Origin of the sequence: Sphingobium subterraneum (assembly GCF_014199435.1) — a bacterium.
Taxonomy (GTDB): Bacteria; Pseudomonadota; Alphaproteobacteria; order Sphingomonadales; family Sphingomonadaceae; genus Sphingobium; species Sphingobium subterraneum.
This window is the reverse complement of the sequence record NZ_JACIJP010000006.1, coordinates 1-57,671: the sequence shown is the minus strand read 5'-3', so window position 1 is coordinate 57,671 and position 57,671 is coordinate 1. Positions and strand designations below refer to the sequence as shown.

The window sequence follows — 57,671 nt, the reverse complement described above, 5'->3', positions numbered from 1 at the left end:
AAGTCGTGATCGTCGTCGCTCTCGCTGCATTGACAGTTGCGACGACGATCGCAGCGCACACCTTCATGCCATTTGCTTCGATCACTCTGGACGCGAAGATCGTCAGCGGAGCTGAACCGACGGCGGCTTTGAGGGCGCGCCCATCAGCGCGTGGACGTCCGCTCTAGGGGCGGAAGGCGTTGTAGTAGCCCCTCAGACTGGGGTGACATTTTTCGGGGCTACGATGCTTGGGCCCTTCGTTCAGACGCGGTCGCTTCAGGGGACCTACTGCAAAAGAATGATTTATATCCCGCATCTCGGATTGGACCAGTCCTTTGCCGTGGCCAGCAAGGTATCGCCCCGGTTGCCAGGTTTTGGTCAAACGGGTCCCTTTCGAGGCTGGTTTGATCAGGGCGCGATCCGCTCCATACAGGCAATGTCATGGTATTCCAGGCGGACACGATGGTAAGCATAGGTTTGCCGCCACATGCCCTTAGGCCGCGTCGCCTCCGCTCCCAACTTGCCTCGCTGCCAAGTTTTCGCCGCACTCGAAACAGCTTTTCAAATGGCCTGTCGATCCGGCTCAAACGCCCCACGCAATATGCAAGCCTCAACGCCTTGCGGCTAGCGAAATGCTCGCATTCCGGCGGTAAATATAGCAGTCGCACGAGCTCACCAGTATCCGGGCAGCGCATCCACCAGTGGAGCCCGCCAAAATGCTGCGAAATAGCTGTGAGAGCGATCGTCTGCTGGACGGGCATTTGCTGTCCCAGTGGCGTCACAAGGGAGTAGAAAATATCAGCCGGGCAGGACCGCCTGCCCGTAAATCCAGCTGGAAACGCAGGGACGCTATCGCGTGGCCATCAACCGACCAACTGACTTCTCCGCTGCCGACCTGTCCCATCCGGATTGGTCCTAGACGCATAAGCCAAGCGAGATCGAAGGAAATGCAGTCCTCTGCCAATCGCCACCCACGTGCGTTCTCCGCGCATTGCCCAAATCATCTGAGAAATCTATTCTGGCAGGGGGTTTGGTGAAACGTCTCCACCTGATTGCTATCTGATTGCTGATGCAGCGTTCGTCAGAAATGCGCCGGAGTGTATTCCCGCTAACCACTTGATTTTATGGTGAGCTCTGCTGGATTGGAACCAGCGACCTACTGATTAAAAGTGTAACTAAGTATCTGATTATATTGACCTATATCGCTTTATATCGTTCGGTAGGTCGTTGATCGGGCGATTCTTCGGTGCCCCGCATCATTGCAGGTGCAGTAGGCTCTATCATACAATTTCAAGCGTCTGATACCCCGATGATACCCGGTTTAGCAGAGCGGAGGAATCGCGTTGTCATTGCAGCAATGAATTCGGGATTGGAGAAAAATAGAACGAGCTAATTGCATATAAGGGCAGTGGAAGGATTCCTCACCAAACGCGATAGCTCCGATGACTTGGAACGCCATTTCATTTCTACTCGCTAATCCCGGGCGAATAGGACTGTCTGTTTAGCGCCAGGCTGATCCTCCCACCCATCGCATCGCCCCATTCCGAAATCGTCGCTCGCCCGGCTTTCTGTCAGAATTCCTTCGATACGTAATGGCAATGGGGTATTAAGCCTACCTGCCGCCTTCCGCTTCGTCTCGAAAGTAGCCCCAAGAATTCGCCGAAATTACGGCAAACATGAGACGTCCAGTGAAAATGCGTTTGCCACTGTGATCAGCGTGGAAAAGCGGGGGGACACGATGTTGTCGACCCCGCGTCGCACCTGACAAACAAACGGGACCCTGAACCATGCAGTCTGGACAGAAGCAATTCCTGCCCAGAACTGGTCCTGCTAAAACGTTGTACATTAGACCCACAGCACACGGTGCGTAACAGCACTGATCGCGGCCATAACATATATTATTTGAGCGATTACCCATGGACATCTCGAAAATGGGTGCACAATTCCCGGATGAATCGAACTTCAAGGAGTGGCACTCGATTCGCCCTGATTTTGCCGGGGACGATCAGAGCTGGAGAAAAATATGCGTATCAATCTGCCCATGGACCTGTTGAGAACCCTTGTGGCGATTGTCGACACAGGATCGATGGTTAAGGCAAGCGAGCATATCTATCTTACCCAATCGGCCATCAGCCTCCAGATGAAAAGGCTATCGGATATTATCGGCCAACCGATCCTTGTACGTCAGCAGGGCGCGCTTCATCTTACACCCGTCGGTGAGCGCTTGGTTGCCAGCGCCAGAGAAATTCTTGCGCTGAACGACAGCTTGATTGGGGATATCGGTAACCGGGTCGATAGCCCTGTGCGTATCGGCATGGTACAGGATTTTGCCGATGCAATCCTTTCCGGCGTACTGTCGCGTTTCAAGCGCTCTTATCCCGACGTGAGACTGGAAATCCGCGTTAGCCATTCCGAGGAGCTTAAGGACCTGTTTGCTTCCGGCCTCCTGGATATCGCGCTTTATCTGGGCGATCCCGATACGCTCGAAGCGACCAGCAAGGCTCAAATGGCCTGGTTTGGCGATGCGGATCTTCTTCTGGAACCGGTCTTGCCGATCGCAATCATGACCAAGCCGTGCCGGTTCCGGGAGGCGGCGATCCAGGAGCTCACTCGTATGGAGCGTCCCTTTTCCATTACGGTGGAGACGCCCAGCATCTCAGTATTGCGTGCAGCTGTCGAAAGCGGTCTTGCGGTGACGTACCGCACTTTCCTCGGTAACCGGTCTGAGCCGCTTGTTATCGGAGGCGAAACCGCCCCCGAAATTGCGTACATCGTTTCCGTTCAACCTTCTGCCGATGCGACGGCCTTAGCGCTGTCTGAACTAATCACTGCGGCTGTCCGTAAAATATAATTGGCGAGTTTGCGGAGCCCGGTACGCACGATGCTTTCAGGATGTCCCAATCCCCGGCGAACGTGCCGGCATGTGACGGTCGGTCAACATCGCTCCCACAACTAAAAACACCGCCGCACCTGCCAAAGCAGCAAAGAAAAGCGCTGGAGATACGGTAGATAAAACCGCGCCGCCCGCAAAGCCGCTGATAATTCCCGATACCCTGCCCACGGTCGAACAGGCCCCTACGCCGGTCGAGCGGGATTCCGTTGGATAGGCATGCGCAGCCAGGACGACCAGCAGAGCCTGGACGCCGCCCATGAACCCACCCGCCGCGATGTAAAGCGCACCGATACCGATAGTCGAAGGCGTTTCGCTCAGGCCCAGCACCGCGCTCATGGCCAGGGCAACAACGGTCGTAGCGGCCAATGTCAAAACCACAATGCGTGTGCCGAAGCGCGCAGCGACGAACGAGGCGCCTAGCGTGAAGGCGAGAGAGGCGATATTATACGGTACGCCCAGTCCGATGGCGACCTTAAGGTCAAGTCCCATGCCTGTTAGAGCGGTGGTTCCCCAGAGGATGAGCCCATTAACAGCAAACCCGTTCATGAAGAAGCATAGCCACAGCGCGATATTCGTTCGGGCGTTTGCCTTCGTGAGAATCCTTCCTGCCTTGGTTACCCCATTTTTTTGGACATCCGGCGCTGGTGGAACAACCCAGCTTGAATCCTCTTTCGGCCAAGCGCGAACCAAAAGCGCGGAGAGGCCGGCCTTGGCCCGTCGTGCCGTCCAACTCGGGGATTCGGGCATCGACCACAAGACCAGGAAGCCAAGTGCCATCGGAAGAAATCCTCCGATCAGAAAACAGCCCTGCCATCCCCATCGTTCAATCACGATCATCGCGATGACGGCGCCCAGCATTCCGCCGACAGGAATGCCGGCCGTCATGATCCCGATGGCCTGACTTCTCGCACGACGAGGCATCCATTCAGCCACAAGCGCGGCCGCATTAGGGAAGCAAGCGCCGAACGCCGCACCCTCGACAAGCCTAAGAGCGGCAAGCGTTGGGACATCGCCTGCTGCAGCGCAACTGACAGTCGCTATGCTGAACAGGAAGGTCGTCCCGACAAGCAACGGCTTGCGGCCCCACCAGTCGCCGAATTTAGCGCCAATTAGAGCTCCTGCGGCCATACCGAATTTTGTGAGACCTACGGCTGGTGAGAATTCGAGCTCGGTGACCTGCCAATCGGCAAGGATGGCGGGGGTCGCATAAGACAGCATCTGAAGGCTGAGCCCCTCCAGCACGAGTATGGCGGCCATCATTCCTACGACCAGGATCTGCAACCGTGATAGGCTACGCTCATCGATAAGATCAGCAACAGGGTCACCACGCGTTATAGCCGGGCTAGACGCAGCAGGGGCGGGCATTCTTCTCTCCGGCATGCATCGTACCCTGGCCATGAGACAAAGCGGAACGGAACCGGTCCCGAACATGCGGCAATCGGCACGGGGGCCGACGCTGACGCACATTCCAGATAGGAACTCTCCTCGTGATCGCGACTAACGGCCCGCCAGCCTCGGTGTCAACATAAAGCGGGCATATATACTTCCGATATTTAGGGGATATTGTCGTTGTTAAACACCAATATTAGAAATATTCACTTTGATAGTGAAGGCGACGGGCAAAACCGGTGACAAAGCGCTTTCTGATTACAGGAAGCGACCAAAATCGGCTTCCTCATATGGTCTGCATACATCGAGAGTCGGGTCGTTTGCGGTTTCGGTGCTCCGTCGCCCCACTTTGATGGCGCTCAAGAGGTACATTTCCAACTATCGTTTGATTCCACGTCAAAATGATAAATGCTTAGACGCGTATTGCCGAATCCGGCAGACGCGAAGGCCGTGGCGTTCCTGATAGCGTATGGAAAATATGAACTATAATTGGCCTCGCCTGCGTGAGTTTGTGATCGATTTCGGAAGGATGCTCGGGAAGAATCCCACGGAAAGCGTCCTTTTTGCGGAGGGCGGTGCGTTGCTCGCTGCGCTTGTCGCGGTCGACGACTGGCTGCCGCCGGAATATGCCGAACCCCATCCCGAGCGGTACCAGCAATATCTCCTTCATTGCGACAGCCAGGAGCGTTTTTCGGTTGTCAGCTTCGTTTGGGGGCCAAATCAGGCGACGCCGATCCATGACCATCGGGTTTGGGGCTTGATCGGCATGTTGCGCGGCGCAGAGACAGGCGAACGCTGGTCAAAAGGAGCGGACGGTCGCCTGCAAGCCGACGGGTTGCCACAACGACTGGAACCCGGGGACATCGACCATGTTTCTCCGCGCACGGGCGATATCCATCGTGTCGCAAATGCCTTCGCCGATCGCGTTTCGATCAGCATTCATATTTACGGGGCCAATATTGGCCGGGTCAAACGGTCGATCTATCACGAGAACGGCGACGTGAGACCATTCATATCGGGTTATGCCAATCGCCATTGCCCGAATATCTGGGGTATCCAGCAGATCATATGACGTTCCATACAACCATCACGCCACAGGAAGTGCGACTGATGCTGCTTGCGCGGCAGGAACTCGCACTTATCGACCTGCGGGAGGAAGCGCCGTTTGCGCTGGCTCATCCGCTGTTTGCCGCACAAATGTCAGCCGGTCGTATCGAAATGGAGATTTTCGATCGAATTCCGCGACGCGGCGTGCCGATCATTTTATATGATGACGGCGAAGATCTGGTGGAAGGAGCGGCCGCACTTATCCGCTCGCTCGGCTATTCCGATGTACGCGCGTTGGACGGTGGACTGCAGGGCTGGAAGAACGCAGGGTACGAACTCTTTCAGGACGTCAATTCCTACAGCAAGGCCTTTGGCGAGCTTGTTGAGCACCGCCGGCACACTCCGTCGCTTCCCGCAGAGACGGTTAAGGAATTGATCGACCAGAACGCCAACGTCCGCGTTGTGGATGCGCGCCGTTTCGACGAATACAGCACAATGAATATTCCGGGTTCGACCAGTGTTCCGGGGGCGGAACTGGTGCTGAAGGCCCCGGCGCTGGCCAAAGATCCTGACACGATGATCATCGTCAACTGCGCAGGGCGGACGCGCAGCATTATCGGCACGCAGTCGCTCGTTAACACCGGAATTCCAAATCCCGTGTTTGCTTTACGCAATGGCACGATCGGATGGGTGCTTGCAGGCCAGGCTCTTGAGACTGGCCAAGAGCGCCAGGCCCCCGATGCGACCGAAAATGAACAGGAAGCGGCGGCTCAGCGCGCACGCGAGGTAGCCTATCGCGCCGGAGTGCGCCACGTAACTGCCTGGGAGGCAGCTGTGTTGGCGCAGGACGGAACCCGAACATTATACCGCTTCGATGTCCGTTCTCCTGAGGAATATCGGAAAGGTCACCTGCCTGGATTTCTCAACGCCCCTGGCGGTCAGCTCGTGCAGGAGACGGACATGAACGCCCCGGTGCGGGGTGCGCGCATTCTGCTTTCCGATCCGCTGGGATCACGTGCGGACATGACCGCGTCATGGTTGGCGCAGATGGGCTGGGAAGTCTATGTCCTTGAGCGCGGCTTCAATGCGCAACTGGAAGAAGGGGATCATAGTCGCGCCCTTCCGCCTCATCCCGAGCCTTCCATAGTCTCTCTGGCGGAACTCGATCGTTTGACGGCCTCTGAACAGGGGATATTGATCGATTTGGCAACATCGCGCGAACACCGAAAAGGACATATCCCTGGTGCCCGCTTTGCCCTGCCGATCGAGCTTGAACAGCTCTTGCTCGAAAAGGCTGGTGAGGAGCCCGTTGTGCTGACGTCCCCGGACGGTCGGTTGGCGCGTCTGGTTGCCGCACGGTATCGAGAACGGCAGACAGTGTCTGCGCTGGAACTGGGGACGGCAGGCTGGAGTGGGGCGGGTCGGCCGCTGGCGACCGGGTTGGAAAATCCGCTGAGCGAACCACGTGATATTTACAAGCGGCCTTATGAAGGGACCGACAACGCATCAGAGGCCATGCAGGCATATCTGGACTGGGAGTTCGGTCTGGTTGAACAGCTCAGGCGTGACGGTACCCATGGATTTTTTGTCATCTAATCCCTGCGGTAGAGCACCCTGCGTTGCGGGACCTGAAAGCCGAGGATCTTTAGATCCATCGTTAACGGGGAAATGAGCAAGAGTTATCTTCAAACTTATACAAACTCGTTATCCAAACCCGATCCGCCCCAATATCATCGCTGGCCTAACGCCAATGGAGGATATGGTGGCAGAGTCGCTGCGTGGGTTGCTGGGAGAACTGCATGAAGAGCGTCTCCGTACCTGGCCGCCTGAAGATCTTGAACTGAATATCAGGCAGCGGCGCGAACTTGTCGAGGCGTTTGATCCTTCCAAGATAAAGAGCGTCGGTGAACAACTCGACAATTTCGAGTTTGTCGATGTCAAGGGCGGCCGCTTCACGCTCGATGATGTAGCCAAGGGCGGAGCCGCCGTTTTGATTGTCTTTCGGTGGGCCACATGTCCGTCATGCAACGTGGCATTGCCCTATTATCAGCGTAACCTGTGGCCGCAACTTCGGGAAATGGGCGTTCCCCTTGTTGCGATCAGCCAGCAGGTACCCGAGAAGCTGATCGAAATCCAAACATCCCACGGTCTGGAATTTACGGTCGCCTCGGACCCGGGCAATCGCTTTTCAAATGATCTGGGTATCACGTTTTCGTCGAACAAAGATGTCCATACCTGGCTGGCGGTCAAGGAGTTCGATCTGCCGGGTATTCTCGGTTCGAACAGCACGGATCTCCCTCAGACGACGGCGCTCGTGATCGATCAGGCGAGGACGATCCGATTTATCGATGTGCAGCCGGACTGGCTCATCCGTACGGAGGCGGAGCCGATTGTCGATTCCGTCAAGGCGTTGATTGCCGGAGTGCTTGCGTGATGCGTGGTGAGGGATCGATCCTGCGCTCGCATCTTGGAAGATCTCTCGGCATCTGGCTGCGATCGCACCAAGGCACAGAGATAGCGTAAAAAACGAATATTGAGGTCGGCTAAGGACAGCATTTTCCGACGGAGGAGCAAAAAAACTATTTATCAATTAAATCAGTTGAGATAAAGGCCTTGATGATTAGGTTATCTACAACCTGTGATTCGGGGAAATATAGATGTTGTCGTGTAATTTATTATGGGGCGAAGGATCCAAGTACGTGGATTTCGTCGAATATTCGTCATGTAAAAATAATGAAAAATCGAAATTAAATACATGCAAAATAGGAAAATTTACAAAATACATTCTTCTTTCGACTGCTATAGTATTTTTGTCGGTTCCTAATGTTCCAGTTTTTGCGCAAGAGACAGCTTCTCCGGATTCGGGCGAAGGATCGGCGGGGACTATCGTTGTGACCGGGCAGCGCGGTGGCAGACCACGGACCGTCGCAGAAAGCCCGGCGCCGATCGATGTCATCAAGGGCGACCAACTGGCGGCGCCCGGACGCGCCGACCTGTCCGAGTCCCTATCGAAGTTGCTGCCTTCCATTAACTTCGGTTTCAACGCCGGTGGCGTGTATTCCGTCGTGCGGCCGATTTTCAATCGCGGGCTTGGTCCCGCGTACACGCTCGTGTTGGTCAACGGCAAGCGCCGCCACAACAGTGCATTGTTTACGAATGGGGGCGGAGACACCAGTGGCGTCAATCCGGTTGATTTGGACGCTCTTCCCTTGTCGTCGGTGGCGTATATCGAGGTCTTGAAGGACAGTGCCGCCGCGCAATACGGGTCGGACGCAGTCGCGGGTGTGATCAATCTGAAAATGAAGTCTCAGGACCATGGTGGTCATATCAGCGTCATGGCCGGTACCTTGTGTTCGTGCGACCGCAATGAGGGCGACTTGGTAACACTGAAAGCCGAAGCCGACATCGGGTTCAAGCTGGGTGACGGCGGCTTCGTCCATGTAAGCGGCGATCTTCGCAAGCGAGGAATGGCGTGGAACAATTATCGCGCGACCGTGCTTCCCTTCTCCCCGGCAGCCAATCCCAAGAATGCTGGTTTTGACGGTCGTGCGGCGCAGAACGGCGACCCAAAGATCCGCTCATACTCAACCAGCTATAACGCGGAGCTACCGACAGGCGATACGACGACGCTTTACTCATACGGTACGTTTGGCCAGCGCTGGACGGTCAGCGGCAACAGCCTGCGTCGCCCAAATTCGAACGCTAACATATCGCAGATATTCCCCAACGGCTTCTTTCCGCATTCCAACACTGCCGAGACCGATTATCAGGCCCTCATCGGGATTAAGGGGCAGATCGGGGAAACGCGCTGGGATCTTAGCACGACCTACGGACGCAATCGCGTGCGTCAATATAGCGACCGGACGATTAACGCGTCGCTCGGTCCCGCTTCACCAACCCGTTTTGACAATCTGGCGACATTTCAGTTCGGTCAATGGGTCACCAATCTGGACCTTACTCGCGGGATTGAGATTGGCCTGCCGGAGCCTTTGCAGATATCTGCAGGGGTAGAGTATCGCGTCGATTATTTTCAGACCTTTGCGGGAGATCCGCTCGGTTATGCGAATGGCGGCTATATCTATCGACCCGGCGATCAGGACGGCAATCCGAATGTCGGCAGGCCCGCCGTGGCGACCGCGCAAGGCGGCATCAGCCTGTCACCTGCGGACGAAACCAAACTGACGCGAGGCAATATTGCCGGTTACCTCGATGTAAGCATCAACCCCGTCAAAAACTGGTTTGTGGGCGGCGCGGTTCGCATCGAGCATTATGACGACGCCGCGGGAACGACATTCGGATACAAGCTCAACTCGCGTTATGATTTCACACCCTGGCTGGCGTTGCGTGGCACCGTAGGGACGGGCTTCCGTGCGCCGTCGCTCACACAGATCGGCTACTCGCAAACCGACAGCCGGGTACAGCCGAACCCTGTTTCGGGAGTAGTGGAGCCGACATACACAAAACTCGCCCGCAATGACTCGGCGCTCGCACGGGCTCTGGGCGCGCAGGATCTGAAAGCCGAAAAATCCACCAATTATGGTCTTGGTATTGTGCTGCGACCTGCGCCTCGGCTCAACATCACGCTGGATGGATACCAGATCAAGGTCAAGAACAGGATTGTCCGGACCAGTCCGCTCTTCGGGCCCGCGCTCGCCAACATTCTGACGGCCAATAACGTGCCGGTCACGGCGCAAATCATTTACTTCGCCAATGGCGTGGATACACGTAGTCGTGGGTTTGATCTGGTGGCGGACTATAGTCTGAATGTTGGGGACGGTCGCCTCGGTTTTGATGCGGCGCTCAATTATAACAAGATCAAGATAACACGAATTGCCGCGCCCCCGGCCGCCCTTTCCAACCTGGGTCCAAATCCGGGGGGGAGCCTCGCGTTTCTGGCGGTGGGTACAATCGGAGACATGAGCACCAACCTGCCGAAAATGAAGGTTGTTCTGGGTGCACACCTGTCAGTGGGGCGGTTTACGATAAACCTGAACGAGACCCGTTACGGAAGCTATCGATGGACGCGCAGCCCGCTGATCCCCAACGGCATACCTCACGCTGCCCGATGGCTTACCGATGTCGATGTGTCGGCGCGGTTGTGGAAAGGCCTGAGGGTAACCGCAGGCGCTTCCAACCTGTTTGGCGTGCATCCTCAGGAAAACGGTGCGCCTGACCCCACGACGGGTTCATCGCTTTTTCTTTACGGGCAGCCCCCGTTTTCCCAGATGGGAGGGTTTTACTACGGCAAGCTGTCGTTCGATTTCTAATGCGAAGCTTCTTGCATCTCTCTTTCAGATAGAGAGATGCAAGGGCGTTGCAAATCGTGAATATGATATTTCCTCAATTTAAGTATTAAATTCCTTAATATATCTAAAATTATTAGATTTCAAAAGTGTAACTGGTGTTGACGTGCAATTGTCATTAAAAATATGCACAATAATGATCGGCGCGAAAATCTGACTATTTCATGCTGATGGTTTTTGCATCAAAGGACGGAGATAATAATGGCTATCAATGTGGCCGCCGCACGCAAAGAGAGTGCGAGCGAACCGATCTCGCAGGACTATCTCGATGAGATTACGCGCAAGCTGGCGGCGACGGCGGAGGAGTATGATCGTACCTCCGAATTTCCGCGCGCCAATTTTGACTATCTTGCCGAAAAGGGTTTGATCGGGCTGACGGTAGCGCCGCAATATGGCGGGCGCGGCGCCGGTTATGCGGAAGCGATCAGAGTGTTGGGCGCGGTTGCGAAAGGAGAGCCTTCAACGGCGCTCATTTTGTTCATGACATATGCCCATCATGCCCAGCCCGAGCGGCTTACGCGGTGGCCGCGGCACTTGTACGAAAGGCTGGCCCGGGAAGCTGTAGCGGGCGGCGGGTTGATCGGCTTCTTCCGGGTAGAGCCGGAACTGGGCACGCCGGTACGCGGCGGGATGCCCAAGACGATCGCGCGGCGGACGGGGGACGGCTGGACGATTACGGGGACCAAGATTTACGCGACAGGTTCCACGGGCATCGACTGGTTTGCCGTATACGCAACGACGGACGAAGATAAGCCCCGCACGGGAGTGTTTCTGGTCGGGAAGGACGCACCAGGCATTTCAATCGAACCCGAATGGGACCATTTCGGAATGCGCGCGACGGTAAGCCATCGGGTGGTTTTCAACGAAACTCCGATCCCGCTCGACCATGCGGTCGATGTGCGCAAACCCAATGAGTGGGTATTCGGTGTGGACGATAAGTCGCTCGCCATTTGGAACTCGCTCTCGATCTCCACCATCTATGATGGGGTCGCGCGCGCAGCACGAGACTGGCTGTGCAGTTATCTCAAGGAACGGGTGCCCACCAACCTTGGTGCGTCGCTCGCTACGCTGCCCCGTGTGCAGGAGAAATTCGGCGAGATCGAGGCTCTCCTGCACGTCAACCGCACGCTGCTGGAGTCCACGGCGCAGAAAGCCGACCGGGGAGAAGATCTCCCGCTCGTCTTCCTCAACATCGTCAAATACACGGCAACTTCCAATGCGATCCGTGCTGTCCAGATTGGCCTCGAACTGACGGGTAACCCTGGCCTGACGCGCAAGAATCCGCTGGAACGCCACTATCGTGACGTTATGTGCAGCCGGATCCACAGCCCCCAGGACGACACCATTCTGGTAGGAGCGGGCCGGGCAGGGTTCGGCCTGTGAGCGGTCCGCTCGTCATCGCCACCCAGATGACGGAGAGCTTCAATGCAGGGCTCCGCAAAAAAGTTGACGCGACGGTGATTCCGGCGCCCGAGGCATGTCCTTGGGCGGTCGCGGACGAAGCGGACATCATGCTGGTGCGGCCGACTTCAGCCTGGACGACCCATCGTGACATCGCGCGCCCGGCCACATGGCCCGGGCGGCTGAAGTGGGTCAATAGTGGCACGACCGGCATTGATTTTTATCCGTCCTGGTTGCTCGATGCGCCGATTGTCACCTGCGGGCGCGGGGTCGCTTCGGCCTCGATTGCTGACTATGTGATGGCCGCCATCTATCTTCATGCCAAGGATCTGGAGGCGGTTCGCGTCCATGAGCCGCAGCTGTGGAAGACGCAGCCTCTCGGGCAGCTCACCGGCAATACGGTAGGCATAATCGGTTTCGGTACAATTGGTACCGCCGTGGCTCGCCGGGCGCTCGCCGCGGGCATGCGGGTGACGGCCGTCCGCCGCCGCCGGCTCCCGGGCACCGTCGACGGGGTGGACATGCTCGACCGCATCGAGAATGTCATCGCTTCAGCGGATCATCTCGTGCTGGCGCTGCCTGCCACCGATGCCACGCGGCTTGCGGTTGACGCAGACATGCTCGCGCATGCCCGACCGCATGCACATCTTATCAATGTCGGGCGGGGTGCCGTTCTCGACCATGACGCTCTTGTGGCGGCGCTGGATGCAGGCCATCTCGGCTTTGCAACGCTGGATGTGACGGAACCGGAACCTCTTCCGGAGGGGCATGCGCTCTGGACGCATCCGCGTGTCAGGCTTACGCCGCACGTTTCCGCCAACCATGCCGACGCCCACACTGTCCTGCTGGAAAAAGTCGTCGCCAACATTGCTCGCTTCTCGCGCGGTCAGACCTTGATCGATATCGTCGACAAGAGCGCCGGCTACTGATGCGATGAGAAGGAACCGCTGATGAACACCATAGACCCTGCACACAAGCACATCTGGCAACAGGAGCAGGAAGCGCCTCGCTCGATCGAAGAAGAGCGTACATATCGCAAGCGTCGGCTCGCCGCGTCCTACCGCATTTTTGCGCTGCGTGGTTTTGATCTTGGTTTGGCGGGCCATATCACTGTGCGCGATCCAGAATATGATGACCGCTTCTGGGTAGCCCCACTTGGCCCCTGGTTTGGTCATATTCGTGTTTCCGATCTCGTGATGGTCGATCACGACGGCAATATTGTGTATGGGAAGGGGCCGATCAATCAGGCGGGATTTGCCATCCACTCTGTGTTGCACGCGGCGCGTTCCGACGTTGTCGCAGCGGCGCATTCCCACTCCCTTTATGGCAAGGCGTGGTCGACGCTGGGCCGACTGCTCGATCCGATTACGCAGGACGCTTGTTTCTTCTACGAACAACATGCGCTGTACGAAACGTTCGGCGGCATCGTGCTGGATACGTCGGAGGGAGAGCAGATCGCCAAGGCGCTTGGTGACAAAAAGGCGGTGATTTTACAGAACCACGGGATCTTGACGGTCGGGCAGAGCGTCGAGAATGCCGTAATGAGCTACATCATGCTTGAGAATTGCTGCGAAACGCAACTGCTGGCCGAGGCCGCAGGACACGTCAAACTGATCCCGCAGGACGTTGCTCAGTACACGTCCAACCAGATGAAACGCAGGGATGCCGCGGCGGCAGGCTTCCAGCCTTTCTGGGAAAGGATAGTGAAGGAGCAACCCGACTTTCTGGAGTAGCCAGTCCATCAAAGGGTTGGTTTCTGTCGACAAAAGATTTCCGTCTTAGCTGCGGCAGCGAAGTGGCTTTGTTGTATAAAGCGTGAGTGCCAACCTATGATTACTTGTGAGAAGTATTTCTCATGACAGAGCAATGATGAGACGTTTGGGTGACGAGCAGAGCAGTGCCTAAAGACATTGAATGCGCAGTGGCACCGGATTTTCCGATAATCGATGTCCATCATCATCTCTGGGATGAGAGCTTTGGATTGGCGGAGAATTTCGGTCGATTTCTGCCACAGGATTTTGTTTCCGAAGTTGAGGAAAGCGGCCACAGGCTGATAGGGTCGGTTTATGGCGATTGCGGCTTTGCCTTTCGCGATAATGGACCTGAGGAATTTAGATGTGTCGGCGAAACCGAATATGTGGAGCAGGTGGCCGAACATTTCTCCCGCAACCGGGGCGCGGCTGGGAAGGTGGCGTGCGGAATCATCGCCCGGGCCAATCTGATGATGGGAGACGCGGTGGGTCCGGTGCTCGACGCGCATAGGGAGGCGTCGCCCAAGCGGTTTAAAGGAATACGGGAGTTGCTGGCGTACGATCCCGAAGTGTTTAGGGCGCTCAATATTCCACAGCACAAATCGCGCCTGCCCGCATTTCGATCAGGCGTTTTGCAGCTTGCCCGCCGGGGTCTTATTCTGGAAGTACTGGGCGTCCATCCCATGCTGGACGACATTGTCGATCTGGCACACGCGTTCCCAGAGGTCTCAATCGTCCTCAATCATTTTGGCTATCCCATAGGGATCGGTCGCTTTCACGGCCAACGCGCGGCTGTGTTCGACGACTGGCGAAGCAAAATTTCTGCGCTGGCGAGGTGCGAAAACATCACGATCAAGCTGAGTGGCGTGGGTGCTGAGGTACCTGGCTTTGGCTGGTTCGGGGGTGGGGCGCCTGCACGCTCCGTCGACGTCGCGACCGTGATCGAACCGTATGTGACAGCGGCAATCGACGCATTCTCGCCCGCACGCTGCATGTTCGCCAGCAACTTTCCGGTCGACAAGGCGTCATTTTCTTACGGGACACTCTGGAACGCGTTTAAACGGGTAGCAGCGCGCTATTCGCTGGAGGAGCAGCACATGCTGTTCCACGCGAATGCCACGCGGATCTACCGTCTGGAGTTGTAAGGCCTGATCGGAGGCGCCAGCCTCGATGCTAAAGTGCTTGGGTAACCAAGGCGAGCAAGAGCCGCCGCCACGATTCAGGTATCATATATACTTTTTTTAAATCTGTTGATCGGCGCTCGGGGTGATAAGCGTGTATCAGCATCAGCGAGCATTTGTGGTGACTCACCATTTTACAGGTGAATGCCCCGATAAAGTCGGGTCAAACCCGAAGAGGCATAAGCGCCGAATTTCGCTCGCTTATTTGTGGACCCAACGCCGCAAACTGACGTTTTTTGAGAGGGGCATGCCAAAAGGCAAAACCATAACAGCCTGAAACTGTGCTCATTCTGGGTCGAAATAACAGAAGGGTAGGAGAGATGTCAGATAAACGTATTTGGGCCACCGGCTCTGCGCCGGGCGCGGAAATGGAATATTGGCGGGCCGCAACTTGCGAGGCAGTGTTCGATATTGAGATCAAGTCGTTCGATGAAAATATCTCGCTCGATGCGAGCATTGTTCAACAGTCTTTGGGCCCCATCCGTCTCAGTCGCATTAGCGTAGGATTTGGGCAGGTTATCAGCCGGACGCCGGCCGCAATACGACGCAGCAAACTTAACCAGTTCGAGCTTGTTCATATCATGGAAGGCAGTGCTTTTTTATGCCAGTGCGGGCGGGAAACGGAAATTAACCCGGGCGATTGCATCCTTGTGAACGGTCACGAGAAATACACGCTCACGACCAGCCCGGGAAGCCGTAACCTGTCGTTTCATCTGCCAACCGGCTGGCTTAAACAATGGTTGGCATGTCCCGAAGAACACGCAGCGATACCCATTGCGGGTCGTAAGGCATGGGGTAGGGCGCTGGTGGCGGCGATGGAGGCCATTGGCGACGATGTCGATGAGAATTGCTCCAGCCTGTGTGCCGACCAGATTGGCGGAGCGCTGGCACTGGCGCTGGCAAAGCGGGAGGATCGTCCGATTAGCCAGCATCAGCTTCGTCATTTCCATCGTTTGCGGCAAACATTGGCAGATCTGGCGCATGATAATACGTTGGACGCAAAAAAGGTTGCACAAATGCATGGCATCTCGGTGCGCTATCTCCATGCGATTTTCTCCACGGCAGGCACGTCCTATTCGCATGAACTGCTCAACATTCGTCTTGAGCGGGCAGCGCGGATGCTGAGACTGGCACCGTTCAGCGATCTCAGCGTTGCGGAAATCGCATGGCGTTGCGCTTTTTTCGACGCCAGTCATCTCACACGGCATTTTCGTCAGCGTTTCGGTACAACTCCAGGAGCATTCCGCACGTCCAGCGCGTCTCTTCCGGTTTCGTCCCTTGGTGCATCGCGTCTGGGAGTGGCGTAAAAAGACGCCCGTCGGGATCAGTCCGGTCCCGGCGGGCGCCGCATGGCAATTTTTGGGGGCGGTGCGGCTATGCTGGCGGCAAGCCGGAATAGCTCAATGGAATGATAACGGACTTCTGGATGGTATATTCACGTAACAGCTCCCAGGTCAGTTCCCGGCCAAATCCGCTCTGCTTATAGCCCCCCAGAGGCATGCCGCGCGGGAGGTTGTAATAGGTGTTAATCCAAACGATTCCCGTCTGCATTGCCCGCGAAAGACGGTGGGCCTGTCGTAAATCTTCAGACCAGACTGCACCAGCCAGCCCATAGAGTGAATCGTTGACCTGCGACAGAAGGTCCTCCTCATTGTCCCAAGTGATAACGCTCGTTACTGGCCCGAAAATCTCCTCCTGAGCGACCCGCATTCCGTTGTGAACGTCGCCCAAAATGGTGGGCTTCACGAAGTAGCCGTTTTCAAGGCCATCGCCGGTTGCGATTTCGCCGCCATGCAGGATTGTCGCGCCTTCCTCACGCGCCACATCAAAATAATTCCGGACCTTGTCATATTGGATGCGCGAGGAAAGGGAGCCTAGCCCCGTCTTCTCGTGAAGCGGATCACCGACACTGATCTGTTTGACGGCCGCGACATATTTTTCCAGAAAGGCATCGCGCACGGATCGCTCAACGAAAAGGCGAGAGCCGGCCATGCAGACTTCTCCCTTGTTGAACACCATTGCCAACGCGGCTGTTGTGGCCGCCGCATCCAGATCAGCGGAGCTACAGACGATGTTAGCGGACTTGCCGCCCAATTCCATGGTTTGGGGAATGATGTTGCGGGCGGCATATTCGATGATCTTGCGCCCCGTCGCCGTCGATCCGGTAAAGGCGACTTTGCGAATATCGGGATGCGTGACCAAAGCCTCTCCGACGTCCTTTCCATAGCCCGTAATAACATTCAGCACGCCGGGTGGAAGCAAGTCGGCTATTTCACCAATAAATTCCAGAACGGTAAGGCAGACGATCTCTGACGGCTTTAAGACAATCGTATTCCCGGCGGCCAGAGCCGGAGCGATTTTCATGGACGCCATGAGCAATGGCACGTTCCATGGAATGATCTGTGCAACAACGCCCAATGGTTCGCGGTGGACGAGACCCAGCAGGTCGGCGTGATTGTGCGTTTCCCCTTTCAACGACCATACCGAACCGGCAAAATATTCGAACTGGCCGATCGCTTCCGGCAGATCATGGATTGTCGCTTCGAACACGGTTTTGCCGTTGTTCATGGACTCCATCACGGCGAAGTCTTCCCGACGCCTGCTCAGTCGCTGCGCGATTTCAAGCAGAATGCGCTGACGCTCTTCGAAAGAGGTTCGCGACCATGCGGGAAATGCGCGTTTGGCGGCGGCCACAGCCCGCTGAACGTCGGTGGGCGTGCCCGCCTGAATATTCGCAAGATGCTGGCCGGTGGCTGGGTTTGACAGGCCGATGACATTGCCGCCATCCGAACCGGTCCAGGCTCCATCGATAAAGTGCCCATATTCTGCACGAAAAGTCGGCCTCACCGAAATTTTTGCTTCCGCGTTCATAATCATCCTCGATATGTTGTGCGTGATCGGGAACCGGATGCCTTGTTCAAAGGTCCGGCAGCCTTCACAGCATCTATCGGCGCTCTGTTGCGGCGTACCAATATATGAGGCTGAAGCAGCCCCTTGTACGCGGTTGCGGCGGGGACAACCCAACTATTCGTGATTTTCTCTCATTTGCGGGAACAATAGACGTCCCCGCAAATGGTCGTGTATCGAGCCGTCAGCTATGCGCGCCTTGCGCAAGCCATTCGGCGCCCTCCTTGTAGAGTGCAGCCTCTTCGGGGCTGCCGGGCGCAGGCAGCTTAAGGTTCATGTCAATGCCCATCTGTGAAAGGCAATAGGCGATATTGCGAAAGGCGGCGGGGAGGCTGCTCCACCGCTCCATGTCGATGTCAAGTTTTTCGCCATATTTCACCGGAGCGATCATGTCCTTGTCAAATACGCCGACGCGCTTCGTCATCTTCCATCCGTTGTCGGTCTTCAGGAAGAAATCGTAGAACCGCACGACAGACGTGATATCGCATAGCACACCATGGCAGGGCAGGCGGATGAGCACTTCTCCACGCGCCTCTGAGACAGCGTGCTTCCCGTTAATCTCTATCACCGATCCGCAAAAGAGGTGCTGGTTGAATGGTTGCCGGTTGGGGTTTTCCGTCAATTCTTTGCTTGCGGCGATGAACTCATCCGCAGTGCCCTTGAACCAGGTAACCTCAATGGTTCCGTCTTCGGTCCAGATGTCCCGCAGCGGCGCCCAGTTGCCGGCATCGCGGTGGATACCCCACGCCGCCACCTGCTGGGCGATCATCATCTTGTCCATTGCTTCCTGTTCGTAACTCAGCATCACTCTTTCCTCTATCCCAGATCGTCAAACGAGCGGAAGGGATCGTTCCCGTCCCATCCCAATGCGGCTTTATAGATTTGCGTAAAAAACAGGTCGTTGGGCGGACTATATTCGATCAGCTCGGTAAAGCCGGATAGGGTGTCCACCGTGTCTACATATCCGATCCGGGAACCGGTCGGCACCAATGCCTGAAAAACAAGCGGATGGCCGCGCGCAGCGTAGAATGCGATATCCGCATCGAAGTCGTCCGAAGCGCGGGCGACGTGATGAAAGCCATAGCCTCGCGTTTCGATCATCTCATGATATACCGATGGGCCATCGCCAATTGGCTGGATCAACTCGATCAGAATATGTCCGGAAAAGGCCATGGCAACGCCGATTTCCTGTTCGACGGCATTCCCGCGATATGTCGCGCTTTCCAGGCTCAGCCGATCGGCAATGAACCATGGTCCTACACCAAGTGTGTCGCGCCAGCTTTTCACGGACGCGCGAAGATCCTCGACGACATAAGCTGTCTGGATGATACCGCGGCTTGGCTGACCAAAATCGGAAAGCATCGCTAAATGTCCACTTCAATATGCATGGCGGCACCGTTCAAGCGCATGGGCGTGATCGAACAGACACAAAACGCGCATTGCTTGTTTCAGACGCCTGTGCGGTCCGTTTTTTGGATGCTGCATCAGGCTCTCCATCATCTGCCCGGTGATGGGCTAACTGGCGATCTGCGCGCGATGCACAGCAGTGAATGCGGGCATTGTATGCCAGCAAAAGCTGGCGCGGCAAGCTGGCTGATGCCGACCGCGCAAGAGTTCACGCGGGTTTGGGCGTCGTTTACACGGAAACAGTTCAGGCTCGTATAATGCCGACCGACGGTGGAACCTGGACGATCCGCCATGCGGCGTTCCTGAAAGGCTGACGGATAGTTAGATGGCTTGTCGGGATACGGACAGGTGGGAAGATTTAAGGATGGCAACATGTACCGACTAAAAAACCGGAAAGCCTTTATCACAGGCGGGTCCGAAGGCATTGGAGCTGCCATTGCACGCCTGTTCGCGCGTGAGGGGGCCGATATTCTTCTTATGGCGCGCAATAGGGAGCGCCTTGACGCGCTGGTTTCGGAACTCAGCAGCTATGGCGTACAAGCGACTGCTTTAGTTGGGGATCTGACAGACAGGCATTCCGTCACCGCCATCGCGAAACAGGTCGCCGAGCTTTGCATCGACGGGCTGGACATCTTTGTGGCCAACGGAGCGATCTCCGGGCCGGCCGCGCCGATTGCTGCGGTCACGCCCGATCAATGGAACGCGGTATTTCAGAGCAATGTGCTGGCCAATGTGCAATTCCTGCACATCTTTCAACCGCTGCTCCAGCGTTCGGACGCGGGTCGCGTTGTGTTTTTGAGTTCCGGTGCCGCGAAAGTGACGCGCCTGCCGAATACCAGCTACGCCGCGACAAAAGCATCTCTGGAAGCGATTGCACGAATTTATGCCGCCGATAATGATGACGGGTCGATTTGCGCCAATATCATCAATCCCGGTCCCACGCGCACCGACATGCGCGCGCGGCATTTCCCGAACGAAGACCCGATGACGCTGCACACGGCAGAGGATGTTGCGGAGCTGGTACTGGCGCTTGCCGAACCGGGCTGCACACAGACCGGCCAGACCATAGACTATATGAGCTGGGCAGCGGAAAGGGCGCTTACATCGTGACGTCAACCGAGCAGAGGGGAGTACCCACCTCCACATCCTCGCCCTCTTCCACGAAGATTTCCATCATTGTGCCGTCGGCAGTTGCCTCAATATCCTGGGTGATCTTGTCGGTTTCGATGGCATAGAGAGGATCGCCGACCGAGAAGCTCTCGCCCGGCTTCTTGTGCCATTGTGCAATAGTCGCCTCCTGCATGCTCATGCCAATGCGCGCCAGCTTCAACGTTATCTTCATTACGCAACCTCCCGCTGGCAAATAGATGCGGCGGCGCGCACGATGTCATCGGCATTCGGGAAGATGGCTGCCTCCGCGTTTGGTGCGTAGGGCATGGAACTGTTATTGACCGTGACCCTGCGAACGGGCGCCCGTAACCCTGCAAATCCCTTGTCGGCGATTACGGCAGCGATTTGGCTTGCGGCGCTGCACATGTCGCGCGCCTCATCGATCACGACCGCGCGTCCAGTCTTCATCACGGACGCGACGATGGTCTTTTCATCCAGCGGTACAAGCGAGCGCACATCGATGATTTCCGCGTCCACGCCGATGGCGGCCAATTTTTTGGCGGCACTGTGCGTCGCGCGGATCATGGAACCGACGCTGATGAGGGTAACGTCCGAGCCTTCCTTGGGCCTTGCGGCCTTGCCAAGCGGTACGAGATGCTCGCCATCGGGCACGTCGCCGCCTACTGCCCCAAGTCCGGAAGCCTCCAAAAAGAAAGATGGCCGGTTGCTGCGTATTGCTGTTTTCAGCATCCCCTTTGCGTCCGCAGGTGTCGCGGGGACCAGGACGTCGATGCCACCCAGATTCATCAGAACGGGATGGTTGGCGTCCGAATGCTGGGCCGCCTGAGAAGCCCCGCCGCCATAGACGGCAAGCACGGTGATCGGCAGGTCGATCTGTCCGCCGGTCATGAGCCGGAGCTTCGCCATCTGGTTGGCGATCGCATCGAAGCCAGTGTAAATGAAATTCGAAAAGAGCATGTGTGCAATCACCCGATACCCGGCGGCGGCCGCCCCCACTGCCATGCCGGCAATCGTCGCCTCACAAATCGGCGTATTGCGCACGCGCTGCGGCCCGAATTTATCGAGCAGGCCGCGTGTGTCTCCAAAGACAGCGAGGGCTACGTCTTCGCCGAAAAGGATCGTTTTGGGGTCACGCTCCATTTCCTCGTGGAGCGCTTCATTGACTGCTTGCGTGTAGCGTATTTTTGTCATGTCAGGCCTCCTCACCAACGCCCATCAGAGCGTAGGCGAGCCGCGTATCTGCCGGAGGTCCTTCCTCCGCAAAAGCCACCGCAGCGTCGACGAGAGATTCGGCGTGAGCCGTCATCCCTTCCAATAGGGTTTCATCGCAAATGCCGTCCCGCAATAGGCAGGAGCGAAAGCGCGCAATCGGGTCACGATCATCCTTTCGCCAGCGTTCCACCTCCTCGCTGGTGCGGTAGGTGCCTCCGCCCAAGATCATGTCTTCGGCCTCCAAATGCCCGTGAATGCGGTATGTTGTCGCTTCGATATAGGATGGCCCTTCGCCCCGGCGGCATCGCGCTACTGCTTCTTGCGCGGCCTGAGCGACGGCGCGAACGTCATTGCCATCCACGACACTCACCGGCATGTCGAAAGCGCGCGCGCGATTGGAAAGCTCGCCCGCCGTCACGGTCGAGGAGACGGTGAATTCCGAAAGGCCGTTGTTCTCGCACACGAAAATGGCGGGCAGGTTCCAGATATTTGCGACGTTCAGGCATTCCATGAACACGCCTTGATTCGCGGCACCGTCGCCGAAGAAGCAGACTGCGGCTCGCCCTTGTCCATCCAGTTGCGCAGCCAGAGCCGCTCCGGTGGCGATGGCAAGACCTCCGCCGACAATCCCATTCGCACCGATGATGCCCTTGGAGAAATCCGCGACGTGCATGGAACCGCCCATGCCCTTGCAAATGCCGGTGCTCTTGCCCCATATTTCAGCGAACATCGCGTTTACATCGCCACCCTTCGCGAGGAAGTGGCCATGTCCTCGATGGGTGCTGGTCATCCAGTCGTCCTGATCCAGTTGGGAACAGATACCAACGGCCGTCGCTTCCTGACCAATCGACAAATGGACTCCCCCCGGCAGACCAACTTCCTTGGCGGTTTTGGCCAGGCGGGCCTCCGCATGGCGAATAAGCAGCATTCGTTCCAGCATGGCCAACTGGCCACTGGCCCACGGCTCCGATTGGTCCTGTGTCAAATTCGGGGTGGCCAAAGTCGCTTCTCCTGATGGCTTGCCTGACAACATGTGGTGGGATGCCTGTTGCTTTGGATTTTTTCTAAGCTGTCATGGTGCAAGAGCATTGGAGGCGACTGCACAAAAGTGCGGTATGGATCATGATAGCGATCAAACGGTACGGGCGGGGCGATCGGAAGCGCCCCGCCCGTCGATGCTGCGTCTTCATTCCGTGAGAGGGAAACAGCCCCCGCCATGAAGGTTGGGGGAGCAAACCCCTAGAACTTCGCTCCCAGCGTAAGAGTATATTCTCGCGGCGCCACGCCGTAGGACACGAGGCGTCCGTAAACCAATGTGACATTTCGCGAGTAGATCACTCTGTTCAGCAAATTGGCAACGCCGAAGCGCAGGCTCACATTGTCTGACGCATCGGACAGCCTGACGCTCGCATTGAGCATCGTAAAACGAGGTTGCCTGGTGGTATTGTCGGGCTCGAAATAATAGTCGCCATTGCGCGTTGCCGTAAGGTTGAAACCGAAATTGCCTCCCATCAACTGTGTTCTGTAGTCTACCGCCCCTGTCAGCCCATATTTGCGTGCATATGGCAGGCGATTGCCCTTGGCATTGGGCAGGATACCAACCGCGATCGTATTGCCGTTGGCCGGGTTCGGAGTCGCCAGATCTATGTTCAGCGGAGCATTCGGATAGTCGGTAAATTCAGAGTGTATGAGGGAAAGTCCACCCGTCAGGGTAAGCCCGTCCACTACCTTGGCCGTCAGATCGATGTCTACGCCGTAAAGCTCCGCGCCTGCACCATTGGTAATGCGTTGGGAAGGCGGGTTCCCGTTGAATTGAGAGACCTGAACGTTCTTGTATTTATAATAGAAGCCGGTCGCGTTGAAGGTGATCCTCCGGTCCCAGAACTGGCTCTTCAGGCCGATTTCCCAATCATCCAGACTTTCCGGCAGATAGTTGATCGCGGCGGGGGTGGAGATGTTGAAACCACCGCTTTTGAAACCCCGGCTATAAGATGCGAACAGCATGACGTCCTGAGAAAGTTTCTGATTGGCGGCGAAGCGCCATGTCACCTTCTTCGCCACCAGCGGCGCTGGAGTAAAGTGATTGAGTGCGTTTGGAACGCCCGCGATGGATGTCGTCTGGCTGAAGCCGTCCAGACTGCGCTTTTCATAGGTATAGCGAAGGCCCGCCGTCACCGTCGTTCCGGGTGTCACCTCCAGGTCCGCCTGCGCAAATGGCGCAATGGATTCCGACTTCTCGAAAGTGTTCAGGGTCGCGTTGCGACTGAGGGGCGCAAAACGGTACACGCCTCCATTCAGCCTCTGCCCGGCACTGATATCCCGATTGAAATAATCGTAACCCTGGCGGTAATTAAAATAATAGACGCCAGTCACCCATTTTAGCGGCCCCTTGCCATCGGAAACCAGTTGTAGTTCTTGCGAATACATTCTGCCACGGCCAGTAGCGTCAGCATCCACAATTTGAGCCGGGCTACCGTCAAGATCATACCGGAACGCAAAATCGAATTTGCGATAGGCGCTGATCGAAACCAGCTCGGCAAAGCCGAAGTCATGCTTGAACGTCGCGGCTACACCGCCTCCCTTGAAGGCTGTGCGTCCGGCAGTTCCGCTATAGCTGTCGAAGCGATTGCTGGACGGACCAATCCCCTGATAGGCGATCGTGGTTTTAGGGAGACCTGGATAGGGGGCAAAGGTGGCGCCGTTGTCCTCACGATTGAGATAGTCGCCCACGATGAGAAGCGAGCTATCGTCTCCCATTTTGAACAATAGCTTGCCACGCGACGAATAGGCGTGATCGAGCTTGTTCTCTTCCTTGCCCGTTACGAGACTTTTGCCCCAACCCTTGCCCTGAGTTTTGTATGCGCCCGACAGGCTGACAGCCACATTGTCGCTAAGGCCGGTGCTTACATAGGCGTTGGTGTTGATGGTCTGGTAGCTCCCGTAACTGATGTTGAACTGCCCCTGTGTGCTGAAGTCCGGACCCCGCGTGGTCATCTGGATAACGCCTGCGGTGGCATTGCGACCAAACAACGTGCCCTGCGGTCCTTTCAGAACTGTGACCTGTTCCACGTCCGCAAGATCGCGGACCCCCTCTTGCTGAAGTGGCAAATAGACGCCGTCAATATACAGCGAGACAGGATTTTCGACCACGTTGCTTGACGTCGCAATACCGCGCAGCGAAAGCTGCAAGGATCCGTTCGCCACCGTAACGTTAAGGCCGGGAACAATAGTCTGAAGCTCCATTACCTCCTTGACGCCGGAATTCTGAATCTGCTCGGAGGTCGCAACACTAACGGCAATCGGCACGTCTTGCAGCCGCTCACTGCGCTTTTGAGCAGTGACCACAATATCCGCGATCTTTTCTTCACCCTCTGCAGTGGCAGCCTGTGCCTGCGCCGAAGCGGATGGTGCCGCCAGTGCCAGATATGATATTCCCATCAAATAGATACTTGCTTTCATGATCTTCCTCCCTTTTATAAATTTGAATGTTAGAAACTGTCACCGTGGCTCGGATGCGACCGGGTTGCGTAACGTGCCCACCGGGTCGACAATTACCTCGATTTCGTCACCGGCCTTCATCCACAGCGGAGGAGTCCTGCGGGACCCCACGCCTCCGGGTGTTCCGGTTGCAATCACGTCTCCGGGCTGCAACTCCGTCCACAAGGAACAGTAGGCAATCGCGTCCGGTATCGAAAATATCATGTCGCTGGCGTGGGCCGACTGCACGAGAACCCCGTTCAGCTCCGTCCTGAGCGAGAGATTATGCGACCCGATTTCATCCGCAGTTACAATCGATGGACCCATCGATCCCGAACGCAGGAAGTTCTTTCCCGCCGTTAGCGAATGGCGCTGATATTCACGCACGCTGCCATCCATGAAGCAGCTATAGCCAAATATATGTTCCATCGCGTCTTCGGGAGCGATGTTGCGGCCGCGTTTGCCGATTATGACCGCAATCTCCCCTTCAAAATCATATGTTTCGGAAATGGCAGGAGCGATCAGCGGCTGGCCCGCGCCCACCAATGAGTCGAGTGGCCGCGTGAACAAGACCGGATATTGGGAAACCTCGACCTTGATCTCGCTTGTGTGATCGCGATAGTTCATCCCCACGCAGATGATTTTTCTGAACGGACTGACGGGCGCGACCAACTCTATATCGGTGAGCGCAATATCCTCTTCATGCTGCAATTGCGCCAACTGCGTGAAGCCCAGTTCGGGCAGTGTAAAGGGAGCTTCGTGAGCAGGGACATTGAACCATTCGCCAATGCGCTTGATCGTGTCGCCCTCAATAATGCCCTGGCCACACAGCCCCCCCCTGACGAATTTAACCAGCTTCATACGAAAATTCCTTATCCAAAGAGGGGGGGGGTGCCGTGCGGTGAGCCGGAGACGCAGTCAGTCCATGTTGTGGTCGCCAGCGTGCCAAGATCCCGGCACGTTTGGGCGTCGTCTGGCGCAAATACTGCCATGACGTAGCGATCAGGGCGGAGCAGGACTGCTTTTCCCGACAGATAGGCTAGTTCGGGAACGACGCTAGTTTCAATCGCCTTGCGGTGTAGAGGTAGGTTGTCCCAGACCTCTCCCAATCGGATCTGTTCCAGAATCTGCCCACGCAGGTCGACACCGACCAACACAAATCCGCGCCCCAGCACATCATCCAGCAAGCGGTTTGTACCGTCCTTCAGCCGTGGTTGTGGCAGCATCGCCCCCACGCCTTGCCGGTGCGATGTACCCGCAACAAAAAAGCCCCGTTTGAAGCGTGGGGGCGGCTTGTATCGCATCTCCGCGAAATAGCGGTGCGCGCGCGGCCATGTTCGCAGGCTGCGAAAAAAGATGCGGGTAAGGGCCGCCGTAACCGCGTTACGCGGCCCCATGATCTTGCCGACCAGAACCGCAAGGCGGATCATCTGCGCAACATGGTCCTCGCGTTCGATCTGATAGCTTTGCATCAATCCCGGACCCAGCGCACCGGCGAGGATCAGATCAAGGCGCCAGCCAAGCGCGATCGCATCCCGGATACCGCTATTCATTCCTTGGCCTGCAAACGGCGGCGTCAAATGCGCGGCGTCTCCGGCGAGCCATATCCGACCGGTTCCCCAACAATCCGCAATAAGCGCATGAAAGCGATAGACGACCCTGCGCACAATTTTTGCCTCGACCGGCGCATCATGCCGCTGGAGCAGGTCGGCGATGGATATGTCCGTCAATAAGTCCGCTTCGTCCTCGGAAGGATGGAGCTTGAATTCATAGCGCAACGTGTTGTCCGGACCGGGAAGTGCGATAGCAGGACGCTTCGGGTCGCAATAGACCACCGTATCCTCACGCGGAACAAGAGCGCCCTCCAGATCGATGATCAGCCACCGCTCATCGAAGCTGCCGCCGACCATGGCGGTGCCGAGCCACTGGCGAACCGTGCTGCGTCCGCCATCGGCACCGATAAGGTAACGACCCTTGACTTCGACTGTGCCAGACGCATCAGTCAGGGACGCGACCACGCCATCATCTTCCGTGCGAATGTCGGACAAGCGTGTCGAAAAACGGGTTTCCACCGACGCGAACCGGTCCAGCGCCTCGCGGATCTGTCCCTCCAGAATGGGCTGTCGGAAGGCACTACGCTTGGGATGGCCATAGGTTCGCCCTCCGGGCTTGACCTTCAAAAATGACTTGCGGGCAGGCGACCAATATTCCGTGCCATATCCCGCGACCGTCTTGGAGACTACTGCATCGAGAATGCCCAGATCCTGCATGACGCGAAGCGACTCATCGTCGATCGATACGGCGCGCGGCTCACCTACGGTTGCCGAATTGGCCTCGACCAGCAGCACATGTCGACCCGCCATGCCAAGATAGTTGGCAAGCGTCAGGCCGGTTGGACCTGCCCCCACTATGATGACGTCAAAAACGTTCGACATGCTATGCTCGCTTGGAAGCGTGAAAGCTAACCAACCGCCACCTGTCCTCCTCCGCACGCCATATCTGCGTCGTTACAGCGCGCATTTCATTAACCTGGTCGCTGTCCCGGTAATGGAGTGTCTGATCAATCGGGCCGGTCATGATGGCGATGTCGCCGAAAATCCGGACCGTCAGATCATGGCGTGAAATCGCCTTGAAGATGAGACGCTCTTCAACGCTCTTCAGATAGGCCGCTTTGTCCTCAATTCGTCCCGTTCCATGAATATGGATCAGGTCGTCACTGAGCATGTCGCGCAGGCCGGCCATATCCTTGTGGAGAAGGGCCGCAACGCGTTGCTCTTCCAGCCTGATTATATCCCGCGCCAAAATCGGGCCGCTGTCCTTATCACTTTCAATCATGCGTGGTCCTTGTCGCGTATTCGGATTGCCGGGCCGCTCTTTCAGGTGCGCGCTACTCAACTGCGCATCATCCCATAGCCCCAGCTATTGAGTGTTTTGCGTTCATGCGCCCATGTCGCAGTCGGTCGGTGATCGGGAATGATTTCAAGCTCGGCGGACAATTCGACAGAATTGCCGTCGGGATCGTGGGCAAAAATAAAGAGGTTGTTGCCTGGGCCGTGTCGGCCTGGTCCCCAGAAAAGCGGAATGTCGAACCCGGCGAAATGGTCTGCCCAGTCCCGCATCGCGTTCCAGTCCCGGGTCTCATAGCAATGATGATCCAGCCTGTTTTCGGGTGCCTTGAAAACTGCGAAGCTGTGGTGTTCTTCGCTGGAGCGGAGAAACGCTGTCCGGATGCCGCCTTCGTCGTCCAGTACATAGTCCGATACAACGAAGCCGAGTATGTCGCGAAAGAACGCGATGACTCTTTCCGGGTCGGTGCTTGCCGTAACAAAATGCTGGAGGCGGGCAGGACGTTCGTTTCGATCCGGTTCGCCATGCGGCGCGGCGGCAGAGTGCCCGATCCCGAAAATGAACCGGTTACCATCGGGATCGCGAAATTCCTCCGCATCGGTAAATAATCCGGGGCAAGACACGGTTGCATGTTCGACGGCCGCTTGGCTTAGGCGGGACCGCACGCCCATCAGTGCTTCCGGGCTTGTCAGTGCATAGGCAGCGTAAGCCAGCGTATTTTTGGGACCGTCGAGAAAGCGAATGGAACGATGCGGCCCACGTCCCCTGCCATCGCCTGTCGTAAAGGCGTAGCCCATCGTTTCATGGTAAAATCGTTCCATTTCCGACGTGGCAGGCGAGTATAGGGCCAGTTCACACAGACGGGCGGTTAATATCGGGCGGAGCGGAGTGTCGCATGCGTGGGTCACGAGAATTCACCCTGTCTGATTGCGGAAGGGAAAATGTCGGCAACCGGGGCTGAAGGGATGGTTGGGTGAAAAGGTGCGCGAAGTCCCGCAGCTTCCATCTGGGGAAGCACGTCCGCCACGAAACGATTTAACCCGTCAATATAGTCGACCCAGGTGAGCAGAACACCATCGATGCCGCAGTCCGCCAGCAGGTCAAAGCGCTCACAAATGTCATCAGCGGTTCCGACCAAGGGAAAACCGCCAGCACCTTCCACGAACCTGCGACGGAAGGCGGCCATTTTTTCGGGCGCCATCAGTTGAGCATGTTCGAGCTGAAGCTCCATCCATGCATCGGCCACACGAACATCCTGCTGATCGATAGTGACGTGGCGCAGATAGGCTTCGGCCTCTTCGACGGTGTCACGCTGGATGACCGATCCGATCGTCCATATGCCGATTTCGCGGCCAAACCGATCGCGCGCCTCGGAACGATAGCTCTGAACTTCGGCCCGGATTTTTTCGGGATCTTCCGACTTGATGATGATAAAGCACATGTCGGCGTGTTCGCAGGCGAAGCTGCGGCCGCGATCCGAGCCACCGGCGTTCATGATGGGGATGCGCGGCTGCTGGAGCGGCTTTGGCATGGATGATCCACGGTTGATCGAAAGAAACTCGCCGTGGAAGTCAAATTCATTAGGGTCGGCCCACAGCCGCTCCATTATCTTCAGCCATTCCGCCAGATATTCATAACGCTGGTCGTGCTCGCGTAGCGGGGCGCCGAACATTTCAAGTTCCGGCTTGTTCCAGCCCCCCACGACATTGAGGACGAACCGTCCGCCTGAAATAATGTCAACCGTGCTTGCCATCTTTGCGGCCATTACTGGATGGACGGTCGGTGCATGCGATGTGGCGAAGACCGCGGCGTGCCTCGTTGCCTGCGCAATGCCGGCCGCGAAGGTGAACGGCTCCAGCACCGTGCCGGTAGGATCGCCCGGTTCGCCCGGAATATAGCCTTTCCAGCGCGCATAGGGAACGATGGCCTCAAACCCCGCTTCGTCGGCAAGGCGCGCGGTTTCCAGCGCCATCGGCCAGGATACCTTATATAGTTCGGATACGAGGCTCATCGTCGGCGAGCGGCCGTTGGAACCAAAAATTCCGAGCTTTAGCCTGTTCGGCCCGAAGATCGGGTTGATGTTGGCCATATCCTCTGTCTCCATATGTTCTTCGCTCGTGATACAGGCGCGCGGAGACAGAGGTGTTGGCCCATCCTGCAACTTCTCGTTGTACGAAAGTGAGTGGGACTTGAGACTTCGCTCTTTTACTTGCCGCGCTTAGCGTGAGTGCGTGAGAAGACGTTGTTGGGCGTTTATAATGGCGCGGGGAGGGCGTTCACGTTCGGGATAGCGACGGATCAATCTTTATCTGCAACGCTGCGATCAAATCCGGACGCCGTTTTCGGCGCAACACGAAGTCAGTAGCTGTTGGCGTTGTGTGCCCTTACAAACAGCAGGGTTGGGAACGTTTCCCCGGGCATCTTGTAAAGCAGGGATTCTTTGGGAAATAAGGAGAAAAATACGATGAAGCTCCATCATTTTCGCGATCTTTTGGCAGTAGCGGAAACCGGCAGCCTCCGGTCGGCAGCCCGTCATCTCGGATTGGCTCAGCCAGTGATCACCCGCAGCATTCAGGAACTGGAGCGAGAACTGGGCGTAGCGTTGTTTGATCGTCACGCCAAAGGTGTCACCTTGACGGAAAAAGGGATGATGTTCGTACGGCGGGTAGAGGCCTTTCAGGCCGACCTGCAACGTGCCCGCGACGAAATAGCACAGAGCAAGGAAGAGTTGGTCGGCGAGATATCCGTCGTATTTTCCCCGGTGATATGCATGACAGTCATGCCGCGAATTTTGACGGCTTTCAGCAAGCGGTACCCTCAAGTGGTATTGAGGATTTCCGAAGGCCTGTTCCAGACAGTGGAAGCCCAGCTCGAAAATGGGGTGATCGATTTCTGGGTCGGCCCGCTTGAATTATCTGTTTCGCACCCCCGATTTTCTGTCGAGCAACTTTTTGACACAAGCCGAACGGTGGTTGGGCGAACCGGTCATCCTCTCCGGGAAGCGAAAAATCTCGCCGAACTCAAAGATTGCGGATGGGTGCGACCAGCGCTTTCGAAGCGGACCACGGAAACCGACTTCACACCAATTTTCGAGGATGCCGGTCTGCCGCAACCCAAGTTCCTGGTCCACTCAGGGTCACCCCTTATAACGATTTTGGCCGTGGCGAGCACGGACTTGCTCACGATGCTCCCGGTGCATACCTTCCGCTTTTCGTCCTTGTCCAAACTGATACAGAAGTTCGATAATATCGAGCCTTTTTACTCCGCACCCATCTGCAATGTGAAGCGGCACGGCCTCCAGCTTACACCTGCGGCAGAACATCTGTGTGACCTCATTCGCAAGGCTGCCCACAACTTCATTCTCGAAGAGGGAAGCGGCCAAAGCGTGTTTGACACCCAGTCCGATCGTTGATGCGATCAGTTTGTGGATTGAATATGCCCGGTAACCACCATCAGGAGATTGGCCGGCGGCACTATGCCACGCCATGCGATGTGTTGATCTGGCCTCACGAGCACCAGCGGCGCTTCATAAAGTTCTCGCACCGTGGGATCGAAGAGCGACACTATGTCAAACGGAATGGCGAGCTTAGCGGCCTGTTCCCGCAGATTTTCTGCATCGCCACGGCTTTGCGCATCGAGCACAAGCATAGTGTACCCAGTTCCGAACTTGTCATAGAGCGAACTGTCATCGCTAAGCCAGCGATGAGGTGCCAGACTGCCAGCAGAGGCGGACGGAATATAGTCCGGACCGGGCTTCCAGATCTCCGGGTCCGTCTCGTTCCGTTCGATAATTGGCGAACCAAAATAGCTGTATCCGAGCACGATGTTGAGACTGTAAAATTCTCTCTTTTTTGTTTCCTGAATAAATTCCGCCACTTCCCTGCGTACTCTGTCTCCTTCCTCGGTAGAGTCCTCAACGCCCTCCCGGAACAGCTTGTTGGCGGCAGTGGCGTGGTTGATTGCCGTTTCCTCAAGGAAGGTTTCATGGACGGGCCTTCGTTCCGCCTCGTAGCTGTCGAGCAGGGTAGGGCCGCCCCATCCCTGCAGCACCGCCGCCATTTTCCAGCCGAGGTCGACGGAGTCGCCAACCCCCATGTTCATGCCATGTCCGCCAAATGGCGGATGAAGATGGCAGGCGTCCCCGATCAGGAACACCCTGCCGTCCGAATACCGATCGGCCAATAGCCTGCTCGCGACCCAATAGTCAGAACTCAGAACCCGGAAGGGAAGATCGAGACCGGTCGCGCGTCGCAGGATATCCGGCATTTCCTCGTCGGAAAATCGTTCGCCCTTGGGTAGGCCCATAGGGATGAAGTACCAGCGGTCGCCAACATCCATCGGCCCGATGGTACTCGGTAATTCTCCATTGAGCTGCCAATAATGAATTCCGGGTCCGTGCCCATGGGCCTCTGCAATGCCTGGCGCTTCGAAGATAGTATTGTAGTTGTGTGAAAGGCCGTACGCCCCCTGCATCTCTATCCCTGCCAATTCGCGCACGGTGCTCCTCGCTCCATCCGCGCCTACCAGATAGGCGGCCGATACTGTCTGTACCTCACCGCTGGTGACATCGCGGATATGGACGCGGACTTGTTCTTCGTCCTGATCATAGCCGATAAGTTCGTGAGCCAAGGCGACATCCACGCAGGGGAAGGTCGAGACATGCGCGAGCAGTTCCGCCTCCAGCTTGTATTGCGGTATCCATTGAGCATGTTCGGAATATCGCTGGTCTTGCCCCGGACCGCAGAAGAAGGCGTTTTCGAACCGCGTGATGGAGCGCCCTCCCAACCGCGTAACAAATACTATGTTCGACGGATATTCCACCCCGAGCGGCGCTGCGTCGGCAAGGCGCTGGGCAATTCCCCAACGCCGCAGATGCTCGCGCGTTCGTACATTGGTCAATTTGGCTCTGGGGGCTACGCCGGTGCGGTCATTCTTTTCAATCACCAAACAGGGTATGGAGCGGCTGCCCAACTCTATAGCGAGAGCCAAGCCGGCTGGTCCTGCGCCCACAATGATCACAGGCAGCGCATTTTCCTTTATTTTGATTGTCACTCTGAAGCTCTCCTGTGCATTTCGGGCGCGCGATATCGCTGGTGGCGGCTATCGTCCCAAGGCTATTTCCGGCCCCGGACCAATATCTTGTTCATCATGATGTTGTCGGTCTTCGCGCCCGCTTGTGAAACCGGTTGGGACCTTGTCATTGGTGTGGGTAGGCAATGGCGAAACGAATCTGCGGCGATGGTTCGGGTGCGACCGATCGCCAGTTGGGAGGCCACCCCCAAGGGCAATGCTTTTCCGACTTCATGAAAATGCCTCTCTCCGCTTCCTCGACGTTCTATTGTCTCGCTAGCAAAGGTGCAGAAGTACGGCAGGATGCGGGAAATGAACGGTTGATACTTTACCGAGATCACCAATGCATCAGGGACCGGTCGGGGAGAGATAAGATTGGGGTATTGGTGATATGTTTTCGTCATCGCTTCCAAAAACGCCTTCGGCAGTATCTGTCAGGGAGAGAACAAAGAAATTAGTGACAGGATGAAAGGAAGCCCGATGCGCTCTCTCATGATTTCAGCGCCCTGGGGCATTGAGAACATCCGTTTCATCGATGTACCGCAACCTGTGCCGGGGCCGGGTGAAGTGCGCCTGCGCATGAAGGCCGTGGCAATAAATTATCGTGATCTACTGATTGCGAGCGGAAGGCACGTCAATGGAGCACTGGCGCAGCAGGAAATTGTGCCCTTCGGGGACGGCTGCGGGATCGTCGATGCCGTGGGGGAGGGCGTAACACGCGTCAGTGTCGGAGACCGCGTGATACCCATGCTGATACCAAACTGGGTGTCCGGTCCGCCGACACCAGAAACGGTTGCGAAGGCGCTGGGCAAGGATTTCCCCGGTACCGGCCGCGAATATATGGTTGTGAGCGAGGAGAACCTCGTCAAAGCCCCGGAGTGTCTTACCGACGTGGAGGCAGCCTGTCTGGCTATCGCCGGATTGACGGCCTGGGCAGCTCTATTTGATGGACCGAAACTGGTTCCTGGCAATGTCGTGCTGATACAGGGCACCGGTGGTGTTTCGATGTTCGCGCTACAATTTGCCAAAGCTGCGGGCCTTCAGACGATCATTACCTCATCATCAGACGAAAAGCTGGAGCGCGCGCGCGAATATGGGGCCGATCACCTTATCAACTACCGGATGGAAAAGAGTTGGTCTGGCGCAGGACGGCGACTGACAGGTGGACTGGGACCCGATTTCATTCTGGACATGGGTGGCGAAGGTACTCTGGAGGAAAGTCTTCGGGCCGTCCGGATGAACGGGTATATATCTGTCGTCGGGCTGGTCGGGGGGGTGGGATCTGTCGTCAACCCGACATCGATGCTGGCTAGCTGCGCCCATGTAAAAGGCGTTTTGGGCGTATCCCGCAACACTTTCGAAGATATGTGTCGCGCGATTTCGTTTCATCGCATCCGGCCTGTCATTAGTGAAGTAATGCCGTGGACTGAAGTGCGCACAGCGATGGAAGCGCTTCAGTCTGGCGCGCATTTCGGCAAGATCGTGCTGGAAATTCAGTAAGCGGGTCCGTGACGCCTGCATACATTGCACGATCTCGACAGTTTCAGGTCCGGAGACAAATGGTCCATGACGCAAATATCTGGTGAATTCGTGGAACCTTGGGCTGACGGCCCGTTGGGGCGGTCGGTTCCACAACGACTGGCAAAAGAGGAGTGGGCGCGGCAATGGCCTTTGGTGGCCGTGGCAGCCCTCGCAACGGGAACTTCGACGGCGTCCTTCATCTCGCTTTCCACCCTGTTGCCGGCGATATTGGCGGAGAACGGCTGGACCAGAGTTCAGGCCATGAGTGCCGCATTGATATTCAGCATTTCGGCACTGTTGCTGTCACCATTTCTGGGTCGTCTGGTCGACCGGGTGGGCATCAGACGGGTCGCCGTTCCCGGAGCGGCGATATTTGCGCTCTGCCAGTGCGCGATTGGCTTTTCGGGGCATAGCATCGAGTCTTGGTGGGGAAGCTGGGTAGTGGCTTCGGTCGGAATGCAGCTTATCGGTCCTGCCGTGTGGGCCGCCGCCATTGCACCGCGCTTTGTAAAGAGCCGAGGGCTGGCCTTGGGATTGACGATGGCCGGCGCCGGCCTCTCTCCTCTGCTGGTGCCCGTCGTTTCGACGATGGTCAGTGAAGCAATTCACTGGCGTTATTTCTACTTTTTGTTGAGCGGTTTCGGGCTGCTGGTACTGCTGCCCTTGTTGTATGCGACGCTTCCCCGCGAAGGCCAGGCGGAGAGGCGTTCTGTCGAGCAGTTGCCTTCAAAAGCGGGAGCCTCGCTGGGTGAGGCGCTGGCCAGTTCATTATATTGGCGATTGCTGCTGGCGATTCTTCTCGTTTCCGCCACGATCGGATTCCTCCTGTTGACCATGCCCTATGTGCTGGCGGACAAGGGCTACAGCGCCATGGCCGCCGCTACGATCGCGTCCATCTATGGTCCGGCACAGATTATCAGCCGGATCGGAGGGGGCTATTTGCTCGACCGGGTTCGGGGGGATTTGCTGGCAGCGTTTATCTTTCTCCTTCCCATGGTTGCGTGCCTCCTTCTGCTGAAAGCCGACACGGGGCCGTGGCTGATGCTGGCTCCGGCTTTTGCCGGATTTGCTGCGGGTGTCGAAGTCGACGTTATGGCGTATCTGATCAGCCGCTATTTCGGGCTGCGCCAATATGGCGCCATTTACGGCATATTATTTGGCGTTTTCAGCATTTCCCTGGGGACCGCGCCTTTGATCGGGGCGATGCTCAGGCAAGCCTATGGAAGTTATGAACCCGCCCTTTGGATCGCTTCGGTGGCCCTCCTGGCGAGTTCGGCCATCATGTGTACGCTGGGCCGATATCGATACTGACCGGTTCCGGGTGAAGCCGCGCGGCAACGGCGATGCCCATGAGGACATCTGTTCGCCGCACTTTCCAATAGGGATGCCGAACCGTGCATACACCTGTTTTCAGCTCAATCATACATTTTGGAGAACCATATCGTGATTATAGAAGTAGTCGAATTCCGGGTCAAAGAGGGGATGTCAGAACAGTTCATCGCGGGCACCGCAGAATCGAAAGCGATTTTTGAACAGGCTCCCGGCTTCATTGCGTTGGAGCTTCACCATGAAATTGAAGATCCATTGAACTTCCTTATCCACGTGTCGTGGGAAACTATCCAGCATCATTGGGATATGCAGGAAACTCCGTTGTATCCGCAAATCCGGGACAAGGTAGTCAAATTTCTCGCCGAAAAACCAAAGGTTCGGCATACAGAAATAAAAGTAAAATATTGAAATTAAACAAACTTATTTTCTGTCAGGAGGGGCTGTGGTCAATCGTAAGCAGATCGCCATCAATGCATTTTACATGGCATCACCCACGCAATCCTGGGCCGGACTGTGGTCTCATCCCCAATCGAACGGGTTGAACTACAACGACATCGAATTTTGGACGGACCTCGCCCGTCTGTGCGAACGCGGATTGATCGATGCGGTGTTTCTGGCCGACATTCTGGGCGCCAATGATGTGTACGGCGGAACCGCCGCCGCTGTCCTCAAGTCAGCGGCGATGATGCCCAATAATGATCCTATGATGCTGATTTCCGCCATGGCGGTCGTCAGTCGTGATCTCTGTTTCGGCATTACGGGTAACACAACTTATGAGCAGCCCTACCTTCTGGCTCGGCGCTTCAGCACTCTCGATCACCTTACCAAGGGGAGGGTCGCATGGAATGTCGTGACCGGCATCCTGGCCAGCACGGCGCGGGCAGTTGGCGCGCAGAACCAAGTCGCTCACGATGCCCGTTACGACATGGCAGACGAATATATGGAGCTGATGTACAAGCTCTGGGAAGGAAGCTGGGAGGATAATGCGGCGGTGCGTGACAGGGGGTCGCGTATTTTCGCGGACCCGTCAGCCGTGCACAGTATTCATCATCATGGTGAAAACTATCATTGCGATGGCATCCATTTGAGCGAGCCGTCACCGCAGCGCACACCGCTGATTTATGCGGCGGGCGCGTCCTCAAGGGGGCGGGCCTTTGCCGGCAGGCATGCGGAAGCGACCTTCATGTCCACGAGTGACATGGGTTTCGCGAAGAAAACCGTGAAGGGATATCGCGACGAAGCCGTGCGGGCCGGAAGAAGACCGGATAGCGTGAAGGTATTCAATGCGGCCACAGTGATCGTGGCTCCGACGACAAAGCAAGCGCGAGAGATCGAGCAGGAGATGGCAGCATATAGCGATGAAACGGGAAATCTGGCCATGTTCTCGCAATGGCTAGGCATAGATCTGGCCAAATATGCTCCGGACGATCCGATTACCTACGTTGAAAGCAATGCGATCCAGTCGATTATGGAGGCGATGACCAAATATAATCCGGGTCGTCCGCTTAAAGTGCGGGATTTGGGAGGGTTTGGCAAAATAGGCGGGCGTGAAGCCTATTTCGTCGGTTCGGTCGACGAAGTCTGCACGGAAATGATGCATTGGGTTGATGAAGCGGATCTCGATGGCTTCAACCTCGTGCGAACGGTTGAGCCGGGCGGCATGACTGCTTTTATCGACCTTGTGGTGCCAGAGCTGCAAAACCGGGGAGCCTATAAAACGCACTATGCCGCAGGCACCATGCGGCAAAAATTCTTCGGCGGCGGTGATGGGCGTCTGCCGACGGACCACATAGGTGCCAGCTTTCGGTATTAGGCGTGGACGGCCATCCTGAACTCTCCGCACAGATCGCGCTTACCGCTCTGCGCTGGTACTATTGAACGAGGTATCACCAATTTTAAGTTCTCATCTACCCGCAGGGATAAGACGAGACCAAAATGAAGCTGCAAAAAGTGCTGATATAGAATGCGTCGTTTCGGATTCTGTCGATCTGATCCCGTTTTCATTTGTAGATTTAATTACAAAATTTGGCAAATTAGCGCCACGATTAAATAATATTTCGCACAAATAATCGGATTGCGTCCGAAATTTGATCAATAGTATTTAAATCACTATTTATTGAACATAAATATATAAATAATTTCAAATAAAAAACATCAAAGGAGAGGTGTACATGAAGGGTTTTTTACTTTCAACTGTTGCGATGGTATTGGCTGTGCCATTGGCTGCGGGTGCGTATGCGCAGACGACAAGCCCCGCCGCTGGGCCGGCGGCAGCTACTGATCAGGAACAGGGCGGCATTGTTGACATCATTGTGACGGCCGAACGGCGTTCGTCTTCTGTCCAGGCGACGCCCATCGCTATTTCAGCGGTCAGCGGGGATTCCCTGCGTGAAAAACATATTGCAGATGTCGAAAGCTTGTCGACGAACATTCCGAACCTGAACTTCAGCCGCATCGCCGCCGACGCGAGGATCTCGATCCGCGGTATCGGTTATAATGCGATTGCGCCGGGTGGCGAGCCACGCGTCGCCCTGTATCTCGACGGAGTATATCAGGCTCGTAATCAGGCTGGTTTTCTGGGGTTTTACGATGTTGATCGTATCGAGGTGCTTCGTGGTCCGCAGGGCACCCTGTATGGCCGGAACGCAATTGCCGGTACGATCAATATCTTGACCCGCGATCCGGGCGAAAGGCTTAATGGCTTTTTCACCGGCTCAGTGGGCGACTATGGTTTGGTCGGAACGGAAGGCGCCGTAGGTGGCCCGCTTTCGTCCACAGTGCAGGCGCGTATTGCCTTCAATACGGTTGATCGTAACGGTTACGGCAAGAATATTACCACTGGGGAGGACGTCAATGACGAGCACTCGCGCAGTGTCCGGGGCAAGCTGAAGTTCGAACCGAGTTCCGCGTTTACCTTTACCCTGATCGGGGACTATAGCAGGGTCAACGACCATTCGGGTGGATATCGGTCCGCCGGACGTGGCAATTCTTCCATCGCGTCTCTGGTGGAAGTGCTGGGTGCCGCTGTTCCCACCGAACCGCAGGATGCCGCGGGATTTGGCCCACGCCTGCGCATCAATACCTATGGCGTATCGGGTCAGGCCGATCTTGAATTGTCCCCTGACACCAAGGTCACGCTCCTAAGTTCGTATCGTAATTTCAAGGTTCGGCAGCGCACGAATATCGATGGCTCAGCCGCTGAACTGAGCAAGCAATATATCAACGAGGACTCAGACGCTTTTTCGACTGAACTTCGGCTTGCGCAAAATTTCGGAGATTCCGTCAATCTCCTTGTTGGCGGATATTATTTCCATGAGAAGAACACTGCCAATAACGAGGTGGGTTTCAAGGGCGTGGTCTTTTCCGGTGCGCTTTCTCATGCTCCTTTTTTCCCGCCTGCCGTCGCTACGGCGATTGCCAATCTGGACCCGAACACGCTGTATGAGTTCTACGGCTCATTCGGTCGGGTAAAGACCGATGCCTACGCGATCTTTGCCCAAGCTCACGTGCAGTTTACTGACCAGCTCGCGCTTGATCTGGGTGGTCGGTACAGCAATGAGAAGAAGTCAATTTTTGAACAGCATCAGGTTGACCTGCTCGATCCATTTGTGCCGTTCAACCCCTTGAAGCCGGGCTTCAATCCCGCACTTGGCCTGATCGGCAATGGGCAGGGAAGCCAGTCCACTAGCTGGCATTCGTTCGATCCCAAAGCAACGATAAGCTTCAAACCGGCGCAGGGGATTTATCTTTATGCGACCTATTCGCGCGGTTTCAAAGCCGGCGGTTACAACATCGGTGGAATTCAGCCCGCCTTCCGTCCGGAGAAGCTGACGAATTATGAAATCGGCCTCAAGACAGACCTTTTCGATCGCAAGCTGCGTGTCAACCTGGCAGCGTTCAACTATGATTATAAGGATCTCCAAGAAAATATTGTTCAGGGTATCCAACTTGTGACAATCAACGCCGCCAAGGCACGGGTCCGCGGCGTCGAGGCTGAAATCACTGCGCGACCGACGGATGCGCTAATGATACAAATCAATGGAGCTTATCTGGACGGCAAGTACAAGAATTTCCTTGATAGCGATCCGTCACATCCCAACTATTGCACAGTCAACCCGACCGATTGTGTGGGCGGCAAAGAAAATCTCGCCGGTAATCAGATTACGGATGCTCCGAAATATCAGATTGGCGGCGAAATTGGCTATACGATCAACACGGGCTTCGGCAATGTCACGCCGCGGGCAAGTGTGACGTGGTTCGACAGGATCTATTTCGATCATTACAACAATATCGAACGGTCCCAGCCTTCGCGCACGATGGTTAACCTGTACCTTGGCTGGGAGTCGAAGGACGGTAGCTGGAACGCTTCAGCCTATATCAAGAACCTGACCGATGACACCTACTTCGTGGGCACCAACACCAACGCGGATCTGCTTTTGTTCCAGAGAACAGCCGCTTACGGTCCGCCGCGCACCTTCGGACTGAGTGTTACCAAGTCGTTCTGATCCGATAGCCTTGTTGTCCGGCTGGCCAGCGCAGATGGCTGGCCAGCCGGATTTTTTCGTATCCGTCGCAGCTAGTCCGCCTGACGTCGAGCTATTCTATATTCCCTAGGTGAAACCCCGCTATGGGCTCGGAATGCTCTGGCGAAAACGAAACCGCTATCATAACCCAGCCTAGTTCGAATGTGTTCGATTGTTTCGTTCGACTGAACGAGAAGGTCTTCCGCAATAGTCATTCGCCACCGCGTCAGATATTGAATAGGCGTTACGCCAATGACTTGCCTGAAACGTTCTGCGAAGCCTGTCCGCGACATTCCCGCTTCCCGCGCCAAGGATGCCACAGTCCAGTGGTGCGATGGCGCCGCGTGAATTGCGCTGAGGGTGCGGCTGATGTTCGGATCGACCAATCCGGCCAACAGCCCGATCGAGACATCGGGTTGAGAAATCGCCGAACGTAGCACCTGAATAAAAAGGAGATCCATCAGGCGACTTGCAACGGCGATATATCCCGGTCGCTTGATTTGGCTTTCGTAATGGATGAAATCGAGCGCCATCTTCAGCTCCGGCGCCAGATGTTGTTCTTCCACCTGCAAATGCATCATCGAAGGCAATTGATCAATCAGCAGCTTGGCTCCCCGTCCGTTGAGCGAGAAAATGCCGGACAGGATTGACACATCTTTTTCCTCCGTGCCAGCTTGCAGAATATTGGGCCTGTCAAGCGTGCCGCCGGTCCAGAACGTCATTTCGTTCCGTGCCACCAGTTCCCTCGCGGTCAGCAGCGGGCCATTGGGCGAAGAACTGAGCGCGTGGCGAGGCCAGTGCATCGCTATGACCATGTCACCCTTGGACAATTTGCGCGGCTTCTCGTTGCTTATCAGCCAGCATTCGCCCTCCGTCACATAGTGAAAGGGGACGCCATTGCCGGATTCCATGTCGATGCCCCATTCACCGCCACAGCGCACTTCGGATAGCACCGAACCATCGATGCGAATTAACGACAGCAGATCGCTGAGCACATCGGTCTTGGTCGAACCGGAAATATCCTGGGCGCTGGTGTAATTCATCGGTCATCCGGCCCTTCAGCTAATATCATCACCAAAGCTATGCGCCAATTCCACGTTCCCATTCCGGACGACAGAAGGACGAATCAACCCGAACGAATAGTGCCTTTATTTGTACCTTTAGCAGCTATTCGTCCAGATCGAATTCGCGCAATATCCCCTCAGAAAATGGGTCATGAGGCGGGGCGGCTGTCCTGACCATGTGACGATTAATGGGAGAGTGATACGTGGCGATAGTGAGCGGCATCCTATATGTGCGTTATCAAGCACCTGATCTGGATCTGATGGAGCGTTTTCTGACCGATTTTGGCCTTAACCGGTCACATCGGACTTCAAATGCCCTCTATATGCGGGGGGTTGGCGGCACACACCACATCCATATCACTGAAATTGGCCGGGAAGCGCGGGCTTTGGGTGCCGGGCTGCAAGTGTCCTCGATGGAAGGGCTCAAAGAGATTTCCGCCAGAACCGGAGCGAGAGTACAAGAATCGGAGGAACCGGGCGGTGGGCTGATCGCGAAGCTGATTGATCCTAACGGATTTCAAATAGACATTGTTTTTGGTCAGGCAGCCAAGGAATGTCTTCGCGTTCGTCCTGCCCTGACCTTGAACGACGGATGGGAAGCCCGGCGTCTGGGCAATCTTCAACGGCCAGACCGGGGACCGTCGCATGTTGTCCGTCTGGAACATTGCGTGCTTGCCGGGCCGAACTTTGACTCAGCACTGAGCTTCTATCAGGACGTGCTGGGCATGAAGCCGTCGGACGAAATCTATGCCGGCAACGAGCAGGAAACGGTCGCTGTATTTCTGCACTGCGGACTAGGTCGAACCTACACCGATCATCATACCCTGGCGCTGCTGCGACATCCGGAAACCTTTGTGGATCACAGCGCTTTTGTCACGCTCGACTGGGATGATCTGGCCTTGGGCCACGATCATCTGCGGGACCGCGGACATTTGCATGAGTGGGGGATAGGACGCCACATCATGGGAAGTGAAGTGTTTGATTATTGGAGAGATCCATTCGGCTTCAAGCTCGAACATTGCGTCGACGGCGACATGGTCAATGATGATCATCGCCCGCAACGCGCGGCGTTTGAAGAGAGTAGCCTGTCAATTTGGGCTCCGCGTTTTCCGGCAACCTTCAATCAGATCACCCGTCGACTGGCCTCCTGATCAGGTCGTCAGCCTTCCAACATGTGCGACGGCGCAATTTATGCTGCAATGGAGAGGATGGAATATGAAACATGAATATGATGTAGGCGTTGTGGGCTATGGTCCCAGTTCTGCTGTCCTGGTCAATCTGCTTTTGGAACAGGGGCTTAGCGTCATTGTTTTCGAACGGGACGAAGATATTCCGACCAGCCCGCGCGCCGCGCACTTTGATGACGAATCCTTGCGGCTGTTCCAGACGATCGGCGCTGCGGATGATCTGGCGGAGTATTTCAGCAAGTCCAAGGACTATGGTGTCTATAATGCGCTCGGCAAGCGCGTATGGGGATTTTCGGCCATCGGTCAGGTGCCTACAGATCAAGGCTGGTTGAGCGATTACTGGTTTTTCCAGCCCAGGGTGGAACGCTATCTGCGCGCCAAAAACATAAAGCAGGGCGCAACCGCGCTTTTGAACCGTGAAGTCATCGACCTGACTGAGCTGCCCGACGGTGTCGTGATTACCCACAAGAACACCGACGATGAAACCGGAACGACGCAGCAGCAAACCTCTGTGCGCTATGTCGTGGGAGCCGATGGTGCGAAGTCATTCGTACGCAAATATATCGGCACGTCGATGGAAAAGCTGGCGCCGAGCCAGCGATGGATGATCGTTGACATCAAAATACACGCAGGCATTCCAGTAGAACTGGAAAGCGAGTCCTGGACCAGAGTGTCTCCGAACGAGACGATCACTTATGTACCCATGCCGGAAGACATTCAGCGCTTCGAATTCTCCATGAAAGAGGACCAGAGCGAGGATGACGTGAAAAGCCCGGAAGCTATTACCGAATTCATCGCCAAATGGTTCCAGCCTGACGAATATGACATCCTCCGCGCCGATGTCTACCACTTCCATTCGCTGGTGGCTGACGAATGGAAAAAGGGGCGGGTCCTTATCGCTGGCGACGCCGCCCATTTGAATCCCCCTTTTCTTGGTCAAGGCGTATGCGCCGCATTTCGTGACGCGGCAAATCTTGCCTGGAAACTGGCCCGCGTCGTACGGGACGGAGCATCCGAAGCGTTGCTCGATACTTACATGACAGAGCGGCGGCCCCACGCGCGCGAAATCGTGAAGATCGCGGGCGAGGTCGGCAACAAGATCGCCTGGATGGCATCTGCCAGCCCGGAAGAACTCAATGCCATGGGCCGAGAGGATTACAAACAAGCAAAACCTCCTCTCGGACCGGGCGTGTTCGACGGCAACTTCACATCCGCAGGCGTGCGCGCGCCTCAGCCTGTCCTCAGTAATGGCCGTATGCTCGATTATGCGGTGGGCTATAACTTTGCTCTGGTCGGTGACTCCGCGCTGATTTCTGCCATATCTTCTTCCAGCATGGCCGCATTAAAGGCCTTGAGGGTCGTGATCCTCGCCGACGACTGCGATTCAGTGCGGAATGCCACTGCTGCGGTTGGTGGAAAAGTGATGTTTGTTCGTCCCGACCGGTATTTGATCGGGGTGGCGAACTCCATCAGCGAAATTGAGGCAATGGCCATTCAGGCGGCCACTGCTCTTGGATCGACAGTCGCCGCCTAAGGTCAGGATCTGTTGGTTGCGTGATAGAGGCCCGGCCCAAATTGTCACACTCTATTTGGGTCAGCATGGCTTCGTTATCGGACAGAGAGGGTCGCGGGATGCATAACCAGCGTTCCCGCGCCCCCCTATGTTCGCCATTCTGAAACAAAGCCAGTGCTCATGTCGGCCGATCCGCCCGGGTAAGCGCTTGTGGATCAGAAAGCATCATGCTGAGGCCCGTGGCCAGAACCAGAGCGCCCACAGGTATAAATAGCAGGCGCTCTATACCGAAATGCTCGACGATATAGCCCGCCGCAATGGGGATCATGCCGCCGCCTACTATCTCGCCCACACCAATCACTAGTCCCGACGCCGTTGCCATCAGGGCCGCCGGGACAGCTTCGGCCGAAACCGGCCCCACGGCCAGCGCGATCGCGGCGTGAACTGAGAAACTCACCATGAACAGCAGGATGAACAGCACCACGGGGTTCGGGCCCATGTTCATAAACAGGCTCAGTGCGATTAGTCCGGCAATGCACGCGCCACTCATTACATGTTTGCGACCCAGACGATCGGATGCGGACATTAATATTACCGTCCCAAACGCGGCCCCGATGCCGACGGAGGACATCACGACACCCATTTCGTTGAAGTTCAGTTTCATGTGATCAAGGAGGTAGCTTGGCAGGAACGCACTGACAATGATGATGCAGGTAAGATTGCACAGCATGAGGCCCATCGCCAGACGCACATTGCGCTGTTCAATCACCGTGCGCCAATCGGTGCTGTCACTGTCGGTAACTGGGGTTTCATCGACATTTCCTGGAATATAGCGCCCCATAAGCCAGGCGACTACGATACCGGGCGCGGAGAAGATCACGAACACCCAGCGCCAGTCGATCAGGTGCAGCAAACCGGTAATGGCCAGCGGTGCGAAGCCAAGCCCGCACAGGATGGCCGCCATTTGTTGAATGCCTGAAGCCCGACCATGATGGCGCGGCTCGGAGCATTCCAGCGTGGCGGCGACACAGGCCGGCGTGTAGGCACCGTCGAAAAGTCCCATCACAATCCGCACAGCCAGCAGCCCTAGCAGTCCGTTCGCGAGTCCGCTCGCACCAATAAGCAACGAAAAGGCAATCATCGACCCAATCAGGACGCGCTTGCGACCAAGTCGATCGGCCCGGTTGCCCATGATCAATGCTGCACTGCCCCAGGCAATCGAGAGCGCGCCGGCTATCAGGCCGATGTCGCTGTATTTGAGGTTCAGGTCCTTCGCGATGACCGGAAACATGGTTGAGATCATAAAACGATCGATGCCCACCAGCCCAAAGCCCAAGGCTAAAATGGCAATCGCCCGCCAATTGGTGCGCACAGCGCCTGCTCTGCTACCCGGGTTTAAAATAACTATGGCACCCTCCCTCAACAAGGCGGGGTTGCGCCCCGCATTTTTGTTATAAGCGTTCCGTTACCGCCACGTTCCCCGAACTGGTTTCAGGGATGATTGGCCTTTGTCACATTGGCCGCTCCAGTGCTGGAAAGGCTATTGTTCGCGGTCATATTCATGAACAGAGACGGAAATCGTCTTGTTTGCGATGGCATCCATCAACGATTGCCCTGCGGTATCGGCCAATGTCGCAAAAAGACGGCCGCTTTCGTCCGTGCAACACGCAACCGGCAGGGTATCGCCTGTGTCGATGGTGCGAACCACCTTGCCTTTGCTGATCAGCACAATCTTGTGCGCATAAAGTGTGCAAACCCAGACACCTTCGGCCGTTCCCCACAGTCCGTCAGGCGCCGCTTCCGGGCTAACCAGTTCGGCAAGGTCGGCAAAAACTTCCCTCCTGCTCAGCTTGCCGGGTGCGTCAACCTGAAAGGAAACCAGCCGTTTGGCCGTAGTCTCCGCCGCGACCAATGTCCGGCCGCCGTCCAGAAAGGCAAGACCATTGGGAAAGGCTACGTCGTCGGCTGCGACATGCGCGGAGCGGTCGGCGGAAACAAATATCAACCGGCCGGGGCGCGGCTGCTCGCCCTTGTGCAGGGAGTAGGCAACATCATCGACATAGAGATTTCCGTGTTCGTCACCAATCAGGTCGCCCACCGGACCCACATCCAGATGGCTCAGGTCCGCATAAGGACCCCATTCGCTTCCGGTCCACATACCGATGCGCCGTTCGTGCATCATAGCTGCAACCAGTCGCCCATCGGGCAGGAACCATAATCCGTTGGACGGGGAGGGGACGGGTATCGATCGCCATTCGCCGGATGCGTCGGTCCACAGTTTGGAACCCTGGGTGTCAGACAACCATAGCGCACCGTCGCGCCATCTTATGCCTTCACCCCACAACATGCCGGAATATTTTTTCATGTGGGTCTCCCTGTTTGCTCAAGGTGTCGTCCGCTTTGACTATTGAATGCCCGTCACCGTCCCTCAGAGCCGACCATGTTCGGCCTGTATATCAAAGGCGGCGACAAAGCGGGAAACCATGTTGTAGGCAGCGATGAGGCCGACGAGATCCACAATGTTCTCGGAGCTTTCAAAGGCATCCACCGCAGCCTGAAACGTATCATCCTGAACCTGCACATTGCGCGTCATTTCAAATGCAAGACGCGCCGCCGCGCGTTCCTGCTGATCGAATAACGCCTCGTCAGCAAATGTTGCGGGCATGTCTTTCAACGCATCCAGTTGGGCTTGTCGGCCACCCGCAGCCAGAAATCGGGGGGCGTGACTGATGACCTGATAGTCAACCTCGTTTGCAATGCCAATTACGCACATCACAAACTGGCTCAGCCTTGTCGGCAAGGACAGGTCGGCAATCAGCATCCGGCTAAAATCATTCCAGCCTTTGGTAAATGTCGGGCTGTGGAGCATCAAAAGGTCCATCTTGAGGAAGGACCCTCCGCGCCGCTCCCTTACGGCGTCGGCGACCGCAATTGCTCCAAGGTCGTTTTCTCTACAAAGCGCGATTCTAGCCATCTTGCTCTTCCTTTTTGCCGGAGCAGCCAAAGCGGTCGGGGCAATCGCCGGGCGCTGTATCCGCAATCTTCAGGAACTGGGCATCAGGTCCTCGCTGGGTGCGGGGGACCAGATTGCCAGAACGTCCTCCTCCAGCGGGACATTGTCCGCCTCGTGCTCGTCATTTACCATATCACCATCGTTGCAGTGCTCGACGCGGTTGCCAAACGGGTCACGCCAGTAGTCGAATACCTCGCTGCCCATGATATGGCGTCCGATACCCCAATCGTGGGAATAGCCCTGACTTTTCAGATGATAATGCCCTAGCATCAGATCGTCCCAGTCTAGCGTGACAAAGGCGCTGTGGTGAAAACCTGCCTGTGGAGCCTGGGCGAGTGCAATTGTATGATGGTCGGTATAGGCCGAACCCAGTCCGCAATGCAGAAAAGCGACCACAGTGTCTGCCGGGTCGTTTGTGTACAGGCTGTCCGACATTTCCATACCCAGCAGGTCGCAATAAAAGTCCTTGGCCGCCGTGTAATTTGGTCCTTCAAGCACGGCGTGTTCCACGCGCGATATATGGGACGCTCCTCTGGGCGGTCTTTGGAACGAACCCAACCGCTTCGCGCATTTTGAATCATTCATCACCAAGGGTTCCCGGACGGGCAATGGGTCAACATTATCCTGCCCATAAAGCAGATCGACCCTCATGCCATTTGGATCGGTCAACACGGCACGAACGCCGCCGCCCGGCTCGTCCGATGGCTCGGTCTTCACGCCTGCTCGCGTCGCGATCGCTTTCAAATCCTCAAGGCTGTCCACCCGCAGACCCACACCGACAGGGCCGGAATTTTCACCCAGTTCCGTCACATGGATGTGATGTTCGCTGCCGGTCCCGCGCATATAAAGAGCAGACGGGGTTCTGGACGAACGCGTTAGTCCAAAGTCGGTAAGGAAACGCTCCATCAGATCAAGGTCCGGTGCCAGATACCGGACGTATCGAATTCCAGTCACGCCTGCCATCTTCGTCTCTCCATTCGAAAATCATGCGCCTTGCGAAAATAGCACCCGGTTACGCAGTACGCCTATTCGCTCGATTTCGAGTTCGACCACGTCCCCGTGACGGAGCGCCTTGTCCAGCTCCAGCCCGCAACCGCCCAGCACTGTGCCCGACCCAATAACCTCGCCCGCAAAAAGCGTTTTGCCGCGGCTGAACTGCACCAGCGCATCTTCCCAACTATGATGCATGGTGCCGGTCGATCCCGACGACCAGACCTCACCGTTAATTCGTGCTGTCATCTGGAGATTGTAGGGATCTTCAAATTCATCAAGCGTAGCGATGCAGGGACCAAAGCTGTTCGCGAAATCCTTTGCTTCGCCGGGACCGAGCTTGGCTTCCATAAAGGGAAATTGCAGGTCGCGGGCCGACCAGTCATTAAATATGGTGAAACCAAAAATATGGCTGCGTGCGGCATCTTGCTGGATGTCTTTACCACTCGTGCCGACGACACACGCCCATTCAAGCTCATAGTCGGCCCATCCGGGCTGGACCGGCCAGTGAATCTCATCGTCGGGGCCGAAAACATGCAGATGGTCGGCGTTATAATAAATGACCTGCTTGTAGAATTGTTCGTTCAACCATGTCCCATCCGGGCCTTGGGGTGTCGGTTCGGGTTGTCCTGCCGCTTTTGCCTGGGCTTTGGCAATCTTGCCAGCAGACACTTCCATGTGCTCCAGAAACAGGCAGCAGTCGCGTAACCGTATCGGCCTTTGCAGCGGGGCGAGAATTTTGGGCGCAGTTGCCAAGGATTGGGCTGGTGCTGCTTCGACCAGAGCGCGCGCAGCAGCCAAGCCCTGCTCTCCGGCTTCGATCAGCGCCTGCATGGATGAAGGAAAATCCGTTATTCCCTCCAGCGATGCGGCGGCGGCCAAATCCAGAACCTTATCCACAACAAGTGCCCCAAGACGGGGACCGGTTCCGTTGTCGAAGGTGACAAGTCTCATCTTACACTTCCTAACTAAACATATCCTGCGCAGGCTCGCGGCGTTCTTGGCCTGCTTCTCGCCGGTTCGGCACTAACGAAGCATGTCAATCGCCAGGACCTGATCAACGACGGGCAGTTGAAGCGCAGCTTTTTGACCAGAATGGATTGGCCGCGATGGCACGACTTCTTCCGGTTTAAACCGCAAGCGGAGGGCCAGCGCTCCGCTTGCGGTTCTCTGAACAGGTAATTTCACCGCTGGCGCCTCAGACGCATTCTTCCGCTTCGGCGAGTGCTCTGGCTATCTTGTGCGGCTCCAGTTCGGGATATCGGGGGGCAGTGCTGGGAACCACCTTGTTCTCGGTCGCTCCGAGTTTGTCGATTTCGCAACGGATAAAATCACCGACCCCGATATGGGCCTGTGGGATCATCGCGTGACCGACGCCCTCTGGCGTGCCTGTCAGGAGAAGGTCGCCCGGCTCAAGCGTATATGCGGTCGAGACATATTCGATCATTTCCCAGACATTATGGATCAACTGCTCCGTGTTCGAATTCTGGCGCAATTCACCGTTCACATACGTCCGAACGCCCAGCGTGTGCGGATCACCGACCTCATCGGGAGTGACGATCCACGGGCCTATCGGTCCGAAGTTTTCAAATGACTTGCCAATGAACCAGGTCTGGGAATGCAACTGCCAGTCGCGGGCGGAAACGTCATTGGCGACGAAATAGCCGAAAACATGCGCAGGTGCCTCTTCCTTGGAAACATAGCGGGCCTTTTTGCCAATTGCGACGCCCAGTTCGACCTCATAGTCGAGCATCCTTGTCACGCCAGGATCGATATCAACATTATAGGGCGACAGGCTGATGGTAGATTTGTTGAACCAGACCTGATGCTCCGGAGGCACAACGCCCAGACGGACGCCTTCCTTGCAATGTTCAAGATAGTTCATGCCAATAGCGAGGAAATTGCGCGGCCGTTCCATCGGGGCCAGCAGTTTGGCACCTTCGAGGGCAACGGTGGGCTGTGCCGACACCATTCTGTCACGAAGCCGGTCCAGTGCCTCGGGACCTGCGGCGGCAAGCTGCTGCATTTCGGTGAATTCAGGTAGCAGATCAGCAATCCGTATGATTCCATCGCCGGAAACGACGCCGATCACCGGCTCGCTATCGACTTCGTACCGTACGAGCTTCATTTCACTCTCCAATTGTACGCGCGTGCGCTGGTTTACCGTTTGCTCTTATCAGGCAAAGCGCCAATCTGGGGCGATTAGAAAACCTTGCGGGAGATACCTGAAACTGGATTACGCGATTGTCCAAGCGACCAGGCCGTGCGGCAATTGCAGGGCTTTGGGGACGGCAGCTTTGTGGAATTTACCGGAGCTGGCTTTGCAGCGCGTGATTATGCGCGGTTTTTTTACCATCAAAGAGAAAACCCGGCAGTTCAAAAGTCTGGGCGCTTAATATGGTTAGCGCTATGCGGGTTGGCCGATTATGCTGAGCGACGGATCGGATCTTCCGCCGCCTTCGCTATGATGCTTATACCCGAACGTCGCTCCCTGGTTATCGTGCGCCGCATGTTGGCGTTCGGAGGGAAACTCTCTTTATGATCATTTGGTACAGGGTTCTGCCTGCTGACGCTGGACGCGAACTGCGACACGGCACTGTTTAAGGCCGCCGCCGCAACCAATGGATTGCGGCTCAAGATCCAGCATCTTGATAGCGAAGCGGTGCGTGCGCAATATGATCGGAAGCTGACGCTGATTCGCCCAGAACGGCATGTCGCCTAGCGAGGCGACGGGCTTGCGGACGACAGCCGATATCTGATCGATGTTGTGCGCGGTGCTGCCCAGTATCGCTGAGATTTTAATGGTCATGCGCGCCACGTTTGTGGGATCTCGCTGCATTGCGAACCGAAGCTATCAAGGGTGGATTTAGAATCGATGTCTGAAAACTTGGTTGGGAAGGGCTATATAGTCACCGGTGCGGCAGGCGACATCGGCGCGGCAACTGTTCGTCTGCTTCGGGATCAAGGTGCTCGCGTTGTTGCGCTGGACAAGCGCCGGGACGCCATACACACACCTGACGATCACATTCCCAGCGATCAGTTGAAGGTCATTTCATGCGATGTGACCGTCGAGAAAGAGGTCGCTGCAGCCCTGGACGGCGCTCAGCAATTTCTGGGTTCTATTGACGGTATCGTGAACGCTGCGGGGATCGAGGGCAATCGGTCTCCAATCGACCAATGTTCAATGGAAATGTTCTCTGCGGTGATGGCTGTGAACGTCACTGGCGTATTTCTTTGCATGAAACACGCCATTCCGCTGGTCCGGAAGCGCGGTGGATCGATTGTAAATATTTGCAGTACCGCGGGTTTCAAGGGCGTGGAAGGCATGGCGCATTATGTCGCGAGCAAACACGCGGTGCTCGGGCTGACCCGAAGCGGCGCTCTCGAATGGGGCCGGCACGGTATCCGCGTCAACTGTGTTGCACCCGGACCGGTGGAGGGGCGAATGCTTGCATCCATTTTTGCAGAGAAAGCAGATGATCCCCACTGGCCGACGCTAGAAAGCCGAAAGGCGAGTAATCCATCGGCGCGGTTCGCCGATCCGGCTGAGATAGCAGCCGTTATCGCTTTTCTGCTTTCCGATGCCGCCACATTTGTGAACGGGGCGATGTTCCCGGTTGATGGGGGTGTGTCGGCACTTTAGGTGTTTGCTCCAGCGCACCTATTCCGGCGATCAACCGCCATTCGGCGCCTTCTGCACCTTCCTCATCCAGACGACGGCAGCGATCAGCAATACTGCGGCAAAACAGCATATGCTTGCCAATCTGGCAGGGCTGTAATCGGCAGGGGAAATAACCAAAGACGCTAACAGCGGGCCAAGCGCGACCCCAAGTAGCTGAGCGGTTCCTGCAAAAACCGCTGCGCGCCGGGTGGGATCGGCGTCGATCGAAAAGGCGATATGGAACGGCAGGCTGAAGAACCAGCAGAACGCGAAAGCGAGCAGGGCCGGTATCCACAATGAGGCGCTATCGCCAGTCAGAGTCACGCCCACGGCGATCAATTCCATGGCGGTAGTGAAAAGGACCACCCGCGTTGCGTTCAAACGAGCCGCCAGCGTAATGGCCGCGACACCGGCCAAGATCTGGGCACCCGTCGCGATCCCGACGACGAATTGCATCGTATTGATCGGAATTCCCGACTGTTGGCCAAGCGGTATGGAATAGATCCAGAATGCGAAAACACCCATCATGCTCAGGCAGATGCCGACCAGTCCCGCCACACCGAGGGGCGGTGGCATTGCCGTGCCGGTTCCGCCCGCAATCCGCACATACGCACGGGGGAGAAAACGCACTGCCGCCAGCAACAGGATATAGAAGCCGACCAGAATGAAATAGCCCGCGTCGGCCCCGAAGCGCGCGATAGCAAATTTGCCCAGCACCAGAGAAATCAGGAACGTTAGGGTCGAGTTGCCAGCGACAAAATAGCCAAAAATCCGCGTCGGTAGCTCCGAACGCGCCAAGAGGCATAAAAACAGCCAAAGCAACACCCCATTACTCACGCCGGCAATGCCGCGAGCCACAACGATGCCCGATGCGGGTAGAAGGATCGTCATGACGTTGGCAGCCAATCCCGAAGCAATCGCGATGGCGGCGATCCCTCGCAGGCGTTCCGGGGATTGCCACGCACCACCGATTGCGGTTGCAAGGACGATGCCGAGACCTTCTACGGTGGCAGCCAACCCCATCGTGGCTCCGTTGATCCGCCCTTCGGACAACAGCGATCCAAGCAATAGTGGTTGCAGGGGAGCTATGATTCCAACGACAATGGCAATGACCAGAACCGACGCTATTTCGGTTGCGCGGAAAGATTGTGCTTCCATGGATTATGCTCACCCTCGCCTGTTCGTTGGGTCGGAGAATAGAATGGCTGAGCGGGTTTAGATACGCGTTGTCTTCCCTGTGCATTCCGGTGCTCTGACTTTCGACCCGATCATCCTTCCGAATGGGGCGAGGAAGCCGGTCAGCCGGAATGCACGCCCGTGCGATTGGCGCGGGATGAGCCAGGTCGGTGCTCTCCATTACAATGCCGCCCAACATAAATGTGCTGGGCCTTTAGGGTTTTTGCTCACCTTGAACCGGCAATTTTTGGGCGATGCACAGCGCGAGCGTGTCTGAAAAACTTGATTTCCGCCACGGGGCTTTGCCTGCCGGATATCCCTCGCGGGATGTCACGATCGGTCGATCCATTGAGGGATTCTAGCTACATTGGCAATGCCGTTTTATATACTACTGGCCTCAGTGCGAAGCTGGTAGTGACCTGCGCGACCCCTTCGATCTTAGTGAGCTTCTGTCGGAGAAAATCCTCGAACGCATTCAGGGACTCAACCAGGACGCGCAGTTGATAGTCGGCGTCGCCGGTCATGAGATAGCACTCCATAACCTCGGGGAAATTAGCCACGGCTGTCTCAAAGATGGCAAGGTGTCGATCGTCCTGCTGGTCGAGGCGGACACGGACGAAAGCCGTCACCGCCAGTCCGACCGCTTGCGGATCGACCAGCGCCACGTAGCTGGAAATAGTGCCGCTGCTTTCCAGATGCTTCAGGCGGCGTAGGCAGGGCGACGGCGACAGACCGATCTTTTCCGACAACTCCTGATTGGTGATGCGCCCATTGCTCTGGACCATTTGCAGAATCTTCTTATCGGTGGAATCCAAAACCGACTTTTCTGGCATTATCCACCCAAAAAATGCAATAATTGTGATTGATCTACCAAGATATAGTATAAAGTTGGTGGAATTTGCAAGGACATGCTCCGCCTGATTGAATTATCTGGCAGTTTCCATCTTTAGGGAGCAGGTTCTTGGCTACAATTGCGTCCGACCGGCAAGATGTCATTGATAATCTAGACCTGCTGGAGACCCGCCTTCGATGGCTGTCGTCATGGACGATCCACAACGCGAACCATATCCGGCCCAAGCGGGACGGGCTGAAGGTGGGCGGGCATCAGGCCAGTTGCAGTTCGATGACGGCGATCATGGCGGCGCTCTATTTCCATGCACTGGGCCCTCAAGATAAGGTCGCGGTCAAGCCACACGCGGGGCCGGTGCTTCACGCGATCCATTATCTGCTCGGCAACCAGTCGCTGGATAAATTGCGGCGCTTTCGCGGGCTGGGCGGGGTGCAGAGTTATCCGTCGCGCACAAAAGACTCCATCCCGGTCGACTTCTCGACCGGCTCCGTTGGCCTGGGCGTGGCGGTGACGGCCTTCTCCTCGCTCGTGCAGGATTATCTGATCGCGCATGGTCAGGTGCGCGAGGAGGATGCCGGCCGCATGATCGCGCTGATGGGTGATGCGGAGCTGGACGAGGGCAATATTTACGAATGCCTGATCGAGGGCTACAAGCACGACCTGCGCAACTGCTGGTGGATTGTCGATTATAACCGCCAGTCGCTAGACAGCACGACCGCGGAGCGGATGTTCCGGCGGTTCGACGACATCTTCGAAACCTGCGGCTGGCGGGTGCTGACACTTAAATATGGCAAGTTGCAGCGCGCGGCGTTCGCGCGGCCGGGCGGCAAAAGCCTCGAGGAGTGGATCGATAATTGTCCGAATGCCGACTATGCGGTGCTGACCTACAAGGGTGGCGCGGCGTGGCGCGAACGGCTGATGGCCGACATTGGCGGCAAGCCCAATGTGAAGAAACTGCTCGACAGCTTCGACGACAATGCGCTTGCCGCTTTGATGACCAATCTGGGCGGCCATTGCGTTGAGACGTTGGTGGAGGCGTTCGATAGCGCCCAGGACGACAAACCCACGCTGTTCATCGCCTATACGGTGAAGGGCTATGGCCTGCCGCTTGCCGGGCACAAGGACAACCACAGCGGCATGATGAACCCGCCGCAGATCGCGCAGCTGCGGTCCGACCTCGGCATCAAGGAAGGCGAGGAGTGGGAACCCTGGGGCGGACTTGGCGATAATGTAGCGGCGCAGCTTGCCGCATTCGTTGCGCAAAGCCCGATAGCACGGGTGAAGCCCGAGCCAGTTGCGCCTGCCGTCGTCGTGCCCGCTATCCCGGCGCCGGAGGGCGAGGAGCATTCGACCCAGGCGGTGTTCGGGCGTATATTGCTCGATCTCGCCAAATCGGGCCATGAACTGGCAGACCGGATCGTAACTACCGCGCCCGACGTCACGCAAACCACCAATCTGGGCGCGTTCGTCAACCAGCGCGGGCTGTTCCGGCGGCAGGAGCTGGCCGATGTGTTCCACAAGGCGAAGATCCCGTCGGCACAGAAATGGGCGCAGCATGCGGCGGGCCAGCATATCGAGCTGGGGATCGCGGAGAACAATTTCTTTCTGATGCTTGCCGCATTGGGATTGTCCGCTTCGCATTACGGCACGAGGCTGATCCCGGTCGGGACGGTCTATGATCCGTTCATTGCGCGCGGCCTCGATGCGCTCAATTATGGCTGCTATCAGGATGCGCGCTTCCTGCTGGTCGGCACGCCTTCGGGCATTACGCTGGCGGCGGAAGGCGGCGCGCACCAGTCGATCAACACGCCGCTGATCGGCATGGGCCAGCCCAATCTCACCAGCTTCGAACCGGCCTTTGCCGATGAACTGGCGGTGATGATGGAATATGCGTTCGGGCATATGCAGCGCGACGACGGCAGCAGCGTCTATCTGCGCCTCTCGACCCGCTCGATTGCGCAGGTCGCGCGCGCGGATGACTCATGGAAGCAGGATGCTCTTAAGGGCGGTTACTGGTTAAAGCAGCCCGGAGCCAATGCCGAGGCCGCGATCGTATTCAGCGGTGTGGTCGCGCCCGAAGCGCTGGCCGCGTGGGAGCAACTCGCCGAGGATATGCCCGGCTTGGGCCTGCTCAACATTACCTCGCCCGATCTGCTCCATCGCGGCTGGTCGGCGCACAGGGCGGCGCGCTGGACGGGCGGGGCGGATGAGCCCTGTCATGCCGAGACCTTGCTCTCCGCGCTGGCACCCGGCGCAGGGCTGGTGACGGTACTCGACGGATCACCCGGCGCATTGTCATGGCTGGGCGGGGTCAAGGGCATGCGGGTCAGCCCGCTCGGTATCGACCGCTTTGGCCAGACCGGCGACCTGCCCGATCTCTATCGCACTTACCGGCTGGACGCCGACGCCATCGTCGAAGCCGCCGCTGAACTTTTTCTGGAACACTGACATGGCAACCGAACTGAAGATGCCGGCGCTCTCGCCGACGATGGAGAAGGGCACGCTCGCCAAATGGCTGGTGAAAGCGGGTGATGTCGTGAAGGCGGGCGATCTGATTGCCGAGATCGAGACTGACAAGGCGACGATGGAGTTCGAGGCGGACGAGGAGGGCGTGGTCGCGCAGATCCTCGTGCCCGATGGCAGCGAGGATGTGGCGGTCGGCACAGTGTTGGCGCTGCTGGCGGAGGAGGGTGAGGTTGCTCCAGAGCCGGTGCTGGAAGAGGCGGTAACTGCCATCGCCGGCCCGGTGGAGGAGGCCGCGCCTCCGCCTGCTGCAAAGGTTCCGGCTGTGACGGATATCGCTCCAGCAAGCACGCCGTTTCCCCGCGCGCAGTTTGCCGACAAGGTGAAGGTCAGCCCGCTCGCAGCGCGAGTGGCTCACGCCAAGGGCATCGATCTCGGAGTCATCACCGGCACAGGCCCCAATGGCCGGATCGTGCGCGCGGACCTTGGCCTGCCCGCCAGCATTGCCGCGCCGGCTCCATCAGCACCGGCATCGTTTACGCCCGCGCCAGCCATCGCCATTGCACCCCCGCCTGAAGGCGTGCCGGTCGAGACGGTCAAGCTCTCGGGCATGCGCAAGACCATCGCGCGCCGCCTCACGGAATCCAAACAGCAGGTTCCCCACTTCTACCTCACCGCGCGCTGCAATCTCGATCCGCTGCTCAAGCTGCGCGGTGAGCTAAATGCGGGGCTGGAAAGCCGGGGCATCAAGCTCAGCGTCAACGACATGCTGATGAAGGCGCTCGCCATGGCGCTGGTTGCGGTGCCGGACGCCAATGTCCAGTTCGGCGGCGATGTGCTGCATCGCTTCAGCCGCGTCGATATATCGATGGCGGTGGCGATCGACCGCGGGCTGATCACGCCGGTCATCAAGGGCGTCGACACGCTCTCGCTCTCGGCCATCGCGTTGCAGGCGAAAGAGCTGGCGACCAAGGCCCGCGACGGCAAGCTCGCACCGGAGGACTATCAGGGCGGCACAGTCTCCCTCTCCAATCTCGGCATGTTCGGCATCGACGAGATGTTCCCGGTCATCAATCCGCCCCAGGCCCTGATCCTCGGTGCAGCCGCAGGCATCGCGCAACCCTGGAACGTGAACGGCGAAATCAAGCTTGCCACCATCATGGCCGCCACCGCCAGCTTCGACCACCGCGCCATCGACGGCGCTGTCGCCGCCCAGTTCATGAAGGCGTTTAAGGAGCTTGTCGAAAATCCGATAACGATATTGGGATAGGAGAGGGGACATGCTCCTTAACAGGCTGCGGAAATAGTCTGCCTACGGTCCGACGCCTTGGCTGATTTTCGGGATGTTGATCGTTTGGGAGGCGATTTGGCGTCGTTTTTCGGGAC

47 protein-coding genes and 1 pseudogene are annotated in these 57,671 nt (G+C 56.8%); 24 read left to right on the top strand and 24 right to left on the bottom strand.

The window, feature by feature from the left end; genetic code table 11:
* Positions 1 to 2,002: 2,002 nt before the first annotated feature.
* Positions 2,003 to 2,830, top strand: coding sequence for a LysR substrate-binding domain-containing protein (locus FHS92_RS15035; protein ID WP_184081571.1), 828 nt, complete (start codon positions 2,003 to 2,005; stop codon positions 2,828 to 2,830).
* 36 nt (positions 2,831 to 2,866) lie between these two features.
* Here the strand turns inward: FHS92_RS15035 and FHS92_RS15030 are convergent, their stop codons facing one another.
* Positions 2,867 to 4,303, bottom strand: a complete 1,437-nt coding sequence (locus tag FHS92_RS15030) for an MFS transporter (protein WP_184081570.1) — start codon at positions 4,301 to 4,303, stop codon at positions 2,867 to 2,869.
* A 436-nt stretch (positions 4,304 to 4,739) separates the two neighbouring features.
* Here FHS92_RS15030 and FHS92_RS15025 point away from each other — a divergent pair, with 436 nt between their 5' ends.
* From FHS92_RS15025 to FHS92_RS14985, 10 genes and pseudogenes are all read left to right on the top strand, one after another.
* Complete coding sequence (locus tag FHS92_RS15025; RefSeq protein ID WP_184081569.1) at positions 4,740 to 5,333, top strand: cysteine dioxygenase family protein; 594 nt, start codon at positions 4,740 to 4,742, stop codon at positions 5,331 to 5,333.
* Positions 5,330 to 6,445: pseudogene (locus FHS92_RS15020) on the top strand (rhodanese-like domain-containing protein); the annotation flags it as partial. The gene FHS92_RS15025 and the pseudogene FHS92_RS15020, both read left to right, overlap by 4 nt.
* Positions 6,446 to 6,451: 6 nt before the next feature.
* The gene (locus FHS92_RS18690) at positions 6,452 to 6,904 is read left to right on the top strand and encodes a rhodanese-like domain-containing protein (RefSeq protein WP_425506259.1); all 453 of its coding nucleotides are present in this window, start codon (positions 6,452 to 6,454) and stop codon (positions 6,902 to 6,904) included.
* Positions 6,905 to 7,070: 166 nt separating this feature from the next.
* Entirely contained in the window at positions 7,071 to 7,742 is a 672-nt protein-coding gene (locus tag FHS92_RS15015) for a redoxin domain-containing protein (RefSeq protein ID WP_184081567.1), read from the top strand.
* A gap of 265 nt (positions 7,743 to 8,007) precedes the next feature.
* A complete protein-coding gene (locus FHS92_RS15010) occupies positions 8,008 to 10,575 on the top strand; it encodes a TonB-dependent receptor domain-containing protein (RefSeq protein WP_184081566.1) in 2,568 nt (855 codons plus the stop codon).
* Between the two features lie 237 nt (positions 10,576 to 10,812).
* Positions 10,813 to 11,994, top strand: coding sequence for an acyl-CoA dehydrogenase family protein (locus FHS92_RS15005; RefSeq protein WP_184081565.1), 1,182 nt, complete (start codon positions 10,813 to 10,815; stop codon positions 11,992 to 11,994).
* Positions 11,991 to 12,941, top strand: a complete 951-nt coding sequence (locus FHS92_RS15000; RefSeq protein ID WP_343056746.1) for an NAD(P)-dependent oxidoreductase — start codon at positions 11,991 to 11,993, stop codon at positions 12,939 to 12,941. Before FHS92_RS15005 ends, FHS92_RS15000 begins: the two co-directional genes overlap by 4 nt.
* A gap of 21 nt (positions 12,942 to 12,962) precedes the next feature.
* Positions 12,963 to 13,745, top strand: coding sequence for a class II aldolase/adducin family protein (locus tag FHS92_RS14995; RefSeq protein ID WP_184081564.1), 783 nt, complete (start codon positions 12,963 to 12,965; stop codon positions 13,743 to 13,745).
* 188 nt (positions 13,746 to 13,933) lie between these two features.
* Positions 13,934 to 14,908, top strand: a complete 975-nt coding sequence (locus tag FHS92_RS14990) for an amidohydrolase family protein (RefSeq protein ID WP_184081563.1) — start codon at positions 13,934 to 13,936, stop codon at positions 14,906 to 14,908.
* Positions 14,909 to 15,264: 356 nt separating this feature from the next.
* A complete protein-coding gene (locus FHS92_RS14985; protein ID WP_184081562.1) occupies positions 15,265 to 16,251 on the top strand; it encodes an AraC-like ligand-binding domain-containing protein in 987 nt (328 codons plus the stop codon).
* A 67-nt stretch (positions 16,252 to 16,318) separates the two neighbouring features.
* Here FHS92_RS14985 and FHS92_RS14980 read toward each other — a convergent pair whose 3' ends face one another.
* From FHS92_RS14980 to FHS92_RS14970, 3 genes are all read right to left on the bottom strand, one after another.
* Positions 16,319 to 17,815 (bottom strand): aldehyde dehydrogenase family protein, encoded by a 1,497-nt coding sequence (locus FHS92_RS14980; protein ID WP_184081561.1) that lies wholly within the window; start codon positions 17,813 to 17,815, stop codon positions 16,319 to 16,321.
* 220 nt (positions 17,816 to 18,035) lie between these two features.
* On the bottom strand, positions 18,036 to 18,656 hold the full coding sequence (locus tag FHS92_RS14975; RefSeq protein WP_184081560.1) for a nuclear transport factor 2 family protein: 621 nt from the start codon (positions 18,654 to 18,656) through the stop codon (positions 18,036 to 18,038).
* An 11-nt stretch (positions 18,657 to 18,667) separates the two neighbouring features.
* On the bottom strand, positions 18,668 to 19,213 hold the full coding sequence (locus tag FHS92_RS14970; RefSeq protein ID WP_184081559.1) for a VOC family protein: 546 nt from the start codon (positions 19,211 to 19,213) through the stop codon (positions 18,668 to 18,670).
* 24 nt (positions 19,214 to 19,237) lie between these two features.
* On the opposite strand from FHS92_RS14970, the gene FHS92_RS14965 reads away from it, so the two are divergent.
* Positions 19,238 to 19,516, top strand: a complete 279-nt coding sequence (locus FHS92_RS14965) for a hypothetical protein (RefSeq protein WP_184081558.1) — start codon at positions 19,238 to 19,240, stop codon at positions 19,514 to 19,516.
* A gap of 114 nt (positions 19,517 to 19,630) precedes the next feature.
* A complete protein-coding gene (locus FHS92_RS14960) occupies positions 19,631 to 20,368 on the top strand; it encodes an SDR family NAD(P)-dependent oxidoreductase (RefSeq protein ID WP_184081557.1) in 738 nt (245 codons plus the stop codon).
* Here FHS92_RS14960 and FHS92_RS14955 read toward each other — a convergent pair.
* From FHS92_RS14955 to FHS92_RS14915, 9 genes are all read right to left on the bottom strand, one after another.
* Positions 20,358 to 20,600 carry a lipoyl domain-containing protein gene (locus FHS92_RS14955; RefSeq protein ID WP_184081556.1) on the bottom strand — a complete coding sequence of 81 codons (243 nt, stop codon included), beginning with the start codon at positions 20,598 to 20,600 and terminating at the stop codon, positions 20,358 to 20,360. The two genes, FHS92_RS14960 and FHS92_RS14955, sit on opposite strands and share 11 nt — an antisense overlap.
* On the bottom strand, positions 20,600 to 21,580 hold the full coding sequence (locus FHS92_RS14950; RefSeq protein ID WP_184081555.1) for an alpha-ketoacid dehydrogenase subunit beta: 981 nt from the start codon (positions 21,578 to 21,580) through the stop codon (positions 20,600 to 20,602). The genes FHS92_RS14955 and FHS92_RS14950 overlap by 1 nt, the downstream gene beginning before the upstream one ends.
* A gap of 1 nt (position 21,581) precedes the next feature.
* Entirely contained in the window at positions 21,582 to 22,601 is a 1,020-nt protein-coding gene (locus tag FHS92_RS14945) for a thiamine pyrophosphate-dependent dehydrogenase E1 component subunit alpha (RefSeq protein WP_246352032.1), read from the bottom strand.
* A 239-nt stretch (positions 22,602 to 22,840) separates the two neighbouring features.
* Entirely contained in the window at positions 22,841 to 25,060 is a 2,220-nt protein-coding gene (locus FHS92_RS14940) for a TonB-dependent receptor (protein ID WP_184081554.1), read from the bottom strand.
* Positions 25,061 to 25,099: 39 nt separating this feature from the next.
* Positions 25,100 to 25,939, bottom strand: coding sequence for a fumarylacetoacetate hydrolase family protein (locus tag FHS92_RS14935; RefSeq protein WP_184081553.1), 840 nt, complete (start codon positions 25,937 to 25,939; stop codon positions 25,100 to 25,102).
* Positions 25,940 to 25,950: 11 nt separating this feature from the next.
* Positions 25,951 to 27,513: a bifunctional 3-(3-hydroxy-phenyl)propionate/3-hydroxycinnamic acid hydroxylase gene (locus FHS92_RS14930; RefSeq protein WP_184081552.1), complete on the bottom strand. Its 1,563-nt coding sequence runs from the start codon at positions 27,511 to 27,513 to the stop codon at positions 25,951 to 25,953.
* A gap of 1 nt (position 27,514) precedes the next feature.
* Complete coding sequence (locus FHS92_RS14925) at positions 27,515 to 27,913, bottom strand: nuclear transport factor 2 family protein (RefSeq protein WP_184081551.1); 399 nt, start codon at positions 27,911 to 27,913, stop codon at positions 27,515 to 27,517.
* 56 nt (positions 27,914 to 27,969) lie between these two features.
* Positions 27,970 to 28,746, bottom strand: coding sequence for a VOC family protein (locus FHS92_RS14920; protein WP_184081550.1), 777 nt, complete (start codon positions 28,744 to 28,746; stop codon positions 27,970 to 27,972).
* Positions 28,747 to 28,829: 83 nt separating this feature from the next.
* Positions 28,830 to 30,014 carry an LLM class flavin-dependent oxidoreductase gene (locus FHS92_RS14915; protein ID WP_246352031.1) on the bottom strand — a complete coding sequence of 395 codons (1,185 nt, stop codon included), beginning with the start codon at positions 30,012 to 30,014 and terminating at the stop codon, positions 28,830 to 28,832.
* Between the two features lie 375 nt (positions 30,015 to 30,389).
* Here FHS92_RS14915 and FHS92_RS14910 point away from each other — a divergent pair, with 375 nt between their 5' ends.
* Positions 30,390 to 31,337 (top strand): LysR substrate-binding domain-containing protein, encoded by a 948-nt coding sequence (locus tag FHS92_RS14910; RefSeq protein WP_184081548.1) that lies wholly within the window; start codon positions 30,390 to 30,392, stop codon positions 31,335 to 31,337.
* 5 nt (positions 31,338 to 31,342) lie between these two features.
* Here the strand turns inward: FHS92_RS14910 and FHS92_RS14905 are convergent, their stop codons facing one another.
* Positions 31,343 to 32,944: an FAD-dependent monooxygenase gene (locus FHS92_RS14905; protein ID WP_184081547.1), complete on the bottom strand. Its 1,602-nt coding sequence runs from the start codon at positions 32,942 to 32,944 to the stop codon at positions 31,343 to 31,345.
* 531 nt (positions 32,945 to 33,475) lie between these two features.
* Here FHS92_RS14905 and FHS92_RS14900 point away from each other — a divergent pair.
* The 5 genes from FHS92_RS14900 (at position 33,476) to FHS92_RS14880 (ending at position 40,350) form a co-directional block, all read left to right on the top strand.
* Positions 33,476 to 34,495 (top strand): zinc-dependent alcohol dehydrogenase family protein, encoded by a 1,020-nt coding sequence (locus FHS92_RS14900; RefSeq protein WP_184081546.1) that lies wholly within the window; start codon positions 33,476 to 33,478, stop codon positions 34,493 to 34,495.
* A 66-nt stretch (positions 34,496 to 34,561) separates the two neighbouring features.
* A complete protein-coding gene (locus tag FHS92_RS14895; RefSeq protein WP_184081545.1) occupies positions 34,562 to 35,827 on the top strand; it encodes an MFS transporter in 1,266 nt (421 codons plus the stop codon).
* Between the two features lie 132 nt (positions 35,828 to 35,959).
* Entirely contained in the window at positions 35,960 to 36,253 is a 294-nt protein-coding gene (locus tag FHS92_RS14890; protein ID WP_221231101.1) for an antibiotic biosynthesis monooxygenase, read from the top strand.
* Positions 36,254 to 36,326: 73 nt separating this feature from the next.
* Positions 36,327 to 37,658 carry an LLM class flavin-dependent oxidoreductase gene (locus tag FHS92_RS14885; RefSeq protein WP_221231112.1) on the top strand — a complete coding sequence of 444 codons (1,332 nt, stop codon included), beginning with the start codon at positions 36,327 to 36,329 and terminating at the stop codon, positions 37,656 to 37,658.
* 358 nt (positions 37,659 to 38,016) lie between these two features.
* On the top strand, positions 38,017 to 40,350 hold the full coding sequence (locus tag FHS92_RS14880) for a TonB-dependent receptor (protein WP_184081542.1): 2,334 nt from the start codon (positions 38,017 to 38,019) through the stop codon (positions 40,348 to 40,350).
* Between the two features lie 71 nt (positions 40,351 to 40,421).
* Here the strand turns inward: FHS92_RS14880 and FHS92_RS14875 are convergent, their stop codons facing one another.
* Positions 40,422 to 41,411, bottom strand: a complete 990-nt coding sequence (locus FHS92_RS14875) for an AraC family transcriptional regulator (protein ID WP_184081541.1) — start codon at positions 41,409 to 41,411, stop codon at positions 40,422 to 40,424.
* 224 nt (positions 41,412 to 41,635) lie between these two features.
* Here FHS92_RS14875 and FHS92_RS14870 point away from each other — a divergent pair, with 224 nt between their 5' ends.
* Together FHS92_RS14870 and FHS92_RS14865 are read left to right on the top strand one after the other, a co-directional pair.
* The gene (locus FHS92_RS14870; RefSeq protein ID WP_184081540.1) at positions 41,636 to 42,583 is read left to right on the top strand and encodes a VOC family protein; all 948 of its coding nucleotides are present in this window, start codon (positions 41,636 to 41,638) and stop codon (positions 42,581 to 42,583) included.
* A gap of 64 nt (positions 42,584 to 42,647) precedes the next feature.
* Complete coding sequence (locus tag FHS92_RS14865; protein ID WP_184081539.1) at positions 42,648 to 44,153, top strand: bifunctional 3-(3-hydroxy-phenyl)propionate/3-hydroxycinnamic acid hydroxylase; 1,506 nt, start codon at positions 42,648 to 42,650, stop codon at positions 44,151 to 44,153.
* A 157-nt stretch (positions 44,154 to 44,310) separates the two neighbouring features.
* Here FHS92_RS14865 and FHS92_RS14860 read toward each other — a convergent pair whose 3' ends face one another.
* The 7 genes from FHS92_RS14860 to FHS92_RS14830 form a co-directional block, all read right to left on the bottom strand.
* The gene (locus tag FHS92_RS14860) at positions 44,311 to 45,504 is read right to left on the bottom strand and encodes an MFS transporter (protein WP_343056745.1); all 1,194 of its coding nucleotides are present in this window, start codon (positions 45,502 to 45,504) and stop codon (positions 44,311 to 44,313) included.
* A gap of 168 nt (positions 45,505 to 45,672) precedes the next feature.
* The gene (locus tag FHS92_RS14855; RefSeq protein WP_184081538.1) at positions 45,673 to 46,497 is read right to left on the bottom strand and encodes an SMP-30/gluconolactonase/LRE family protein; all 825 of its coding nucleotides are present in this window, start codon (positions 46,495 to 46,497) and stop codon (positions 45,673 to 45,675) included.
* A 63-nt stretch (positions 46,498 to 46,560) separates the two neighbouring features.
* Positions 46,561 to 47,106, bottom strand: coding sequence for a carboxymuconolactone decarboxylase family protein (locus FHS92_RS14850; protein ID WP_221231100.1), 546 nt, complete (start codon positions 47,104 to 47,106; stop codon positions 46,561 to 46,563).
* 69 nt (positions 47,107 to 47,175) lie between these two features.
* Positions 47,176 to 48,108 (bottom strand): VOC family protein, encoded by a 933-nt coding sequence (locus FHS92_RS14845; RefSeq protein ID WP_184081536.1) that lies wholly within the window; start codon positions 48,106 to 48,108, stop codon positions 47,176 to 47,178.
* 21 nt (positions 48,109 to 48,129) lie between these two features.
* On the bottom strand, positions 48,130 to 49,017 hold the full coding sequence (locus tag FHS92_RS14840; RefSeq protein WP_246352030.1) for a fumarylacetoacetate hydrolase family protein: 888 nt from the start codon (positions 49,015 to 49,017) through the stop codon (positions 48,130 to 48,132).
* A gap of 316 nt (positions 49,018 to 49,333) precedes the next feature.
* Positions 49,334 to 50,263, bottom strand: coding sequence for a fumarylacetoacetate hydrolase family protein (locus FHS92_RS14835; RefSeq protein WP_184081534.1), 930 nt, complete (start codon positions 50,261 to 50,263; stop codon positions 49,334 to 49,336).
* 414 nt (positions 50,264 to 50,677) lie between these two features.
* Entirely contained in the window at positions 50,678 to 50,953 is a 276-nt protein-coding gene (locus FHS92_RS14830) for a hypothetical protein (protein WP_184081533.1), read from the bottom strand.
* Positions 50,954 to 51,010: 57 nt separating this feature from the next.
* On the opposite strand from FHS92_RS14830, the gene FHS92_RS14825 reads away from it, so the two are divergent.
* Positions 51,011 to 51,778 (top strand): SDR family NAD(P)-dependent oxidoreductase, encoded by a 768-nt coding sequence (locus FHS92_RS14825; RefSeq protein ID WP_184081532.1) that lies wholly within the window; start codon positions 51,011 to 51,013, stop codon positions 51,776 to 51,778.
* 30 nt (positions 51,779 to 51,808) lie between these two features.
* Here the strand turns inward: FHS92_RS14825 and FHS92_RS14820 are convergent, their stop codons facing one another.
* The gene (locus tag FHS92_RS14820; RefSeq protein ID WP_184081531.1) at positions 51,809 to 52,954 is read right to left on the bottom strand and encodes an MFS transporter; all 1,146 of its coding nucleotides are present in this window, start codon (positions 52,952 to 52,954) and stop codon (positions 51,809 to 51,811) included.
* Positions 52,955 to 53,334: 380 nt separating this feature from the next.
* Positions 53,335 to 53,805, bottom strand: a complete 471-nt coding sequence (locus FHS92_RS14815; protein WP_184081530.1) for an Lrp/AsnC family transcriptional regulator — start codon at positions 53,803 to 53,805, stop codon at positions 53,335 to 53,337.
* Positions 53,806 to 53,933: 128 nt separating this feature from the next.
* On the opposite strand from FHS92_RS14815, the gene FHS92_RS14810 reads away from it, so the two are divergent.
* Positions 53,934 to 56,270 carry a transketolase gene (locus tag FHS92_RS14810; protein WP_184081529.1) on the top strand — a complete coding sequence of 779 codons (2,337 nt, stop codon included), beginning with the start codon at positions 53,934 to 53,936 and terminating at the stop codon, positions 56,268 to 56,270.
* 1 nt (position 56,271) lies between these two features.
* Positions 56,272 to 57,555: a pyruvate dehydrogenase complex dihydrolipoamide acetyltransferase gene (locus tag FHS92_RS14805; protein ID WP_184081528.1), complete on the top strand. Its 1,284-nt coding sequence runs from the start codon at positions 56,272 to 56,274 to the stop codon at positions 57,553 to 57,555.
* The last annotated feature ends 116 nt before the right edge of the window (positions 57,556 to 57,671 follow it).

Coding starts and splice junctions, on each gene's coding strand:
- FHS92_RS14885 (WP_221231112.1), top strand. CDS start 36,327: ATGGCATCACCCACGCAATCCTGGGCCGGACTGTGGTCTCATCCCCAA.
- FHS92_RS14815 (WP_184081530.1), bottom strand. CDS start 53,805: ATGCCAGAAAAGTCGGTTTTGGATTCCACCGATAAGAAGATTCTGCAA.
- FHS92_RS14915 (WP_246352031.1), bottom strand. CDS start 30,014: ATGGCCAACATCAACCCGATCTTCGGGCCGAACAGGCTAAAGCTCGGA.
- FHS92_RS14965 (WP_184081558.1), top strand. CDS start 19,238: ATGGCGGCACCGTTCAAGCGCATGGGCGTGATCGAACAGACACAAAAC.
- FHS92_RS15025 (WP_184081569.1), top strand. CDS start 4,740: ATGAACTATAATTGGCCTCGCCTGCGTGAGTTTGTGATCGATTTCGGA.
- FHS92_RS14805 (WP_184081528.1), top strand. CDS start 56,272: ATGGCAACCGAACTGAAGATGCCGGCGCTCTCGCCGACGATGGAGAAG.
- FHS92_RS14980 (WP_184081561.1), bottom strand. CDS start 17,815: ATGAACGCGGAAGCAAAAATTTCGGTGAGGCCGACTTTTCGTGCAGAA.
- FHS92_RS14935 (WP_184081553.1), bottom strand. CDS start 25,939: ATGAAGCTGGTTAAATTCGTCAGGGGGGGGCTGTGTGGCCAGGGCATT.
- FHS92_RS14855 (WP_184081538.1), bottom strand. CDS start 46,497: ATGAAAAAATATTCCGGCATGTTGTGGGGTGAAGGCATAAGATGGCGC.
- FHS92_RS15005 (WP_184081565.1), top strand. CDS start 10,813: ATGGCTATCAATGTGGCCGCCGCACGCAAAGAGAGTGCGAGCGAACCG.
- FHS92_RS14850 (WP_221231100.1), bottom strand. CDS start 47,106: ATGGCTAGAATCGCGCTTTGTAGAGAAAACGACCTTGGAGCAATTGCG.
- FHS92_RS14910 (WP_184081548.1), top strand. CDS start 30,390: ATGAAGCTCCATCATTTTCGCGATCTTTTGGCAGTAGCGGAAACCGGC.
- FHS92_RS14930 (WP_184081552.1), bottom strand. CDS start 27,513: ATGTCGAACGTTTTTGACGTCATCATAGTGGGGGCAGGTCCAACCGGC.
- FHS92_RS14845 (WP_184081536.1), bottom strand. CDS start 48,108: ATGGCAGGCGTGACTGGAATTCGATACGTCCGGTATCTGGCACCGGAC.
- FHS92_RS14875 (WP_184081541.1), bottom strand. CDS start 41,411: ATGAATTACACCAGCGCCCAGGATATTTCCGGTTCGACCAAGACCGAT.
- FHS92_RS14925 (WP_184081551.1), bottom strand. CDS start 27,913: ATGATTGAAAGTGATAAGGACAGCGGCCCGATTTTGGCGCGGGATATA.
- FHS92_RS15030 (WP_184081570.1), bottom strand. CDS start 4,303: ATGTTCGGGACCGGTTCCGTTCCGCTTTGTCTCATGGCCAGGGTACGA.
- FHS92_RS14920 (WP_184081550.1), bottom strand. CDS start 28,746: ATGGAACGATTTTACCATGAAACGATGGGCTACGCCTTTACGACAGGC.
- FHS92_RS14900 (WP_184081546.1), top strand. CDS start 33,476: ATGCGCTCTCTCATGATTTCAGCGCCCTGGGGCATTGAGAACATCCGT.
- FHS92_RS14820 (WP_184081531.1), bottom strand. CDS start 52,954: ATGGAAGCACAATCTTTCCGCGCAACCGAAATAGCGTCGGTTCTGGTC.
- FHS92_RS15035 (WP_184081571.1), top strand. CDS start 2,003: ATGCGTATCAATCTGCCCATGGACCTGTTGAGAACCCTTGTGGCGATT.
- FHS92_RS14940 (WP_184081554.1), bottom strand. CDS start 25,060: ATGAAAGCAAGTATCTATTTGATGGGAATATCATATCTGGCACTGGCG.
- FHS92_RS14880 (WP_184081542.1), top strand. CDS start 38,017: ATGAAGGGTTTTTTACTTTCAACTGTTGCGATGGTATTGGCTGTGCCA.
- FHS92_RS14835 (WP_184081534.1), bottom strand. CDS start 50,263: ATGAAGCTCGTACGGTACGAAGTCGATAGCGAGCCGGTGATCGGCGTC.
- FHS92_RS14825 (WP_184081532.1), top strand. CDS start 51,011: ATGTCTGAAAACTTGGTTGGGAAGGGCTATATAGTCACCGGTGCGGCA.
- FHS92_RS14895 (WP_184081545.1), top strand. CDS start 34,562: ATGACGCAAATATCTGGTGAATTCGTGGAACCTTGGGCTGACGGCCCG.
- FHS92_RS14960 (WP_184081557.1), top strand. CDS start 19,631: ATGTACCGACTAAAAAACCGGAAAGCCTTTATCACAGGCGGGTCCGAA.
- FHS92_RS14970 (WP_184081559.1), bottom strand. CDS start 19,213: ATGCTTTCCGATTTTGGTCAGCCAAGCCGCGGTATCATCCAGACAGCT.
- FHS92_RS14975 (WP_184081560.1), bottom strand. CDS start 18,656: ATGCTGAGTTACGAACAGGAAGCAATGGACAAGATGATGATCGCCCAG.
- FHS92_RS14985 (WP_184081562.1), top strand. CDS start 15,265: ATGTCAGATAAACGTATTTGGGCCACCGGCTCTGCGCCGGGCGCGGAA.
- FHS92_RS14865 (WP_184081539.1), top strand. CDS start 42,648: ATGAAACATGAATATGATGTAGGCGTTGTGGGCTATGGTCCCAGTTCT.
- FHS92_RS14995 (WP_184081564.1), top strand. CDS start 12,963: ATGAACACCATAGACCCTGCACACAAGCACATCTGGCAACAGGAGCAG.
- FHS92_RS14950 (WP_184081555.1), bottom strand. CDS start 21,580: ATGACAAAAATACGCTACACGCAAGCAGTCAATGAAGCGCTCCACGAG.
- FHS92_RS14955 (WP_184081556.1), bottom strand. CDS start 20,600: ATGAAGATAACGTTGAAGCTGGCGCGCATTGGCATGAGCATGCAGGAG.